Source organism: Pseudomonas sp. NPDC087342 (genome assembly GCF_044744265.1).
In the GTDB taxonomy this organism is placed as follows: domain Bacteria; phylum Pseudomonadota; class Gammaproteobacteria; order Pseudomonadales; family Pseudomonadaceae; genus Aquipseudomonas; species Aquipseudomonas nunensis.
This window is the reverse complement of the sequence record NZ_JBIUXZ010000019.1, coordinates 1-56533: the sequence shown is the minus strand read 5'-3', so window position 1 is coordinate 56533 and position 56533 is coordinate 1. Positions and strand designations below refer to the sequence as shown.

General features: G+C 61.0%; 50 protein-coding genes. 28 read left to right on the top strand and 22 right to left on the bottom strand.

Annotated features, from left to right (window positions below; all coding sequences use genetic code 11):
• Positions 1–26: 26 nt before the first annotated feature.
• From ACIOYV_RS25695 to ACIOYV_RS25685, 3 genes are all read left to right on the top strand, one after another.
• A complete protein-coding gene (locus ACIOYV_RS25695; RefSeq protein ID WP_163913718.1) occupies positions 27–926 on the top strand; it encodes a hydroxymethylglutaryl-CoA lyase in 900 nt (299 codons plus the stop codon).
• A 634-nt stretch (positions 927–1560) separates the two neighbouring features.
• Entirely contained in the window at positions 1561–2463 is a 903-nt protein-coding gene (locus ACIOYV_RS25690) for a LysR substrate-binding domain-containing protein (RefSeq protein ID WP_401328182.1), read from the top strand.
• A gap of 121 nt (positions 2464–2584) precedes the next feature.
• Positions 2585–3337 (top strand): SDR family NAD(P)-dependent oxidoreductase, encoded by a 753-nt coding sequence (locus tag ACIOYV_RS25685; protein WP_401328180.1) that lies wholly within the window; start codon positions 2585–2587, stop codon positions 3335–3337.
• A 137-nt stretch (positions 3338–3474) separates the two neighbouring features.
• Here the strand turns inward: ACIOYV_RS25685 and ACIOYV_RS25680 are convergent, their stop codons facing one another.
• Positions 3475–5172, bottom strand: coding sequence for an AMP-binding protein (locus ACIOYV_RS25680; protein ID WP_163913713.1), 1698 nt, complete (start codon positions 5170–5172; stop codon positions 3475–3477).
• Between the two features lie 339 nt (positions 5173–5511).
• On the opposite strand from ACIOYV_RS25680, the gene ACIOYV_RS25675 reads away from it, so the two are divergent.
• The 4 genes from ACIOYV_RS25675 to ACIOYV_RS25660 all read left to right on the top strand — a co-directional run bounded on the left by ACIOYV_RS25675 (position 5512) and on the right by ACIOYV_RS25660 (position 11248).
• On the top strand, positions 5512–6675 hold the full coding sequence (locus tag ACIOYV_RS25675; protein WP_123508887.1) for an isovaleryl-CoA dehydrogenase: 1164 nt from the start codon (positions 5512–5514) through the stop codon (positions 6673–6675).
• 97 nt (positions 6676–6772) lie between these two features.
• On the top strand, positions 6773–8377 hold the full coding sequence (locus ACIOYV_RS25670) for a carboxyl transferase domain-containing protein (protein ID WP_401328178.1): 1605 nt from the start codon (positions 6773–6775) through the stop codon (positions 8375–8377).
• A gap of 109 nt (positions 8378–8486) precedes the next feature.
• Positions 8487–9299 (top strand): gamma-carboxygeranoyl-CoA hydratase, encoded by an 813-nt coding sequence (locus ACIOYV_RS25665; RefSeq protein ID WP_054053760.1) that lies wholly within the window; start codon positions 8487–8489, stop codon positions 9297–9299.
• Complete coding sequence (locus ACIOYV_RS25660) at positions 9299–11248, top strand: acetyl/propionyl/methylcrotonyl-CoA carboxylase subunit alpha (protein ID WP_401328175.1); 1950 nt, start codon at positions 9299–9301, stop codon at positions 11246–11248. Before ACIOYV_RS25665 ends, ACIOYV_RS25660 begins: the two co-directional genes overlap by 1 nt.
• Before the next feature lie 39 nt (positions 11249–11287).
• Here the strand turns inward: ACIOYV_RS25660 and ACIOYV_RS25655 are convergent, their stop codons facing one another.
• Positions 11288–11938 carry a LexA family transcriptional regulator gene (locus tag ACIOYV_RS25655; protein WP_054614094.1) on the bottom strand — a complete coding sequence of 217 codons (651 nt, stop codon included), beginning with the start codon at positions 11936–11938 and terminating at the stop codon, positions 11288–11290.
• Between the two features lie 130 nt (positions 11939–12068).
• Here ACIOYV_RS25655 and ACIOYV_RS25650 point away from each other — a divergent pair, with 130 nt between their 5' ends.
• Both ACIOYV_RS25650 and ACIOYV_RS25645 read left to right on the top strand, forming a co-directional pair.
• The gene (locus tag ACIOYV_RS25650) at positions 12069–12410 is read left to right on the top strand and encodes a DUF6124 family protein (RefSeq protein WP_054053765.1); all 342 of its coding nucleotides are present in this window, start codon (positions 12069–12071) and stop codon (positions 12408–12410) included.
• Positions 12411–12892: 482 nt separating this feature from the next.
• Entirely contained in the window at positions 12893–14044 is a 1152-nt protein-coding gene (locus ACIOYV_RS25645) for a M14-type cytosolic carboxypeptidase (protein WP_401328170.1), read from the top strand.
• 36 nt (positions 14045–14080) lie between these two features.
• Here the strand turns inward: ACIOYV_RS25645 and ACIOYV_RS25640 are convergent, their stop codons facing one another.
• Positions 14081–14527, bottom strand: coding sequence for a winged helix-turn-helix transcriptional regulator (locus ACIOYV_RS25640; protein WP_401328167.1), 447 nt, complete (start codon positions 14525–14527; stop codon positions 14081–14083).
• Positions 14528–14622: 95 nt separating this feature from the next.
• Here ACIOYV_RS25640 and ACIOYV_RS25635 point away from each other — a divergent pair, with 95 nt between their 5' ends.
• A complete protein-coding gene (locus ACIOYV_RS25635) occupies positions 14623–15822 on the top strand; it encodes an MFS transporter (RefSeq protein ID WP_401328164.1) in 1200 nt (399 codons plus the stop codon).
• Positions 15823–15979: 157 nt separating this feature from the next.
• Here ACIOYV_RS25635 and ACIOYV_RS25630 read toward each other — a convergent pair whose 3' ends face one another.
• Positions 15980–16525 carry a cytochrome b gene (locus ACIOYV_RS25630; RefSeq protein ID WP_054053772.1) on the bottom strand — a complete coding sequence of 182 codons (546 nt, stop codon included), beginning with the start codon at positions 16523–16525 and terminating at the stop codon, positions 15980–15982.
• On the bottom strand, positions 16522–17607 hold the full coding sequence (locus tag ACIOYV_RS25625) for a catalase family peroxidase (RefSeq protein WP_290026398.1): 1086 nt from the start codon (positions 17605–17607) through the stop codon (positions 16522–16524). The genes ACIOYV_RS25630 and ACIOYV_RS25625 overlap by 4 nt, the downstream gene beginning before the upstream one ends.
• Before the next feature lie 158 nt (positions 17608–17765).
• Here ACIOYV_RS25625 and ACIOYV_RS25620 point away from each other — a divergent pair, with 158 nt between their 5' ends.
• The gene (locus ACIOYV_RS25620) at positions 17766–18272 is read left to right on the top strand and encodes a sigma-70 family RNA polymerase sigma factor (RefSeq protein ID WP_054614089.1); all 507 of its coding nucleotides are present in this window, start codon (positions 17766–17768) and stop codon (positions 18270–18272) included.
• Positions 18269–19021: an anti-sigma factor family protein gene (locus tag ACIOYV_RS25615; RefSeq protein ID WP_401328161.1), complete on the top strand. Its 753-nt coding sequence runs from the start codon at positions 18269–18271 to the stop codon at positions 19019–19021. The genes ACIOYV_RS25620 and ACIOYV_RS25615 overlap by 4 nt, the downstream gene beginning before the upstream one ends.
• 136 nt (positions 19022–19157) lie before the next feature.
• Here the strand turns inward: ACIOYV_RS25615 and ACIOYV_RS25610 are convergent, their stop codons facing one another.
• Complete coding sequence (locus ACIOYV_RS25610; RefSeq protein WP_213940332.1) at positions 19158–19994, bottom strand: IclR family transcriptional regulator; 837 nt, start codon at positions 19992–19994, stop codon at positions 19158–19160.
• Between the two features lie 244 nt (positions 19995–20238).
• Here ACIOYV_RS25610 and ACIOYV_RS25605 point away from each other — a divergent pair, with 244 nt between their 5' ends.
• The 7 genes from ACIOYV_RS25605 (at position 20239) to ACIOYV_RS25575 (ending at position 27006) form a co-directional block, all read left to right on the top strand.
• The gene (locus ACIOYV_RS25605) at positions 20239–21258 is read left to right on the top strand and encodes an ABC transporter ATP-binding protein (protein WP_401328156.1); all 1020 of its coding nucleotides are present in this window, start codon (positions 20239–20241) and stop codon (positions 21256–21258) included.
• On the top strand, positions 21255–22124 hold the full coding sequence (locus tag ACIOYV_RS25600) for an ABC transporter permease (protein WP_401328153.1): 870 nt from the start codon (positions 21255–21257) through the stop codon (positions 22122–22124). The genes ACIOYV_RS25605 and ACIOYV_RS25600 overlap by 4 nt, the downstream gene beginning before the upstream one ends.
• Positions 22125–22130: 6 nt before the next feature.
• Complete coding sequence (locus ACIOYV_RS25595) at positions 22131–22925, top strand: ABC transporter permease (protein WP_054053788.1); 795 nt, start codon at positions 22131–22133, stop codon at positions 22923–22925.
• Positions 22926–22932: 7 nt separating this feature from the next.
• Positions 22933–23223 carry a (2Fe-2S)-binding protein gene (locus ACIOYV_RS25590; protein ID WP_401328150.1) on the top strand — a complete coding sequence of 97 codons (291 nt, stop codon included), beginning with the start codon at positions 22933–22935 and terminating at the stop codon, positions 23221–23223.
• A gap of 250 nt (positions 23224–23473) precedes the next feature.
• Complete coding sequence (locus ACIOYV_RS25585; RefSeq protein WP_401328148.1) at positions 23474–24829, top strand: FAD-dependent oxidoreductase; 1356 nt, start codon at positions 23474–23476, stop codon at positions 24827–24829.
• A complete protein-coding gene (locus ACIOYV_RS25580) occupies positions 24826–25941 on the top strand; it encodes an NAD(P)/FAD-dependent oxidoreductase (protein WP_401328145.1) in 1116 nt (371 codons plus the stop codon). Before ACIOYV_RS25585 ends, ACIOYV_RS25580 begins: the two co-directional genes overlap by 4 nt.
• An 18-nt stretch (positions 25942–25959) precedes the next feature.
• On the top strand, positions 25960–27006 hold the full coding sequence (locus tag ACIOYV_RS25575) for an ABC transporter substrate-binding protein (protein ID WP_290026386.1): 1047 nt from the start codon (positions 25960–25962) through the stop codon (positions 27004–27006).
• Positions 27007–27271: 265 nt separating this feature from the next.
• On the opposite strand, the gene ACIOYV_RS25570 is transcribed toward ACIOYV_RS25575, so the two are convergent.
• From ACIOYV_RS25570 to ACIOYV_RS25540, 7 genes are all read right to left on the bottom strand, one after another.
• Entirely contained in the window at positions 27272–28234 is a 963-nt protein-coding gene (locus tag ACIOYV_RS25570) for a spore coat protein U domain-containing protein (RefSeq protein ID WP_401328142.1), read from the bottom strand.
• Positions 28231–30588 carry a fimbria/pilus outer membrane usher protein gene (locus tag ACIOYV_RS25565; protein WP_401328139.1) on the bottom strand — a complete coding sequence of 786 codons (2358 nt, stop codon included), beginning with the start codon at positions 30586–30588 and terminating at the stop codon, positions 28231–28233. The genes ACIOYV_RS25570 and ACIOYV_RS25565 overlap by 4 nt, the downstream gene beginning before the upstream one ends.
• Positions 30589–30794: 206 nt before the next feature.
• On the bottom strand, positions 30795–31568 hold the full coding sequence (locus ACIOYV_RS25560) for a molecular chaperone (protein ID WP_401328136.1): 774 nt from the start codon (positions 31566–31568) through the stop codon (positions 30795–30797).
• 27 nt (positions 31569–31595) lie between these two features.
• The gene (locus ACIOYV_RS25555) at positions 31596–32096 is read right to left on the bottom strand and encodes a spore coat U domain-containing protein (RefSeq protein WP_401328133.1); all 501 of its coding nucleotides are present in this window, start codon (positions 32094–32096) and stop codon (positions 31596–31598) included.
• A 4-nt stretch (positions 32097–32100) separates the two neighbouring features.
• Positions 32101–32637: a spore coat U domain-containing protein gene (locus tag ACIOYV_RS25550; protein ID WP_054617243.1), complete on the bottom strand. Its 537-nt coding sequence runs from the start codon at positions 32635–32637 to the stop codon at positions 32101–32103.
• Positions 32638–32657: 20 nt separating this feature from the next.
• Complete coding sequence (locus ACIOYV_RS25545; protein WP_054053806.1) at positions 32658–33182, bottom strand: spore coat U domain-containing protein; 525 nt, start codon at positions 33180–33182, stop codon at positions 32658–32660.
• Between the two features lie 106 nt (positions 33183–33288).
• Complete coding sequence (locus tag ACIOYV_RS25540) at positions 33289–33783, bottom strand: spore coat U domain-containing protein (RefSeq protein WP_265045820.1); 495 nt, start codon at positions 33781–33783, stop codon at positions 33289–33291.
• Between the two features lie 318 nt (positions 33784–34101).
• On the opposite strand from ACIOYV_RS25540, the gene zapE reads away from it, so the two are divergent.
• Together zapE and ACIOYV_RS25530 are read left to right on the top strand one after the other, a co-directional pair.
• Complete coding sequence (zapE, locus tag ACIOYV_RS25535; RefSeq protein WP_401328129.1) at positions 34102–35217, top strand: cell division protein ZapE; 1116 nt, start codon at positions 34102–34104, stop codon at positions 35215–35217.
• A 163-nt stretch (positions 35218–35380) separates the two neighbouring features.
• On the top strand, positions 35381–36694 hold the full coding sequence (locus tag ACIOYV_RS25530) for a leucine-rich repeat-containing protein kinase family protein (RefSeq protein ID WP_401328126.1): 1314 nt from the start codon (positions 35381–35383) through the stop codon (positions 36692–36694).
• A 147-nt stretch (positions 36695–36841) separates the two neighbouring features.
• Here the strand turns inward: ACIOYV_RS25530 and ACIOYV_RS25525 are convergent, their stop codons facing one another.
• Positions 36842–37549 carry a YebC/PmpR family DNA-binding transcriptional regulator gene (locus tag ACIOYV_RS25525; protein ID WP_054053813.1) on the bottom strand — a complete coding sequence of 236 codons (708 nt, stop codon included), beginning with the start codon at positions 37547–37549 and terminating at the stop codon, positions 36842–36844.
• Between the two features lie 232 nt (positions 37550–37781).
• Between ACIOYV_RS25525 and ACIOYV_RS25520 the strand changes: the two genes are divergently transcribed.
• Entirely contained in the window at positions 37782–39176 is a 1395-nt protein-coding gene (locus tag ACIOYV_RS25520) for a type VI secretion system Vgr family protein (protein WP_401328123.1), read from the top strand.
• Between the two features lie 180 nt (positions 39177–39356).
• On the opposite strand, the gene ACIOYV_RS25515 is transcribed toward ACIOYV_RS25520, so the two are convergent.
• Both ACIOYV_RS25515 and ACIOYV_RS25510 read right to left on the bottom strand, forming a co-directional pair.
• Entirely contained in the window at positions 39357–40748 is a 1392-nt protein-coding gene (locus tag ACIOYV_RS25515) for an FAD-dependent oxidoreductase (protein WP_401328120.1), read from the bottom strand.
• 10 nt (positions 40749–40758) lie between these two features.
• Positions 40759–42084, bottom strand: coding sequence for an MFS transporter (locus ACIOYV_RS25510; protein WP_401328118.1), 1326 nt, complete (start codon positions 42082–42084; stop codon positions 40759–40761).
• A gap of 268 nt (positions 42085–42352) precedes the next feature.
• On the opposite strand from ACIOYV_RS25510, the gene ACIOYV_RS25505 reads away from it, so the two are divergent.
• Positions 42353–43225, top strand: coding sequence for a LysR family transcriptional regulator (locus ACIOYV_RS25505; RefSeq protein ID WP_401328115.1), 873 nt, complete (start codon positions 42353–42355; stop codon positions 43223–43225).
• A gap of 120 nt (positions 43226–43345) precedes the next feature.
• Here ACIOYV_RS25505 and ACIOYV_RS25500 read toward each other — a convergent pair whose 3' ends face one another.
• Complete coding sequence (locus ACIOYV_RS25500) at positions 43346–44209, bottom strand: LysR substrate-binding domain-containing protein (RefSeq protein WP_401328112.1); 864 nt, start codon at positions 44207–44209, stop codon at positions 43346–43348.
• A 109-nt stretch (positions 44210–44318) separates the two neighbouring features.
• Between ACIOYV_RS25500 and ACIOYV_RS25495 the strand changes: the two genes are divergently transcribed.
• The 3 genes from ACIOYV_RS25495 (at position 44319) to ACIOYV_RS25485 (ending at position 47164) form a co-directional block, all read left to right on the top strand.
• Positions 44319–45428, top strand: a complete 1110-nt coding sequence (locus tag ACIOYV_RS25495; RefSeq protein WP_401328109.1) for a 2-aminoethylphosphonate--pyruvate transaminase — start codon at positions 44319–44321, stop codon at positions 45426–45428.
• A 123-nt stretch (positions 45429–45551) separates the two neighbouring features.
• Complete coding sequence (gene phnX, locus ACIOYV_RS25490; RefSeq protein ID WP_401328106.1) at positions 45552–46379, top strand: phosphonoacetaldehyde hydrolase; 828 nt, start codon at positions 45552–45554, stop codon at positions 46377–46379.
• A gap of 224 nt (positions 46380–46603) precedes the next feature.
• Positions 46604–47164: a cytochrome b gene (locus ACIOYV_RS25485; RefSeq protein WP_163913658.1), complete on the top strand. Its 561-nt coding sequence runs from the start codon at positions 46604–46606 to the stop codon at positions 47162–47164.
• A 119-nt stretch (positions 47165–47283) separates the two neighbouring features.
• Here the strand turns inward: ACIOYV_RS25485 and ACIOYV_RS25480 are convergent, their stop codons facing one another.
• A complete protein-coding gene (locus ACIOYV_RS25480) occupies positions 47284–48201 on the bottom strand; it encodes a 1-aminocyclopropane-1-carboxylate deaminase/D-cysteine desulfhydrase (protein ID WP_401328103.1) in 918 nt (305 codons plus the stop codon).
• A 145-nt stretch (positions 48202–48346) separates the two neighbouring features.
• Positions 48347–50386: an FAD-dependent oxidoreductase gene (locus tag ACIOYV_RS25475; protein ID WP_163913655.1), complete on the bottom strand. Its 2040-nt coding sequence runs from the start codon at positions 50384–50386 to the stop codon at positions 48347–48349.
• Between the two features lie 210 nt (positions 50387–50596).
• On the opposite strand from ACIOYV_RS25475, the gene ACIOYV_RS25470 reads away from it, so the two are divergent.
• Positions 50597–51727 carry a carbon-nitrogen hydrolase family protein gene (locus ACIOYV_RS25470; RefSeq protein ID WP_265039568.1) on the top strand — a complete coding sequence of 377 codons (1131 nt, stop codon included), beginning with the start codon at positions 50597–50599 and terminating at the stop codon, positions 51725–51727.
• A gap of 3 nt (positions 51728–51730) precedes the next feature.
• Positions 51731–52768 carry an AraC family transcriptional regulator gene (locus tag ACIOYV_RS25465; protein ID WP_401328100.1) on the top strand — a complete coding sequence of 346 codons (1038 nt, stop codon included), beginning with the start codon at positions 51731–51733 and terminating at the stop codon, positions 52766–52768.
• 352 nt (positions 52769–53120) lie between these two features.
• On the opposite strand, the gene ACIOYV_RS25460 is transcribed toward ACIOYV_RS25465, so the two are convergent.
• The 3 genes from ACIOYV_RS25460 to ACIOYV_RS25450 form a co-directional block, all read right to left on the bottom strand.
• Positions 53121–53975 carry a DUF2242 domain-containing protein gene (locus ACIOYV_RS25460; RefSeq protein ID WP_401328097.1) on the bottom strand — a complete coding sequence of 285 codons (855 nt, stop codon included), beginning with the start codon at positions 53973–53975 and terminating at the stop codon, positions 53121–53123.
• Between the two features lie 228 nt (positions 53976–54203).
• Positions 54204–56075, bottom strand: coding sequence for a SurA N-terminal domain-containing protein (locus ACIOYV_RS25455; RefSeq protein WP_401328096.1), 1872 nt, complete (start codon positions 56073–56075; stop codon positions 54204–54206).
• A 233-nt stretch (positions 56076–56308) separates the two neighbouring features.
• The coding region (locus tag ACIOYV_RS25450; protein WP_401328093.1) for an HU family DNA-binding protein at positions 56309–56533 on the bottom strand (225 nt) is incomplete at its 5' end.

The following is a 56533-nucleotide window of genomic DNA, read 5'->3' as shown; positions in this document are numbered from 1 at the left end:
CAGACAATCAGCACAGGTCTTTTGCCATGTCCCTCCCCACCCACGTACGCCTGATCGAAGTCGGCCCCCGCGACGGTCTGCAAAACGAAGCCCAGCCCATCAGCGTCGCGGACAAGGTGCGGCTGGTCGATGCCTTGAGCGCCGCCGGCCTGGGCTATATAGAAGTCGGCAGTTTCGTCTCGCCCAAGTGGGTGCCGCAAATGGCCGGTTCCGCCGAGGTCTTCGCGCAGATCCAGCGCAAACCCGGCGTAACCTACGGTGCACTCGCGCCAAACCTGCGCGGGTTTGAAGACGCCATCGCGGCCGGGGTCAAGGAAGTCGCGGTGTTCGCCGCTGCGTCCGAAGCGTTCTCCCAGCGCAATATCAATTGCTCGATCAGCGAAAGCCTGGCGCGGTTCGTGCCGATCATGGACGCGGCCAAACAACACGGCGTGAGCGTGCGCGGTTACGTGTCGTGTGTGCTGGGCTGCCCTTACGAAGGTCACGTCGCGCCGGAGCAAGTCGCCCTGGTCGCTCGCGAGTTGTATGCCATGGGCTGCTACGAAGTCTCGCTGGGTGACACCATCGGCACCGGCACTGCGGGCGCGACCCGGAAAATGTTCGAAGTGGTTTCGGCAGACGTGCCGCGCGAAAAACTCGCCGGGCATTTCCACGACACCTACGGCCAGGCCATGGCCAACATCTACGCCAGCCTGCTCGAAGGCATCGCGGTGTTCGACAGCTCTATCGCCGGCCTCGGCGGTTGCCCGTATGCCAAAGGCGCCAGCGGTAACGTCGCCACCGAAGACGTGGTGTACCTGCTCAACGGCCTCGGAATCGAGACCGGTATCGACCTCGACGCCTTGATTCTCGCGGGCCAACAGATTTGCAGCGTGCTGGGTCGCCCGACCGGTTCGCGCGTGGCCAAGGCTCGCAGCGCGCAGTAACGGCGTGGATGTGTCCGGGTGTTACCGTTGCGTAAGAAACGTGGGGGACAAGCGAGTAACACGGAAACAAATTGTCGGGTTTTACCCGAGCGAAAAACCTTACAAAAATTCAAGCTTTTGATTTATAAGGATTTTTAAAACTTGGCACGGCTTCTGCTATCTCTATTGCATAACAAGAACAAAAAAAGCGGCAAACCTAATAAAAATAAGACGTAACGACTCTGACATAACAAAAACAACACGGCAGAGACGCAGCTAACAGATTTTTTTGGAGAAGGTGTGCTTTTCAGGGTGCTTTTCGGAGTAACCCGCAACCGGGCAGAGAACAATAAAACTACCCTCAGGTAGCTCCCGAACTGGTTGGATCGCTAGGCGAAAAAGTAGATCAGCGCTCAAAAAAATACGTTTGCTCTTGATCCCGGATGGGGATCGACAAAAACAGCGGTAAAGGGCCACGGTTGCCAAAAACAACAACAGACCGCCCCTCAATAATAAAAAAAGAGCACGCGCAACGACAAATTAAAGGGGAGCTTCGGCTCCCCTTTGTGCTTTCTGGCGTTTACCCCTCTCCTACATTCCTGCTGCCCTCGGTTTGCCGTTATTCTCTGGGCTTTTACCGGGAATCCCCACGCTTATGGACATGTTCCAGGCCATGCAGATTTACACCCAGGTGGTCGATACCGGCAGTTTCAAGAATGCTGCCGACGCCTTGCAACTGCATCGCCCGGCCATTACCAAAGCCATCCAGCAACTGGAAAAGACCCTCGAAGTCCGCCTGCTCAACCGCACCACGCGCAAAATCAGCATGACCGCCGAAGGCGAGCGCTTCTATGAACAGTGCTCGAAAATCCTCGGTGACGTCGCCTCGACCCTGGCCACGTTTTCCCATGACGCCGAAAGCCCGAAAGGCAAACTGCGTCTGGATTTGCCGGTCACCTTGGCCAAAGAAGTGATCATCCCGGCGCTGCCGGACTTTCGTGCGCGCTACCCGGACATCGAACTGGTGATCGGTTGCGGTGATCAGGCCGTGGACATGATCAATGAAGGCATTGACTGCGTGGTGCGCCTGGGCGAACTGTCGAATTCCAGCAACATTGCGCGGCGGATCGGCGCCGTACCGATGCTGACCTGTGCATCGCCGGCCTATCTGGCCCGCGAAGGCACACCCACTGGGCTTTCGGACCTGAACCGGCATCTGGCGGTGAATTACTTTTCCGGGCCCACGCGAAAAATCATGGACTGGCAGTTTTTCATCGACGGAGAAACGGTGCCCATCCGTTTGAAAAGCGGGATTCAGGTCAACGACTCCGAAGCCTTTCTCGCCTGCGGCCTGGCGGGACTGGGCCTGCTGCACGGGTTGCAGTTGTCGTTGCAGCCGTTTCTCGACAGCGGCGAGTTGGTGGCGGTGCTGCCGCAATTGCAGGCGTTGCCGAAACCGATTTCGGTGCTGTACCCCAACAAGCGTTATCTGGCGCCCAAGGTCCGGGTATTCATCGATTGGCTGAGTGAACTGCTGCAGCAAAAGGGCCTGGCCTGAAGCATTGTTATTTTTCTGATAACAATGAAAACCCAGGATCGCTATTTTTCTTTCCAATCCCGCCGCCTATCGTTCGCTCCACCGGTGCACTTTGCACCACTACCTTTCGAACGGAGGCAACATGGACCTGAAACTCAACGGCAAGACCGCCCTGGTCACCGGCGCCAGCATGGGGCTGGGTCGCGCCATCTGCAAAACCCTCGCCGCTGAAGGCGTCCAGGTCATGGGCGTGGCCCGCAGTGCTGACTTGCTGCAAAGCCTGGTCGAAGAAATCCGCAAAGCGGGCGATCTCGTGCCACTCACGCTGATCCAGGACTTTGTCGCCCCGGACGCGCCTCAGCGCATTGCCGCCGCTGCGCTGGAGCGCCTGCAACATGTCGACATTCTGATCAACTGTGCCGGCGGCAGTCGCCCGATGGCCATTGATGCGCCGGAAAGTGAATGGATTGAAGGCATGACCCTGAATTTCGACCGTCATCGGCAACTGACCCAGCAATTGCTCGCGCAGTTCATCGAGCGCAAAAGTGGCACGATCATCAACATCAGCGGCAACCTGGAGCCGGAAGTGGTGAACGCCGCGATCGTCGCCAAGGCCGGATTGGTGGCGTGGTCCAAAGGGCTTTCCGAGCAATTGGGCCAGTACGGCGTCACCGTCAATTGCGTACAGCCAGGCCTGATCGACACCGCGCAAATCCGCCGCCTCTATCCCGGCGACGCCCGACGCGACTTCGCCGAACGCAACATCGCCCTCGGCGATTTCGGTGAGCCGATTGACGTGGCCAACGCCGTGACCTTCCTCGCCTCACCGCTGGCGCACTACATCACCGGGACCATCGTGACCGTGGATGGCGGTATGCGCGGTTATTCGTTCTGATTGGACTCAAGGAGATTTCCACCCATATTCCCCTGTAGGAGCGAGGCTTGCCCGCGAAGGCGTCTTGTCATTCAACATTGATGTTGGCTGGCATGACGCCTTCGCGGGCAAGCCTCGCTCCTACAAGGGGATTGGGGTTAGCTTTGGTTTTCGCGGAGCTCCTCGATGCTGATTTCACGCATGCGGAATTTCTGGATCTTGCCGGTCACGGTCATCGGAAACTCTTCCACGAATTTGAAATAACGCGGCGTCTTGAAGTGCGCGATGCGCGACTTGCACCAGGTTTTCAGCTCTTCTTCGGTTGCGCTGTGGCCGGGGTGGAACTTGATCCAGGCGACGATCTCTTCGCCGTAGCGCGAGCAGGGAATGCCGATCACTTGCACATCCGCCACCGCTGGGTGTGTGAAAAAGAACTCTTCCAGCTCCCGTGGGTAAACATTCTCACCGCCACGGATGATCATGTCCTTGTTACGTCCGGCGATGCACACGTAGCCCTCGTCGTTCATGCTCGCCAGGTCACCGGTGTGCATCCATCCCGCCTGATCGATGGCTTCGGCGGTGCCTTGCGGGTTGTTCCAGTAGCCGAGCATCACGCTGTAGCCTCGGGTGCAGAGCTCGCCAATCGTGCCGCGTGGCACCAGGTTGCCGGCCTCGTCGATGATTTTGCTTTCCAATTGCGGCTGGGTGCGGCCAACGGTGGTGACGCGCAATTCCAGTTCGTCTGACGGACCGGTCTGTAAAGACACCGGACTTGTTTCCGTCATGCCGTAGGCAATCTGCACTTCGTTCATGTGCATTTCGTTGATGACCCGACGCATCACCTCAATCGGGCACGTCGCGCCGGCCATGATCCCGGTGCGCAGGCTCGACAGATCGAAGTCCGCGCGTTGCGGTTGATCGAGCATGGCGATGAACATGGTCGGTACGCCGTAGAGCGCGGTGGCTTTTTCTTCGGCGACGGTGGTCAGGGTCAGCAGCGGATCGAAGGCATCGTTGGGGTAGATCATGGTGCTGCCGTGGGTGATGCAGCCGAGGTTGCCCATGACCATGCCGAAGCAGTGATACAGCGGCACCGGGATCACCAGCCGATCATCGGCGCTCAGGCCCAGGCTTTCGCCGACCATGTAACCGTTGTTGAGAATGTTGTAGTGACTGAGGGTCGCGCCCTTGGGGAAACCGGTGGTGCCGGAGGTGTACTGGATGTTTACCGGTTGGTCGAAATGCAGGCTGTTTTGGCGTTCATTCAATTGCTCGACCGTAACACTGGCGGCGAGATCGGCCAGTTGCGACCACGGCAGGAAACCCGAGGGCGGCTGCGCGTCGAGGCTGATCACACCGCGCAAATCCGGCAGGCGTTCGCTGTGCAATTGACCGATGGATTGCTCTGCCAATTCCGGCACCAGCCCTTGCAACATCGCGTGATAGTCGGAGGTCTTGAAGGCCCCGGCGCAGACCAGCCATTGGCAGCCGGATTGCTTCAATACGTATTCGAGTTCGGAGCTGCGGTAGGCCGGGTTGATGTTGACCAGGATCACGCCGATTTTCGCGCTGGCGAACTGGCTGATGCACCACTGCGCGCAGTTCGGCGCCCAGATCCCGAGGCGATCGCCGGTCTGTAAACCCAGCGCCAGCAGTGCACGGGCGTGCAGGTCCACGGTGTCGGCAAGTTGCTGCCAGGTGTAGCGCAGCTGTTGATGACGCACGACCAGCGCTTCGCCGTCCGGGTACAGCGCGACCGTGTGATCGAACTGCTCGCCGATGGTCATCGCCAGCAAGGCTTTGTCCTGGGAACCGCGGGTGTAGCTGCGCTGCGGGTTTGCACTGGGTTGATCCATGACGACCCCTATTGTCTTTTTTTATGGGCTGCCGACTTTCACCTGTGGGAGCGCCTGTGGCGAGGGGGCTTGCCCCCGTTTGAGTGCGTAGCACTCACAAGATCTTGGTGTATCGGAAATCTTGGGGCTGCTTCGCAACCCAACGGGGGCAAGCCCCCTCACCACAGCTCGCCCCCACAGGGTTGGTCCGCTTTCAATCTTGAACTGGCTCTACTCTCGCTCAAGTTGACGTTAACGTAAAGGGTGATTGACAGCCATTCGTCACAGGCTTACGTTAACGTAAAGGTGAGAACCCGATCACGGCCCTCCCTACCCTACAAAAAAGCCAAAAGGTGACCCATGAGCTATCCATCCCTGAACTTTGCCCTCGGTGAAACCATCGACATGCTGCGCGATCAGGTTCAGTCCTTCGTCGCCAAAGAGATCGCCCCGCGCGCGGCCCAGATCGACATCGACAACCTGTTCCCCGCCGACCTGTGGCGCAAATTCGGTGACATGGGCCTGCTCGGCGTCACCGTGCCGGAAGAGTACGGCGGCGCTGGCCTGGGTTACCTGGCGCACGTGGTGATCATGGAAGAAATCAGCCGTGGCTCGGCCTCGGTGGCGTTGTCCTACGGCGCGCATTCCAACCTGTGCGTGAACCAGATCAACCGCAACGGCAATCACGAACAGAAAACCAAATACCTGCCCAAACTGATCAGCGGCGAGCACATCGGCGCCCTGGCGATGAGCGAGCCGAACGCTGGTTCCGACGTGGTCTCGATGAAATTGCGCGCCGACAAACGCGGCGACAAATACGTGCTCAACGGCAGCAAGACCTGGATCACCAACGGTCCCGACGCCAACACCTACGTGATCTACGCCAAGACCGACCTGGAAAAAGGCCCGCATGGCATCACCGCATTTATCGTCGAGCGCGATTCCAAAGGCTTCAGCCGCAGCAACAAATTCGACAAGCTCGGCATGCGCGGTTCCAACACCTGCGAGCTGTTCTTCGATGACGTCGAAGTGCCGGAAGAAAACATCCTCGGCGTGCTCAATGGCGGCGTGAAAGTGCTGATGAGCGGCCTCGATTACGAGCGCGTCGTGCTGTCGGGCGGCCCGACCGGGATCATGCAGTCGTGCATGGACCTGATCGTTCCGTACATCCACGACCGCAAGCAATTCGGCCAGAGCATCGGTGAATTCCAGCTGATCCAGGGCAAAGTCGCCGACATGTACACCCAACTCAACGCCAGCCGCGCCTATCTCTACGCGGTGGCCCAGGCTTGCGAGCGCGGCGAAACCACGCGCAAGGACGCGGCAGGCGTGATCCTCTACAGCGCCGAACGCGCCACGCAAATGGCCCTCGACGCGATCCAGATTCTCGGTGGTAACGGCTACATCAATGAATTCCCGGCCGGTCGCTTGCTGCGTGACGCCAAGCTGTACGAAATCGGCGCCGGCACCAGTGAGATTCGTCGCATGCTGATCGGTCGCGAACTGTTCAACGAGACGAAATAAATTTCGTCAGCTGCAAGCGGCAAGCTTCAAGCGGTAAGCAGAAGCTGTTTTCTTGCAGCTTGTAGCTTGCGGCTTAAAGCTGCTTACGGAGTAAGCCATGATATTGCATACCCAGCTCAACCCCCGTTCGGCGGAGTTCGCTGCCAACAGCGCGGCGATGCTCGAACAGGTCGACGCCCTGCACACCCTGCTTGCCCAAGCGCAGCAAGGTGGCGGCCCGAAGGCGCAAGAACGCCACACATCGCGGGGCAAACTGTTGCCCCGTGAGCGGATCAATCGCTTGCTCGATCCGGGCTCGCCGTTCCTCGAAATCAGTCAACTCGCGGCTTACGCGGTGTATGGCGAAGACGTTCCAGCGGCCGGCGTGATTGCCGGGATCGGCCGGGTCGAAGGCGTTGAATGCATGATCGTCGCCAACGACGCCACGGTGAAAGGTGGCTCGTACTACCCGCTGACCGTGAAAAAACACCTGCGCGCCCAGACCATCGCCCAGCAAAACCGTTTGCCGTGCATCTATCTGGTGGACTCTGGCGGCGCCAACCTGCCGCGTCAGGATGAAGTGTTTCCGGACCGTGAGCACTTCGGGCGGATCTTCTTCAACCAGGCCAACATGAGTGCCATGGGCATTCCGCAGATTGCCGTGGTGATGGGCTCATGCACCGCTGGCGGTGCTTATGTGCCGGCGATGGCTGACGAAGCAATCATGGTGCGCAACCAGGCGACAATTTTCCTCGCCGGCCCGCCGCTGGTGAAAGCCGCGACCGGTGAGGTGGTCAGCGCCGAAGATCTGGGCGGGGCCGATGTGCACTGCAAGATTTCCGGGGTCGCCGACCATTACGCCGAGAGCGATGAACACGCCCTCGCCCTCGCCCGACGCAGCGTCGCCAACCTCAACTGGCGCAAGCTCGGCGAGCTGCAACAACGCACGCCGATTGCACCGCTGTACAGCAGCGACGAGTTGTACGGCGTGGTTTCGGCCGACGCCAAGCAGCCATTCGATGTGCGCGAAGTGATCTCGCGGCTGGTCGACGGGTCGGTGTTCGACGAATTCAAAGCGCTGTTCGGGACCACCCTGGTGTGCGGCTTTGCCCACTTGCACGGTTACCCGATCGCAATCCTTGCCAACAACGGCATCCTGTTCGCCGAAGCCGCGCAGAAAGGCGCGCATTTTATCGAACTGGCCTGTCAGCGCGGCATTCCGTTGCTGTTCCTGCAGAACATCACCGGTTTCATGGTCGGCCAGAAATACGAGGCCGGCGGCATCGCCAAGCACGGCGCCAAACTGGTGACCGCCGTGGCGTGCGCCAAAGTGCCGAAATTCACCGTGATCATCGGCGGCAGCTTCGGCGCCGGGAACTACGGCATGTGTGGTCGGGCGTACGATCCGCGTTTCCTGTGGATGTGGCCGAATGCGCGCATCGGCGTGATGGGCGCCGAGCAGGCCGCTGGTGTATTGGTGCAGGTCAAACGCGAGCAGGCCGAGCGCAGTGGCCAGGCGTTCAGTGCCGAGCAGGAAGCCGAGATCAAGCAGCCGATTCTCGATCAGTACGAAGAGCAGGGTCACCCCTACTACTCCAGCGCACGACTGTGGGACGACGGCGTCATCGACCCGGCGCAGACCCGCGATGTACTGGCGCTGGCCTTGTCCGCGTCGCTGAACGCGCCAATCGAACCGAGCCGCTTCGGCGTGTTCCGGATGTGATGTTCCGTGGGCGCGGGCTTGTGTGGCGAGGGAGCTTGCTCCCGTTCGATTGCAAAGCAATCGCCATCCCCGGCAATCCCCCCCACAAGAGTTGTGGAGACGAACCAATATGAGCGACTTCAACACCCTCGAACTGCTGACCGACCCGCGAGGTTTCGCGACCCTGTGGCTCAGCCGTGAAGAAAAGAACAACGCGTTCAACGCCGAGATGATCCGCGAACTGATCCTCGCCCTGGACAAAGTCTCGGGCGACGCCAGCCTGCGGTTCCTGCTGGTACGCGGACGCGGCAAGCATTTCAGCGCAGGCGCCGACCTGGCCTGGATGCAGCAATCGGCCGAACTCGATTACCACACCAACCTCGACGACGCCCGGGAACTGGCGGAGTTGATGTACAACCTCGCCAAGCTGAAAATCCCGACCCTGGCCGTGGTGCAAGGCGCGGCGTTTGGCGGCGCACTGGGCCTGATCAGCTGCTGCGACATGGCGATTGGCGCCGATGACGCACAATTCTGTTTGTCGGAAGTGCGTATCGGCCTGGCACCGGCGGTAATCAGCCCGTTCGTGGTGCAAGCCATCGGCGAACGCGCAGCACGACGTTATGCGTTGACCGCTGAACGTTTCGGCGGGCAACGGGCGCGGGAAATCGGTTTGCTGTCGGAGAGTTATCCGGTCGCGGAGCTGGAGCAGAAAGTCGAGCAGTGGATCGACAACCTGCTGCTCAACAGCCCGGCGGCCATGCGCGTCAGCAAGGACTTGCTGCGCGAAGTCGGCCACGGCGGACTGACCCCGGCCCTGCGCCGCTACACCGAAAACGCCATCGCGCGCATTCGTGTCAGCCCTGAAGGCCAGGAAGGCCTACGCGCTTTTCTGCAAAAACGTCCGCCGAACTGGCAAGCCGAAACCACCAAGGAGCCGCGTTGATGAGCGCACCTGTTCTCACCACCCTGCTGGTGGCCAACCGTGGCGAGATTGCGTGCCGCGTGATGCGCACCGCCAAAGCCCTGGGCCTGACCACCGTCGCCGTGCACAGCGCCATCGACCGTGATGCCCGACACAGCCGCGAAGCGGATATTCGCGTGGACCTGGGCGGCAGCAAGGCTGCCGACAGCTACCTGCAAATCGACAAACTGATCGCTGCGGCCAAAGCCAGCGGCGCTCAGGCGATTCATCCGGGTTATGGCTTTTTGTCCGAGAACGCCGGGTTCGCCCGCGCGATCGAAGCCGCCGGTTTGATCTTCCTCGGCCCGCCCGCCTCGGCCATTGACGCCATGGGCAGCAAATCCGCCGCCAAAGCCTTGATGGAAACCGCCGGCGTACCGTTAGTGCCGGGCTATCACGGCGAAGCTCAGGACCTCGACACCTTCCGCGACGCCTGTGAACGCATCGGTTATCCGGTGCTGCTCAAGGCCACGGCCGGCGGTGGCGGCAAAGGCATGAAAGTGGTCGAGGACGTCAGCCAACTGGCCGAAGCCCTGGCCTCGGCCCAGCGTGAAGCAAAATCGTCGTTCGGCGATTCGCGGATGCTGGTGGAGAAGTACCTGCTCAAGCCACGTCACGTGGAAATCCAGGTGTTTGCCGATCAACACGGCAACTGCCTGTACCTGAATGAACGGGATTGCTCGATCCAGCGCCGGCACCAGAAAGTCGTCGAGGAAGCGCCGGCCCCGGGCCTGAGCGCGGAACTGCGTCGGGCCATGGGCGAAGCGGCCGTGCGTTCGGCCCAGGCCATCGGTTACGTCGGCGCGGGTACGGTGGAGTTTCTGCTGGATTCGCGTGGCGAGTTCTTCTTTATGGAGATGAACACCCGCCTGCAAGTCGAGCATCCGGTCACCGAAGCCATCACTGGTCTCGATCTGGTGGCCTGGCAGATTCGCGTGGCGCGCGGTGAAGCGTTGCCGATGACCCAGGCTGAAGTGCCGCTGATTGGGCACGCGATTGAAGTGCGTTTGTACGCCGAAGATCCGGGCAATGATTTCTTGCCGGCCACCGGGCGCCTGGAGTTGTATCGCGAATCCGCACCGGGTCCGGGACGTCGCGTGGACAGCGGTGTCGAGGAAGGTGATGAGATCTCGCCATTCTATGACCCGATGCTCGGCAAGCTGATTGCCTGGGGCGAGGACCGTGAACAGGCGCGCCTGCGGTTGTTGAGCATGCTGGATGAGTTCGCCATCGGCGGGCTCAAGACCAACATCAACTTCCTGCGCCGGATCGTCGGCCATTCCGCCTTCGCGGCGGCGGAACTGGATACCGGGTTTATTCCCCGCTATCAGGAGCAACTGCTGCCAGCGCCTGCCGACCTCTGCGATGAGTTCTGGCAAGCGGCGGCCCAGGGGTTTGCACAGAGTCAGCCGTCAGTGCCGCGTGCCGATGACACCAGTTCGCCGTGGGCGATCAACAGTGGTTTCCGCGCTGGGCTGCCTAAAGAGATCACCCTGCATTTGAGTTGCGAGGGCCAGGATCGCGCATTGACTCTGGGCGATGTAACTACCGCGCAGCTCAAGGGTGAGCAACTGCTGACCGAGCACGACGGCGTGCGTCGTCAGCATCGGGCCATTCGCCGTGGTGACTGTCTTTACTTGCAATGGGAAGGTGAACTGCACCGGGTCGAAACCTACGATCCGATCGCTGCCGTCGAGTCCAGCCACAGCCATCAGGGCGGCCTGACCGCGCCTATGAACGGCAGCATTGTTCGCGTGTTGGTAGAGGCCGGGCAAACGGTCGAAGCCGGGGCACAATTGGTGGTGTTGGAAGCGATGAAGATGGAGCACAGCATTCGTGCGCCCCATGCCGGTGTGATCAAGGCGTTGTATTGCCAGGAAGGCGAGATGGTCAGTGAAGGCAGTGCGTTGGTCGAGTTGGAAGAGGCGTGAAATGAAGATCGGTCCTACGCATTGCGAGGACCGATCTGATTAGAATTTGGCTGTTGCCTGAACCACCACACCGATAATTCGGCATTCCTCGGTGAAAAGAGCTTTCGGATACGTCGGATTGAGCGGGACCAGGTAACGCTGCCCGCCCTCTTCGATCAGCCTGCGAAACGTCGCCTCGGAACTGTCCGGCCACTGGGCGATCACCAGTTTCCCCGGCTCCGGCACAATCGCCGGGTCCACCAGGATCATCATGCCCTCGGGGATGCTGATGCCGGTTGGCGCGGTCATCGCGTCGCCCACCACACTCAGCCAGAAGGCCGGGCCCTGAGAGTGGTAGTCGGTCAGCTCGAAGCGTTCCTCCTTGCGATACACCGTCAGCTCGCCATCGCGCAGTTGCGCCGGCTCCTTCCAGTCACTGACCGGGTAGCGGAAGTACGGGTTGTACTTGAGCGCCAGGGGTATCTCTTCCTCTTCCAGGGCGAGCCGTTCGCGGATCACCAGCGCCACTTCGAGGAAGTCCATGCCCAACGCCTTCAACACACGGTTCATGTTGACGACGCCAGGATCGCGGCGTTTGTTCAGCCAGTGGCCGACGCCGCCCTGGGACATCCCGAGGCGCTCTCCGAGTTCTATTTGAGTGATTTTGAGTTCACTCATTTTGGCCTTGACCAATTCAATCCATTTATCCATGTGCGGCACGATACGTGGGCGCCTCCGGCCAACAAAACACAAATTGTAGTATTAAAACTCTGGTCACAAATACAGTACGTACTAGGATGGGAATCACGGATCTGAATCTATCACGGAGTTTGCAATCATCATGACCATCCCCAGCCACGACACGGCCGACACCCAGTTCGACACCACCTTCACCTCGCCAAAAGGCACCGCCGCCGCGCAACGGGCGCTGGATTATTACTTGAAACCAGCTGTTTCAGAGGTGGAAGTCCAGGCACGCTTTTTCGACGTCAACCGTAACATCAGCAGTGAAGAAGCGTTGGTTCATGCATCCGATCTGTTGCGCTGTGCCGCAGCCACCGCACAGGAGTCGGCCGACAACCTGCAAGGCGCAAACCGGGCGCTGGCGTTTTCGGTGGTGCACATGATTGATATGGCGCAGGCGATGGTCGACCGATCCCTGGATGGCGATCAGCACGACTGAGGCGGATGAGTATTGGAGGAGGACGGGAAAGAATTTTCCAATCGCGCAGATAAAATCATTTGACTTGCAAACGAGAATGATTATTATTGCATGCAGCTGGTCGCGAGATCAGTCGATGGACCAGAGGACCTTAGGTCGGTCTCCTGGACTATCTCCTCATCAGGCTAATCACGGTTTTTGACCCGGCTTTTTGCCGGGTCTTTTTTTTGCCAGTTATTCTGGCTTTGGCTTCAGGCTAATGAAGACTGTAGGTGCTGCTAATTCGATGGCCGGCATGATATCAAAAGAATATCCGTTGGCAAGAGAAGCCCGGCAGCATTGGGCCAAACTAATCCAAAATAGCACTTGAGAATCAATCACACAGTCTCTAAGCTGCTTCGGCGTCAAGGAGGACGCCCCCCGCTACATCTGCAATTTTCCCCCGATTCATCCCCACCTTGCGTGTAAAGTAGCAGCCATAAAATCATAATCAGGAATCGACTATGACCGTGGCTAAATCCTCTTTCGACATCACTGCCAACTTCGACAGCGGCAACATTGAAGTACTGGACATCAGCAACCCTCTGCAAGCGCTTTTGGCAATCAAGCCAGATACGCGCAGCCAGCATTTCCAGTGGTTCCACTTCAAGGCCAGCGGTCTGCATGTGGGTCAAGAGCATTGGTTTCGCCTGAACAACGCCAGTAAATCCTCGTACAACAAAGCCTGGGATGGTTATCAGGCCGTGGCGTCCTACGACCACGTCAACTGGTTCCGCGTACCGACCATTTTCGAAGGCGACTGCCTGCGCTTCAGCCTCGAAGCCACGGCCACCCACGCCTGGTTTGCCTACTTCGAACCCTACAGCCGCGGTCGCCATGACTGGCTGATCGAACAGGCGCTGAGCAAGGCCGGCACTGAACTGCTGGCCACTGGCAAAAGCGCCGAAGGCCGGGATATCCAGTTGCTGCGCAAAGGCAGCGGCGCCGAAGGTCAGCGCAAGGTCTGGATCATCGCGCAACAGCATCCGGGCGAGCACATGGCCGAGTGGTTCATGGAAGGCGTGATCGAACGCCTGGAAAAGCATGACGATCCCGTACTGAAAAAACTCCTGGCCAGCGCCGACCTGTACCTGATCCCCAACATGAACCCGGACGGTGCCTTCCACGGCCATCTGCGTACCAACGCCATGGGCCAGGACCTGAACCGCGCCTGGCAGAGCGCCAGCCAGGAGATCAGCCCGGAAGTCCTGTTCGCTCAGCAACAGATGGAAAAGTACGGCGTCGACCTGTTCCTCGACGTCCACGGTGACGAAGAAATCCCTTACGTGTTCACCGCCGGTTGTGAAGGCAATCCGGGGTATACGCCGCGGATCGAGAAGCTCGAAACCCACTTCCGCGATCACCTCAAGCATCTGACCAAAGACTTCCAGACCAAGTACGGCTACACCCGTGACTTGCCGGGCAAAGCCAACATGACCCTGGCCTGCAACAGCGTCGGTCAGAAGTTCGACTGCCTGTCGCTGACTCTGGAGATGCCGTTCAAAGATAACAACGATGCGCCGAACGCGTTGACGGGTTGGTCGGGCAAACGCTCCAAGCAGTTGGGCAAGGATGTGCTGACGACTGTTGCGGAGATGATTGATACGTTGCGTTGATTGCCTTCGTGGCTGCATGCCGGCATGCAGCCACGTTCACTCCGCCGCCACCCGCACACAATCCTCCGGCCCCAACAACCGCCCATCCTCGGCGCGCAATTCCAACGTGCGCACCGGCCGCCCCTGTTCACGATCCACCACCCGTGAATGTGCCTCCCCGGCCTCAAAGAAAAACGTCTCGCCCCACTGCCGCAAGCCAATGATCAACGGGAACAGGCCTTTGCCCTTTTCCGTCAGCACGTACTCCTGATACGCGCTGCCATCCGAGGCCGGCACCAGATCAAAAATCCCGTGGGCCACCAACGTGCGCAGTCGCGCCGAGAGGATGTTCTTGGCCATGCCCAAATTGCGCTGAAATTCGCCAAAGCGGCGGATGCCATCGAACGCATCGCGCACGATCAGCAACGACCACCAATCGCCAATGGCATCCAGTGACCGAGCGACCGGGCATTCGGCGCCTTGCATGCTTGTTCGTTTGACCATGCTCGTGCTCGCAGACTGCAAATGTGGTTGCAATATAAAACCAGCCTGCTTACCGTACAACTGGTTTTATTTTGAAACCACATCAGGAGCCTGGCATGAAGCCCAATCATTCTTTGAACAGCGGCGTGGTGCTGCTGTTCGCTGTTGCCTGCGGACTGGCCGTCGGTAACGTGTATTACGCCCAACCGTTGCTCGATGCCATGGCCGACGCCTTCGCCATGAACCCGGCGACCATCGGCATCGTCGTCACCCTGACTCAGGTCGGTTACGGCGTGGGCCTGTTGTTGCTGGTGCCGCTCGGGGATCTGCTCAACCGGCGGCGCCTGATCGTCACGCAAACACTGCTGTCGGCAGTGGCGTTGCTGATGATCGCCTTCGCGCAAAACAGCGCCTGGCTGCTGATCGGCATGGCGTTGACAGGATTGTTGGCGGTGGTGACCCAGGTGTTGGTGGCGTACGCGGCGACCCTGGCGATTCCAGCCCAGCGCGGACGCGTGGTGGGCGTGGTTACCAGCGGTATCGTCGTCGGGATTTTGCTGGCGCGTACCGTGGCCGGCGGCATGGCGGATCTCGCGGGTTGGCGTTCGATTTATCTGTTGTCCGCAGGCTTGACCCTGTTGATGGCGTTGCTGTTGTTTCGCGTGCTGCCCAAACAGGAAGCCCCGCAAGCGACCCACACTTACGCCGCGCTGATCGGCTCGGTATTCAGCCTGTTCAAGGAAGAACCGGTGCTGCGCCAACGAGCGATCCTCGCCCTGCTGACCTTCGCCAGCGCCATGGTGTTGTGGACGCCGATGGTGTTGCCCCTGAGCGCCCCGCCGCTGTCGTTGTCCCACACGCAAATCGGATTATTCGGACTGGCCGGCGCGGCTGGAGCACTGGCCGCCGCCCGCGCCGGGCATCTGGCGGATCGTGGTCTCGGCCAATGGACCAGCGGCCTGTCGCTGTTGTTGATGCTGGCATCGTGGTTGCCGATCGCCTTCACCCAATCTTCGCTGTGGGCGTTGTTGCTTGGGGTGATCACTCTGGATTTGGGTTTGCAGGCCGTGCACGTCACCAGCCAGAGCATGATCTACAGCGTGCGGCCGGAAGCGCAAAGCAGACTGACTGCGGGGTACATGCTGTTTTATTCAATTGGTAGCGCACTGGGGTCGATTGGTTCGACGGCGATGTATGCGTGGGCTGGGTGGATGGGCGTGTGTCTGTTGGGGGCAGGGATCAACGCCGTAGCGCTGATCTATTGGTGGCGAACCCTGGCCGCCAAAATCCAACCGCTGGAAACCTGTAGCAGCTGACGAGCACCGCGAGGCAGCGTTCGGCGGCGCAGCCGTCGTAAAGTCAGCCACCGCGGTGTTTCAGGTGATACCGCGGCGGCAGGATTCACGACGGCTGCGCCGCCGAACGCTGCCTCGCGGTGCTCGTCAGCTGCTACGGGGAGTCATCGGGGGATGATTAATCGCGATCCTTGCCTCGCAACATACTGTCCAGCACATCATCGCGACGCACCCAGCCATGAAACAACGCCGCCGCCAGGTGCAGCAGCACGGTCAGGAACAACAGATACGCCAAATACCCATGCGCCTTGCGCAGTACCGCAAACACCTGCGCATTGGCCGGCACAATCGACGGCAACTGCAACGAACTGCTGAGCATTACCGGGTCGCCCGCCGCCGAAATCATCGCCCAACCGAGCAGCGGCAAAATCAGCATCAACGCGTACAGCAAGACATGCGACGCCTTGGCCGCCAGCACCTGCCAGCCCGGCAGGTCCGCCGGCAGCGGTGGTTGCTGCGTGGAAAACCGCACGGCCAGGCGTACGATCACCAACAGCAAAATCGCAATGCCCAACGGTTTGTGCAGATGAATCAGCCACTCATGCCGCTCGGACACCGAGGCCACCATGCCCGCGCCGATAAACAGCATCGCGATGACCATCAGTGCCATCAGCCAGTGCAGCAGGCGCGCCAGCGGGACGAAATGCTTGGGTTGGGCGCTCATTGTTGAGCCTCCTGTTTGGCGGCGGGCAACTGATTGACTTCGCTGGTGCGACGCAAGTACGAACTGGCGTAACCGGCGGAACGCGCGGCGAGCAGCGGGTCGTCGGAGCCTTCGATCCCGGCCGGCAACACCAGCGGATCGTAGTTGATGTCACGGCACTCGCCGTTCAGTTGTGGCTGGGTCGCTTCGAGCACCAAGGTCCCGGCATTCAAGACTTTGCGGTCCTCGGGCCAGGCCTTGCTGGCGTCGTTCACCGGATCACCCGGATTGGCCAGGATGATGTTCAACTGCCAACGCAACGGGCCTGTGGAAATCCGCTGCACCAAATCTTTTTCGAGGAAATCCGCGCCTTCAGGCGCCGTGGCACCCGCCGCGTCCTTCACCACCGGCACCATGCTCCAACGCACCGCCTGCTTCTGCCCGGATGCATTCACCAGGTAAAACGCGTTGACGCTGTTGTAGGTTTCCGTCACGTAACTGGCCGACGGCTTGGCGGTTTTGATCCAGGCCAGGAACGGCCCGGCCTCAGGATGCGAACCAAAAAACGCGGGGACCAGCGCCGGGTTCGGTTTACCCGTGGCCGGGTCCGGCGACTGCGCTTGTTGCAACTGATAGAACGCCTCGGGCGTGCCCACCGGGAACACCGGCATGCTGTTCATCCCGGTGCGCCACTGTTGGCCGTTGGACTGGGTGAAACGCAACGCCAGGCTGCGGATCGGTACGGCACTGTCCGGCGCGTAAGGATTACCGGCCGGCAGTGCGAAACGTCCGACTACCGGAGTCTTTGGCTCATTGAACACCTGGGCGGTGGAATAACTGCGTGCCTCGCCGCTGCTCTCGAAATGCCCGATCACGCACACGCCTTTGGAGTGGTTACGCCGAAAGCCCGGGTGTACGCCGTTGTTGGTTTCCAGCACGTTGATCAGTTTTTTCGGGGTCAGGCGTTGTGGGTCAAAGGTGCCGTTGACGTAGGCAAAAGCCCCGGCTACTGCCGCGACGATCACGGCGATGCCGGCCAGACGCAACGTCAGGCTCGCGGCACTCAAGGGTGGCCGGGTGGGCGGTGATGAGCGATCTACCATGAAAGACTCCAGGGCCATCGGCCACAAGTGAGAAGAACCAAGCAGACGCACCCCGCGCCGGTTTATTCCATCACGCCGTATTTATTTTTATCGACGTGGAATAACCTCGAATCCCGGGCGTCTTCCTAGTCCACAGCGTAGTGACTAGCCAGAACTTCATGAACGATATCGACGAACAACTGAGAGAAATCATTCCCAGATTGCGCAGGTTCGCGGTGTCGTTGACGCGCAACCCCAGCAGCGCCGATGACCTGGTCCAGGCCAGCCTGGAGCGGGCGCTGTCGAGTTGGAGCGACAAACGTCCCGACGGCGACCTGCGCGCGTGGTTGTTTTCGATTCTGTATCGGCAGTTCCTCGACGCTCACCGGCGCTCCCGGCGCTATGCGCGGATGCTCGAATTTTTCACCGGCCGCGACGATGCGCACCCCTCGGCCGAGCGCAGCGTGATTGCTCAAACCACCCTGCAGGCCTTCGATCAGCTCAACACCGAACAGCGCGCCCTGCTGCTCTGGGTGTCGGTGGAAGGCCTGACCTATAAAGAGGTCGCCGAGATTCTCGGCGTCCCGACTGGCACCGTGATGTCCCGCCTGTCCCGCGCCCGCCAGGCCTTGCGCGAACTCAGCGACGGCGAAATCAGCCGCCCTTCCCTGCGGAGACTCAAATGATCAGCATGCCCCCAAGCGAGCGTGACCTGCACGCCTACGTCGATCACCAGCTCAGCGATGCCGACCGACGTCTGGTGGAGACTTTTCTCGCGACTAACGCCGACATTTCCGAGCAAGTGCGCGCCTGGCAACTCGACGCCCAGCAACTGCGCGCGGCCCTCGGCGGTGCGTTGCGGCAACCGGCCAACCCGGAGCTTGATCCGGCGCTGATTCGCCAACGCCTCAAGCGTCAGTCCCGACGACACTTGGCCAGTGCGGCGGTGTTGTTGATCGCGGTTGGTATTGGCGGGATCAGTGGCTGGCAGGCGCGGGAGATGACCCTGGTCAGCACCCAGGCGCCGATGGCCGATGCGATGCAGGCCTACCGGCTGTTTGCCCAGCAAGGCATGTTGCCGGCGGACTACAAGGTCAGCGACGACGGCAACATTCAGGGCTGGCTCGACCGTTACTTCACCCAGGCCCATCGCTTGCCGGATCTGGCGAGTGCCGGGTTCAAACCGGTCAGCGGGCGCCTGCTCAGCACCGATCAAGGGCCGGCGGCGATGGTGGTTTACGAGGATCAGGGCGGGCACAAGATCAGTTTCTATGTGCGGCCGCCGGGGCCGAAGAACTACATGCTGCCACGGGGTAGCCGCAGTGATGGAGAGTTGCAGGCCGAGTATTGGTCGGGGGCCGGGTACAACTACGCGATGGTCAGCCCGAGCGATACGCCGGCGGCGCGGATGCTCAAGCAAACCGTGCAGTTTTAGCCGACCGATCGTTCCCCCTGTGGGAGCGAGCTTGCTCGCGATGGCGGTCTGTCAGTCACATCATTATTGACTGTCAGGCCCTCATCGCGAGCAAGCTCGCTCCCACAGGGGTGCAGTAGTGGTTTGGAGATTGCGCTCAGTTCTGACCGAAGACTTGCGAAGGCCTGCGCAGCAAAGGATCAAACGGATTAATCCGCGGCCCGATCAACGCCGCTTCACGCTTGAGCATTTCCACCACCGTCGGCAAGCGATCCGGCCCCAGCCGATCACTCACGGTAGCCACGCTCAACGCCGCCACCGCTCGCCCGTCACGGTCCAGAATCGGCACCGCCACCCCGGCCATGCCTTGCAACACGCCGGTATTGCGCCCGGCATATCCGAGCGCCCGCACGTTCTCGACTTCCGAACGCAGGAACACCTCGTCATACAAATGGAAATCCTTGAGCCGCGGCAGGTTGTAGTGAATCACCGTGTCCCGCTCTTCTTCCGGCAGAAACGCCAGGATCGCCAGACTGCCCTGCCCGACGCCCAACGCCACGCGCCCGCCAATGTCGCCGGTAAAGGTGCGGATCGGAAACGGTCCTTCACTGCGATCCAGACAGATCGCATCAAACCCGCTGCGCGCCAGCAGAAACAACGAATCCCCCAACGAAGCCGACAACCGCAACAACGCCGGGCGCGCCAGTTCGCGAAGGTTGCCGGTGTTGCCGGCACGTGCCGCGAGGGCGAAGAAATCCAGGCTCAGGCGATAGCGTTTGCTGCGTGCATCCTGTTCGACCATGCCTTCGTCCATCAGGCTGCGCAGCAATCGATGGGTCGTCGGTTGCGATAAACCGATGCGCTGCGCCAGTTGCGTCACGCGCTCGCCGCCCTCGACCGTGTCACCGAGACTGCGCAGCACCGCAAATAGCCGAGAGACGGCGCCGACACCGACTTCATTTTTGTTTTCATTCCGCTCAGTGGAATCAGACATGGGTTTTCTCGATAAAGAATTTACTCACTGAATGAAACTGAAAATAGTCATCGCTTCAGTGAAATAGGCCATTGAGCCCATCCTATTCTTCGTCCTACTCTGCGTCCATACAGGGGCGATTCGAACAACAGCGGCAGCCGACCCAAGTCGAGCGCCAACGCACCCCGCATCATCCTTTCGTATCTGCCCATACAAAAAAGCGCGCCTTCTGGCCGCGCATAACAATCTCAGGTGGAGCGCAGCTATGGCATTCGTGCAACTTGAAAACCTCGGTAAACGCTACGGCGCGATCGACGCAGTCGTCGCCACCAATCTCTCGGTGGAGAAAGGCGAGTTCGTCTCCCTGCTCGGCCCTTCCGGTTGCGGCAAAACCACCACGTTGCAAATGATCGCCGGCTTCGTCGAAGTCAGCAGCGGACGCATCGTGCTCGACGGTCGCGACATCACCCACGCCAAACCCGCCAGCCGTGGCCTGGGCGTGGTGTTCCAGAGTTATGCGCTGTTCCCGCACATGAGCGTGCAGGACAACGTCGCCTTCGGCCTGCGGATGCGCAAAGTGCCCAACGCCGAATTGCAGCAACGAGTGGCGCGGGTATTGAAACTGGTGCGCCTCGACCAGCACGCCGAACGCTATCCACGGGAGTTGTCCGGTGGCCAGCGCCAGCGCGTGGCATTGGCCCGGGCGCTGGTGATCGAGCCACCGGTGTTGCTACTCGACGAGCCGCTGTCCAACCTCGACGCCAACCTGCGCGAAGAGATGCAGTTCGAGATCCGCCGCATCCAGCGTGAAGTCGGAATCACCACCCTGATGGTCACCCACGACCAATCCGAAGCGCTGTCCATCAGCGACCGCGTGGTGGTGATGCAGGCCGGGCGCATCACCCAGATCGACGCGCCCTACACCCTTTATGAGCACCCGCGCACTGAGTTCATTTCCGGCTTCGTCGGCAAGGCCAATCTGCTGTCCGGCGAGCGTGACAGTGCCGGCGTGATTCAGGTGCGCAGCGGCGGCGAGCTGACCCTGAGCCTGCGCCCGGAAAAAATCGATCTGCGGGATGCCGGCCAGGGTCGCTTGCCAGGCAACATCGTCAGCCGCTTCTTCCTCGGCAGCCAATGGCTGTATGGCGTCTCGACGACCCTGGGCGAACTCAGCGTGGTGCGCCGCAACGACGGCTCGGCACCACTGGCCGAAGGCACGGCGGTGGGCCTGGACTGGGACGCGGCGTTGCTGCGGGTGCTGACCGTGGACGAGGTGTCGGCATGAGTCTGTTCGCTTCGATTCTTCAGGGGCGCCAAGGCTATTTACTGTCGGCACCGGCGCTGGCGTTGTATGTGTGCCTGCTGGTCATTCCGTTGCTGCTGACGCTGGTGCTGTCGTTCAACGTCTTCGACTACAGCTCGGGGATCAACGGTGACGCTTACACCCTCGATCACTACAGCAGCCTGCTGGGCGATCCGTACTTCTATGAAATCTTCCTGCGCACGTTCTGGATCAGCGGCCTAACCACCCTGTTGTGCGTGGTGATCGGTGTGCCCGAGGCCTACATCCTCAGTCGCATGGGCGCGCCGTGGCGTTCGATTTTCCTGATTTTGATCCTCACCCCGCTGCTGATTTCGGTGGTGGTGCGCGCCTTCGGCTGGAGCCTGTTGCTCGGCGCCGACGGCCTGGTCAACCAGACCCTGCAAGCCTTCGGCGGCTCGCCGATGAAGCTGCTCTACACGCCGTTCGCGGTGGTGATTGCGCTGGTCCACGTGATGCTGCCGTTCATGATTATTCCGGTCTGGACCTCATTGCAGAAACTCGACCCGGCCGCCGAGCAAGCCGCGCTGTCCCTCGGTGCCAGTCATCTCACGGTGATGCGCAAAGTGGTGCTGCCGCAAATCATGCCCGGCGTGTTGTCCGGCACTTTGATCGTGTTCGGCCTCGCCGCCAGTTCCTTTGCGATCCCCGGATTGCTTGGCGGACGTCGCCTGAAAATGGTCGCCACGCTGATCTACGACCAATACCTGTCGGAGCTGAACTGGCCGATGGGTGCGGCGATTGCCGTGGCCCTGCTGCTGCTCAACCTGCTGATCATGCTGTCGTGGAACCGGATGATCGAAGGCCGCTACAAGAAGTCATTGGGATAACTCGTCATGTCCAAGAACGGTCCTTTCGCCCTGCTGTTTCATGCCCTGGTGGTGCTGTTCATGCTCGCGCCGCTGGTGGTCGTATGCCTGGTGGCGTTCACTCCGGAAAACACTTTGAGCCTGCCGACTACGAACTTTTCGTTGCGTTGGTTCCGTGCGGTTTTTGAACGCGCCGATTTTGTCGATGCGTTTTACAACAGCCTGATTCTGGCGTTCTGCGCCGCGACTTTGGCGACATTGATTGCGGTGCCCGCCGCTTTGGCCATCACCCGATATGAGTTTCCTGGACGGGGCTTTTTCAATGGGTTGTTCCTGTCGCCGATCATCATTCCGCACTTGGTGTTGGGGGTGGCGTTGCTGCGGTTGTTTGCGCTGATGGGCGTGAATGGCAGCTTCGGCTGGCTGATCTTCGCTCACGTGCTGGTGATCACGCCGTATGTGTTGCGGCTGGTGCTGGCCTCGGCGATTGGCCTGGATCGCAGCGCCGAACACGCCGCGCAATCGTTGGGGGCCGGGCGCTTCACGCTGTTCAAGCAAATCACTTTGCCGATGATTTTGCCGGGGGTGGCCGGGGGTTGGTTGCTGGCATTTATCAACAGTTTTGATGAGGTGACGTTGTCGATCTTTGTTACCTCGCCGGCGACGCAGACGCTGCCAGTGCGGATGTACGTGTACGCCACCGAATCCATCGATCCAATGATGGCGGCGGTGTCGGCACTGGTGATCGGCCTGACGGCGTTGACGATGATTCTGCTCGACCGGGTCTATGGCCTGGATCGGGTTCTGGTAGGCAAACAATGAGGGCGCCATGGCTCTGTTGAAACGACTGGCCGAAGGCGACCGCCCGGCCCTGGACTTCGTCCTCGACGGCCAACCGGCCACCGCCCTGCTCGGCGACACCGTGCTGACCGCCGTGCTGACCTGCAGCGATCACCTGCGCGGCAGCGACTTCAGCGCACAGCCACGGGCCGGTTTCTGCCTGATGGGCGCGTGCCAGGATTGCTGGGTACGCCTGGGCGACGGCCGCCGGGTACGAGCCTGCTCGACCCTGCTCGAACCCGGCCAACATATCAACCGCGAACCGGGGCGCGTCCTATGAACACCCATACAACTTGTGGGAGCGAGCCTGCTCGCGAAAGCAATCTGTCAGCCACCATCCCTGTTGGATATGCCACCCCCTTCGCGAGCAGGCTCGCTCCCACAGGGGTTTTGCGTCGGTCACAAATATTGCAGACAACCAAAATCCACTGTGGGAGCGAGCCTGCTCGCGAAAGCAATCTGTCAGCCGCCATCCCTTTTGAATGTGCCGCCGCTTTCGCGAGCAGGCTCGCTCCCACAGGGGATCCGGTATGAGTCCGGTGATTGTTGTGGGGGCTGGCCCTGCGGGGATTCGTGCTGCGCAGACGCTGGTGGCGCATGGCGTGCGTCCGATTCTGCTGGATGAGGCCGCACGCGGTGGTGGGCAGATTTATCGGCGGCAGCCGGCGAATTTCAAGCGTTCGGCGGTCAAGCTGTATGGCTTTGAATCGCGAAAGGCCGGAGCGATTCATCAAGCCATCGACGAGCTGCGCGAGCAGATCGACTATCGCCCCGACACGCTGGTGTGGAACGCCGAAACCGGTGCCCTGGATACCTTGCGTGACGGTCGCGCCACGCGGCTCGAATTCTCCCGGGTGATCGTCGCCACTGGCGCCACCGACCGGGTTCTGCCAGTGCCGGGCTGGACCCTGCCAGGGGTTTACAGCCTCGGCGCCGCGCAGATTGCGTTGAAGTTCCAGGGCTGCGCGATCGGTGAACGGGTGGTGTTCGCCGGCAGCGGACCGTTGCTGTACCTCGTCGCCTATCAATACGCCAAGGCCGGCGCGAAAGTCGTGGCGGTGCTCGACAGCTCGCCCTTTAGCGCCCAGGCCCGCGCCCTGCCCGGCCTGCTCTCGCAGCCGGCAACCCTCGCCAAAGGCCTCTATTACCGCAGTTGGCTGACCGCCCATGGCATCCCGGTGCATCAGGGCGCCAGCCTGCTTCAAGTCAACGGCGAACAGCGCGTGCAATCGCTGAACTGGCGTAACACCAAAGGCCAACAGCAAATCGATTGCGACGCCGTCGCCTTCGCCCACGGTTTGCGCAGCGAAACCCAACTCGCCGACCTGCTCGGCTGTGAATTCGCCTGGAACCCGCTCAACCGCGCCTGGCTGCCGCAACGTGACAGCGCCGGTCGCAGCAGTGTCGCTGAGGTCTACCTGGCCGGCGATGGCGCAGGAATCATGGGCGCCGACGCCGCCGAAATGGCCGGCGAGCGCGCCGCACTGGCCCTGCTCGAAGACAGTGGCTACCTGATCCCGCCAGAGCGCCCCGCCGCCCTTGAACACTCACTCGCACGGATCGGCACCTTCCGCAAAGCCCTGGAGCAAGCTTTCGTCTTCCCCGAGAACTGGGCCGCCAACACCGCCGACAACCTGATCGTCTGCCGCTGCGAAGAAGTGCAGGCCGGCGAGATCCGCCAGGTCGTGCGCGAAGGTCATTGGGAGATCAACCGGGTCAAGGCCCATTGCCGGGTCGGCATGGGTCGCTGCCAAGGCCGGATGTGTGGCGCCGCTGCCGCAGAAATCATCGCCTGCGAAAGCCAGCGTTCCATATCGGAGATCGGTCGATTGCGCGCCCAGTCGCCAATCAAACCCCTGCCGTTTGGCCTGGAGGTCGAGCCATGATCGAAGTCGATGCCATCATCATTGGCGGCGGGATTGTCGGCGCCTCGGCGGCACTGTTTCTCAGTAAGGCCGGCCGCCGCGTGGCGTTGCTGGAACGGGACTTTTGCGGCTCCCACTCCAGCGGCGTGAACTACGGCGGCGTACGGCGCCAAGGCCGACCGTTGTCGCAACTGCCGCTGTCGCAACAGGCCCATGAACTGTGGGCCCAACTGCCGCAATTGATCGGTATCGACGGCGAGTACCAGCGCAGCGGACACCTGAAACTGGCTCGCAGCCTCAACGATCTGCGCGCCTTGCAGGACTACGCCGCCAGCAGCCGGGGTTTCGGCCTCGACTTGCAGATCCTTGAACGCGACGAGCTGCGCGCGCGGTTCCCGTGGGTTGGCGATGTGGCGGCCGGTGCATCGTTCTGCCCCGATGACGGCCACGCCAATCCGCGTCTGGTATCGCCGGCGTTTGCCCAGACAGCGCGGCGACACGGCGCGCAAATTCATGAGCAATGCGCCGTGACCCAAGTCGAACACGACGGCCAGCGCTTTCACGTCAGCACCGCGAACGGCCTCAAAATCCGCGCACCGTGGCTGCTGAATTGCGCCGGGGCCTGGGCCGGCAAATTGGCTGAACAATTTGGTGAAGCGGTGCCAATGCACGCCGGGCACCCGGCGATGCTGGTCACCGAACCATTGCCGCTGGTGATGAACGCCAGCACCGGGGTCGAGGGCGGCGGCATCTATGCCCGCCAGGTCGCTCGCGGTAACTGCGTGCTGGGCGGCGGCCAGGGTTTCGCCCTCGACGACGCTCGCGCCCGCCCCGGCCAGAACGCGGTGCTGGAAATCCTCCGCCAAGCGGTCGAACTCTACCCGTTTCTTGAAGGCGCCCAGGCAATTCGCACCTGGAGCGGCACCGAAGGTTATCTGCCCGACCGCCAACCGGTGATCGGGCACAGCGGCACCCAACCCGGTCTGTTGCACGGGTTTGGCTTTGCCGGCGCCGGTTTCCAGATCGGCCCGGCGGTGGGCCTGGCGCTCACCGAAATCATCTGCGGCGGCGCGTCAAAAACGTCGCTGGATGCGTTTTCCATCACCCGGTTTCACTCCATCTCCGTTGCTTGATAGAGGAAGGTCGCGCCAATGAATAACCTCAAACGTACTGCACTGCTCGGATTGTCCTGCATGGGCGCCCTGCTCACGGTCACCCAGGCCCAGGCCGAACCGACGCTTTACCTGGGCATGAACGGCGGAACCATGGAACGGCTCTACGCCGACAAGGTGCTGCCGGTGTTCGAGAAAGCCAACAACGTCAAAGTCGTGATCGTGCCGGGGACCTCCGCCGACATCCTGGCCAAGGTCCAGGCCAGCAAGGGCAACCCGCAACTGCACGTGATGTTCCTCGACGACGGCATCATGTACCGCGCCATCTCCATGGGCCTGTGCGACAAACTCGCCGACAGCCCGACCCTGGCGCAAATCCCGGCCAAGGGCCGGATCAAAGATGAGGCCGTAGCGGTCAGCCTCGGCGTCACCGGGCTGGCCTACAACACGCGTCTGTTCAAGGAAAAAGGTTGGGCCGCGCCGACCTCGTGGATGGACCTCGCCGACCCGCGCTTCAAGGAAAAAGTAGTGTTCCAGTCGATGGCTTCCTCGACCTTCGGTCTGCACGGATTCCTGATGTTCAACCGGATCCAGGGCGGCAGCGAAACCGACGTCGAACCGGGCTTCAAGGCCTGGCCGAACACCGTGGGGCGTAACGTGCTGGAGTACATCCCGAGCTCGGCGAAAATCTCCGAAATGCTGCAAACCGACGAAGCTGCGCTGTTCCCGCTGACCCCGACCCAAGTCACCGCGCTGAAACTCAAGGGCATGCCGGTGGAATATGCGCAGCCGAAAGAAGGCGCCGTGGTGCTCAACGTCGCCGAATGCGCGATCGCCAACAACACCCAACCGGAACTCGCGCAAAAACTCGCCGCGTTCCTGCTGACCCCGGACGCGCAAGCCGCTGCGCTTGAAGATGGCGACCAGATTCCGTCGAATCCCAACACGCCGACCACCGATAAAACCCGTGGCCAGGTTGAGGCGATGAAGAAGTACCTGGACACGGCGATTGCGATTGATTGGGATCAGGTTAACGAACAGCGCCCGGCGTGGAATGCGCGGTGGAATCGGAGTATTGAGCGCTAGTTTCATTAGGCTAAACACCGCAAAACCCCTGTGGGAGCGAGCCTGCTCGCGAAGGCGTCGTGTCAGTCTGCGTTGATGTGGCTGACACACCGCTATCGCGAGCAAGCTAGCTCCCACAAGGGGCCAGCGTCGTTCACAAATATTGCAACCCACCCAATCCACTGTGGGAGCGAGCTTGCTCGCGATAGCAATCTGTCAGCCGCCATCCCTTTTGAATGAACCGTCGCTTTCGCGAGCAGGCTCGCTCCCACAGGGTTCGCGGTAATCAGAAGCCAACGTCGAGCACCACACTGTCCAGATACGTCCCGGCGGGCGGTGTGGTCTGGTCGGTGTAGATTTTTGCGTTGTAGTTGAAGACCTGACTGCCGGTGCCCAATCCATTCCCCGGATTCACCTCCGCATCAGAACTCGCCCGCCGCGCACTGCCCACACTGCCCCACCGCGTCGTGCCCGCGCTTTTGAAAATGTCATACGCCAAATAATTCCCCCCGGAAATCATCCGCCGCCGCCCACCCACACTCAACGCCTGCTGACCATCGCTCAATCCCACCGTGTAGGCGCTGCCCTTGGTGCACGCCAGGTTGATCGTCTGCCCCGTAACCGGCGTAAACGCACTGATCACCGGAGCGCTGCCGAAGCTGATATTCGGCGCGGTAATCGTGCAGTCATTCGCCACCGTCAGGTTGACCGTCAACGTAGTGTTGCCGCTGTTGATGTCGCGCCCCAGGCACACGTTGCCAATGCCGATGCCGGAGCAATAATTCCAGCTCCAGGCGATGCTCAGGGTTTCCGTGTAGATCCCCGCCGCGACGTTGCTGCCAATCGTCGTCCCCAGATAAATCGGCGCGGTCTTCGGCACCACGCTGCCGAGCAGGCCCAGCGCGTCGATAATGCCGTTGCGCGCAAAGTCGAACGCTACGCCTCGGGTCAGCGGGTAACTGGTGGAGTTGTTGGCGTACAGCGTGTAGCCGATGACATCGCCGGTCGGGCCGAGCAACCCGGTCTGCGCGGAGGTGACCGTGGCGTAGAAGTGATCGTTGGTGGTCAGCAACGACAGCAAGGAACCTGTGCAACTCAACCCGGCATTGGTGGTGGAACTGGTCTGCGACGTCGTGCGCACCGCAATCGAACTCAACGAACCGAACGCCACCGGCGTGGTGCTGACCACCGAACACAAGGCCCACGCCGAACCCGGCAACCACAGCGCCAGCATCAGCATCCACTTCATTGGCACACCAACGGGCCGATCAGCGGGATCTGTTCCTGTTGCATGTCCACGGCGAACTGAACCTGACAGGTGCCCCCGTCGGCCAGAGTCACCCGCAAATTGTTTTGCTCCTGAAGGTTTTCCAGATACACCAATCCATCCCAACCGACCACGGTTTGCGTGCCGCTCTGCTCATGCACAACGCCACTGCCCAGGGGCAATTCCTGCTGCCGCGCATCCACCAGCACGATGCTCGCGGCGATCACCCGGCTCAACGGAAACTCCAGCAGATAACCGCTGCCACGACGCACTGCGATGCGTTGTTCGACATTGGGGCTGCGCACGTTGGCTGGCAGGTTCAGCGGATCGATTTCATATTTGCCGCGGTAATACGCGCTGCTCCACGGCACGAGTAAATGGCCGTTGCGATCGGTCTGTCCGACCTGCTGGTTTTCGTAGCGCACCGGAATGTCCGCATAACCATCGGTGCTGACCACTACGAAGGCATCGTCGATCCGGTTGGCCGCAAACACCTGGCGGTCCATCCACACCAGTGAACCACTGGCATCGGCCCAACGGGTTTCGGCCTCGCTGGTGCCGTAGACGCCGGCCTGCAATTGCACCGATTGCAGGCGCCAGGTCAGGTCAGCCTGACGATAAGCCGGGCCATCGCCCTGCGCGTAACCAAGGTTGAAACCGAGCCCGCCTTCGGTAGGCACGGCGCGACTGTAATTGACTCGCTGCTGGGTTTGCCCGGTTTTGCTGCGCTCGCTGCTGATGGCCAGGCTGCCCCGCAGGTCGAACGGAATCACCAATTGCGCCTGCACCGCCCAGTTGCTGTCGCCGATTTCGCGGTTGCCCGACAGGTAGAAACTGGTGTTGCGCCACAGCGGCTTGCTCCAGGTCAGGTTGAGCAAACGGGTGCGCGAATCGTCCGCCGCGCGCACATCGAAATAGCCGACACCGAGGCTGCCCCAGGTGTCGAGGTTGAGGCTCAGGGTCGCCTGTTCGCTGCGCTTGCTCAGGGTCGTGTAGGGGCTGTCGATCACCGTCAGGTCGGCGTATTGGTCACGCCGTTGCAACCGCTGATACGAAAAGCTGTAGCGCTGGCTGCTGTACTGATAGCCGAGGCTCAGTTGCTGGCCGCTTTCGCTGTCGAACTGACTTTGACTGAGGGCGGTGTTGAGCACACCGAAATTGCCCAGCCGCAGGTTGCCGCCCAAGCCTCCGAGGGTCAGGGCGTCCGAGGCTTCGGCGTGGCTTTCCAGGGTGAAGTTATCGCTTACGCCGTAACGCAGACTGCCGGAGGTGACGCCCGGCCCGTAGCTGAAATCCTTGAGGCCGTAGTCGCGACGTAGCGTACCGGCGGCCACCGAGAAATCGCTCAAGCCCTTTTGCAGCAAACTGCTGGTGACGTAGAACGGCACCGTGGTCGAAACCTGCCGACCCAGGGCATCCGTGGTGACGACGACCGCTTCGCCGGCGCCGTTGATGAACGGAATATTGGTCAGGGTGTAGGGCCCGGGTTGCAGATCGGCGCTGCTGGATTTGTAGCCGTTGATAAACAGGTCCACGGAGGACGGCACGGCTGCTTCCCCGGCGAATTGCGGCAGCGGATAGGTCACCAGATCCGGGCGTACACCGAAGTCCCGCGATAGCTGAACCCCGCCGAGTCGCACCGAACTGCTCCACGGCAACGCGCCACTGACCAGGTCCCCGGCCTCATAGGTCAGCAGTCGCTCGTCATCGGAATAACGCCAGGTGGTGTCGTAACGCAGGTAACCGTTGTTCAACGTGCTGACCGCATCCCCCGACAAGGTGCGCCGGTATTGCCCGGTGTTGGACAACGTGCCCCAACTGTCGAACAGCCGCACTTCGTTCCACGCCGCCAGGTAGGTGCCGGCATCGTCGGTGTCGTTGAGGTACAGGTCATAGTTGAGCAAGGCCCCGAAACTGCTGAGTGCCGGGGTGCGTGGGTAGACCTCGCGGTTGCCGACGAACTGTTCCGGCAGCCAGTCTGGCGGTACGTTGAGCAGCAGGCGTTGACCGGCACTGTCGTACTCGCTGTGCAGGCCCGGCAGGCTGTCGAGGTCGACTTCGGCGCTGATGTTATCCGGCAGTTTCATGCCGCTGTCGCGCAGCGCCGTGGCCGGCAGGAAGAACCGTCCGCCCCGTTGCTCCACCGCGACGACTCGTCCGGTATTCATCTGATTGACCACCAACTCCAGAAACAACTGTGCATCGGCCACGGCCTCCATGCCGCTAGGCGGCGGCGGTAAATCGCCGGCCTCGGTGCGCGGGACGATCATCAACCAGCATGCGCAGGTCACAGCCCACAACGGACACTGGAAACTGCGAGCCCAACCCTGGCTCATTCGCGCTTTTTGCCCGTCAATGGACCGTGCCCTCCTAAATCCATTTGCAGTGCCTGGTAGCAGCTGTCGAGCAACGCGAGGCAGCGTTCGGCGGCGAAGCCGTCGTGAAATCAGTCTGTGCGGTGTGCCAGGTAGACCGTGTTTACAGGGTTTACGACGGCTTCGCCGCCGAACGCTGCCTCGCGTTGCTCGACAGCTGCTACGGGTCAGCGGGCTGGAGAAACGCTTTGCAATTGCGCCGCGCCGTTGACTCGCACCTGCAACGCCGATTCCCCGGCAATCGCCCCCGGCGCTGGCCAGCGCATGACCGCCCCCGGCAATACATAACCGAGCAACCCTTCCACCAACGGTTTGCTCTGCCCGCCCTGCTTCAATGCAACATCGGTCAACCGCGCATGCACCGCGCCCTGGTTGCGCACTTCCACGTACGAGCGACCGTCCACCGCCACGCTGCGCCAACTCAGGTCCGGTACACCCACGCCCTTTGGATCGCGTTTGCGGGTCGCGTCTTCCTTGCTCCACAGCCCGACCCCGTAGGCAAATAGCGGCACTGAATAACGCATCTGGAAACGAATCGCCGCCGCAGTCTTACCGTCTTCAGCCGCGGGCGGTGTCGCCGAGGGGATTTCATCGATGATGATGCGGTAGGCCAGTTCCTGCCCCGGCGGGATCTCCCGGGTGCGGGTCAGGCGCACCAGTTGTTTCTGGCCCGGCTCGATCTTCGCCACCGGCGGGCTGCCGATCACGTCGCGCTGGTTCTGGTACTGGTCGCCGAAGCCACTCTGGCTCCAGGCGAACACCCGCACCTGCAAATTGGCCGTCTCGCTGCCCCGGTTTTCCAGCCACAAGGCACTGGCCTGTTGATCGGCCTCCAGCACCGGATCGATCGGCCAGATCAGCACCGAACTGGCGGCCTGTACTTTCGCCACCCCAAGTAACACCAGCGCCAACCCCGTGCTGCGCAAGACCTGCGACCCCATCTGCCTACTCCTTATCAAAACCGCGCATTACCACGACAGCTGCACCTGCAGCACATCGCTGTACGTCCCCTCAGGCTGATTGCCCGGCAACTGCACCTGACCGTAAATCGGCAGGCTGATGTTGTTCGCATCGGTGTAGGCCACCGCCACGCTCTGGCCGATACCGAGGCTCTGGCTGAAGGCCGCATCGCGAAACAGCGCATACGCCACCCGATTGCCGCCGGTGCTGCGCTGCATGTGCCGGCCGCTGCTGTTGTACTGGCCGCCATCGACGCTCATGTTCAGCGTCACCCCCGGCGTGCATTGCAACTGCACGCCACCGGTCAACGCCACCTGCACCGTGCTGGTAGCCAGGGCCGAGCGGCTGCCGAAATTCAGGCCGCCGTAGTTCGACACCCCGCCCACTACCAGGCAACCGGCCGTGACCGTGGCGCTGACCTGGAAGCTTTGGCTGGTCACCGCTGCCAGCGGCAACGGCACGCTGCTCGCACAGAGCAGGACCAGCGCCGCCCATCCATGGCGGGCCATGACCTTAGAACGTCAGTTCGACGGCGACGGTGTCGGTGTAGGTCCCGGCCGGCAATCCGGCCTTGCCCACGGCCTTGCCGTAGATATTCACGGTCTGCGCCACCCCGGTGCTGGCGGCAAGGTTGATCACCCCGTCGATGGCCAGGATCTGCGAATGACCGGCGTCGGTGTACAAGTCGTAAGGCACGAAGTTGCCGCTGCCATCGGCCAGGGCGCGAGCGCCTCCGGGAGACTGTCCGTCATGACTGCCGGCCCGGACTTTCACCGCTGGCGTGGTGCCGCTGGAGCACAGAATCGACAGCGCCCCGCCACCGCCACCCAACACTTGGGCGTCGGCCTCGGTGAACAGGCTGTTAGCCGTACCGAAGTTCAAGGCACCGAAGTTCAAACCGCTGGAGCCGCCGGCGCCGTTCACCTGACAGCTACTGATCAGGGTCAGGCTGGAGGTGATCTGGCCGGTGACCGTGGTGGCCGCGACGGCGCTGGATGCCAGCGTCAGGCCGAGCAATGACAAACCTATCCTTGATACGAGCATGTGCATGGTGTCCGTCCTCTACGGGTTTACCAATCGAGCGTCACCGTGAGGGTGTCGGTATAGACACCGGCCGGTACCGCGCGGGTATTCGCCACCACCGCGCCAAACACCGGGATCGGTATCTGGCCGGTGCTGGTGACAGCGAAATTGTGTTGTTGGCCGATGCTGTAGCTCTGGCTGCCGGAAGCATCGAGGAACAAGTGATAAGTGAGGGTCTGGCTGCCGTTGCTCAGGCGCCGAGTGGTGCCGTCGCCATGGGCGCCGCCGTCGATGGTGACGGTGAACCCGGTGACCGAGGGGTTGCAGGCGACGTTGAGTTTGCCCGCCGTGTTATCGCTGAGGCTGGCCTTGATCGGGTTGGTCCAGGTCGGGCCTTGCTGGCCGAAATCGAGGCTGCCGACATCACTGACCGGGCTGGCGCCATTGGTCACTTCACACCCGGCAATGAGGGTCAGCCGCGCATTGATTTGCCCGCTGACCGCCGCTTGGGCGTCTTCGGCGAGCAATAGCAGTGCGCCCACGGCGATAACCATCCAGTGTCTGCTTGTCATCGTGCCAATCCCAATTCCCTCAGGACTCCGAAACCCGGACGCTCAACGAGGAGCGTCCCCTTCCCTGCGCCACCCGAATCCATCGGGGGCAGTTACACAGTTGCTGCTACCAGGTGACCGTCACTTTCACCAGGTCTGAATAACGGCTGACACGGGGAATCTCCGCCAGTCGTTCGATACGGGCATACAAGGGTAAATCCACGGAACCGCTGTCCGGCACGCGGCCGCTGATCGGGACGTTCACCGCCAGAGGGATCAACCGCGCGGGGTCCTGATAGAGCCGGTAAGGAATGGGTTTGCTGTGTTCGGCGGCACCCGCCATGTAGCGCACATCGCCGACGCCACCGTGCTGGCCGCCATCGACGCGTAATTGATAAGGGGTGTCGGGATTGCATTCCAGGCGCGGCAGGCGTTCGCTCATCAGCGCTGCACTCAACGGGCCGCCGGGATCATCCAGCCGCGCGGTGCTGCCAAAATCCAGCACGCCCAGTTGCTCGACGCCGGCGCTGCGTTGTTGCCCGACCAACTGGCAGCCACGCTGCACATCGACGCGCACTTGCACCTGAAGTTCTGCGGCCCATGCCTGCATGCCGAGCATCATGCCCAGGATTGCCAAAAACCAACGTCCGTTCACGGCCCCGTTCCTTGTGAGGAGTGACTCCTGAAAATCAGGGTAGCAACGCAACGGGATTTCGCCAGTTTGCCGGGCGGATTGGATCCATCAAAAAACAGGGAATTTGTATCGATTTGTTGGAAAAACGCCGAAACACCACCGGCAAATAAGCTGTACACGCCGCAGAATCCTGTCTCACTGCGCCACCTGCATGCCAACACAAGTGGTAGGGCGATTCCCCATCTGGTTACACTACGCCGCCGCAGCTCGGTGAGCCGGCCTGAAGAACCCGGGGGTAACAATATCGTGGCCATTCGACCGCCAATCCGTTCGCGACTTACACCGCGTTGGCCCGCACTGCGCCGGTTGTTCGGCAAGGCTGTTGCGCTACCGACCAGCCATCGCGTCATCCACGACTACTTCCAGCACAAGGCGCTCGCTCAGGGCTACACCCTAAGCCACAGCCAGCAGCGGGTGATCGACTGCATGGCCCAGCATGCGACGACGCTGTTGGGAACATCGACGAAAACCCTGCCCGGTCTGTACCTGCACGGGGCAGTCGGGCGCGGCAAGAGTTGGCTGCTGGACGGCTTTTTCCAGGCCATCCCCCTCGCACAAAAACAGCGCCTGCACTTTCATGAGTTTTTCGCGCAATTGCATCAGGGCATGTTCAAGTATCGCGAACAGCCTGACGCGCTGGCGACGACGCTGGATGAGCTGCTGCAGGATTGCCGGGTGTTGTGTTTCGACGAGTTTCACGTCCACGACATCGGCGATGCGATGCTGATCACCCGTCTGTTCAAAGCCCTGTTCCGCCGGGGCATCCTGCTGCTGGTCACCTCCAATTACCCGCCGGAAGGCTTGCTGCCCAACCCGCTCTATCACGCGCGTTTCAAACCGGTGATCGACTTGATCAATACGCGCATGCAAGTCATGGAAGTCGGCGGCCCGCATGACTATAGAAGCCAGGCGCGAAGCCATACCCATCAGGTGTTTACCCAAGGCCAATACATCTGGCCGGCGACCAGCCTTCAACGTCAGGCGTTGAACCTGCCTGATCGCGCTGCCCCCATCGCATTACCCGTCGGCACCCGGCATCTGCCGGCGCGCTACTGCGAAGGACGCACCGTCGGTTTTACCTTCAGCGATTTGTGCGATCACCCCACAGCGGTGATGGATTACCTGGAACTGTGCCGGAGCTTCGATCACTGGATCATTGATGAACTGCCGAGCCTGGCCGGTTGTTCGATTGCGGCGCAGCAGCGGTTTATCAACCTGATCGACGTTTTGTACGATCAGGACAAGCATCTGGTGTTGCTGGGGCAATCTTCGTTGCGCGAAACCCTGGGCGGGGATGCCATTGACCTGGCGCGGACGCGGAGTCGGTTGGGGCAGTTGGTGGAAGTCCGGGAATCGGTTTGACTGACCTATTCGCGAGCAGGCTCGCTCCCACAGGGGGACCGCGATCCAATGTGGGAGCGAGCCTGCTCGCGAAGAGGCCCTGACCGACACCACAACTTCCCGCTATCATGCCGCCCATTCCAGGACCCCGCGTCCTTCTTCCCGATCAATAGCGAACCCGTTCATGAATACCCTTGCACAACTGCGGGCCGGCGAGCTGGCAGGCATTACTCGATTGGACCTGGCCTGCGGCCTCACGGAGTTTCCCCGTGAAATCTTCGACCTGGCGGATTCGCTGGAGATTCTCAACCTCAGCGGCAACGCCCTGAGCAGCCTGCCGGACGATCTGCACCGCCTGACCCGTTTGCGCATTGTGTTCTGCTCGGACAATCAGTTCACCGAGCTGCCGGCCTGCCTGGGCCAATGCGCGGCGCTGAGCATGATCGGCTTTCGCGCCAACCGCATCGAACGGGTGCCAGGCGCCGCCCTGCCGCCGCTGTTGCGCTGGCTGATCCTGACCGACAACTGCATCAGCGAACTGCCGACCGAGCTGGGTGAACGCCCGCTGATGCAAAAACTGATGCTGTCCGGCAATCAGTTGCAGCACCTGCCCGAGAGCCTGAAGCAGCTGCATCGGCTGGAACTGCTGCGTCTCTCGGCCAACCGTTTTACCGAACTGCCCGAGTGGCTGCTGACCCTGCCGGCGCTGACCTGGCTGGCCTACGCGGGTAACCCGCTGGAAACCGAAGCCGATGCTACCGCCCTCGATGCCACGCCGAGCATTCCGTGGTCAGCGCTGCATCTGGAACAAAAACTTGGCGAAGGCGCTTCCGGCGTGATCCATCGCGCCATTTGGGATCGTGCGCAGCAGCCGGCCACCCAAGTCGCGGTGAAGCTTTATAAAGGCGAGATGACCAGCGATGGTTCGCCACTGCATGAAATGAACGCGTGCATCACTGCCGGCTTGCACCCCAATCTGATCCGCGTCGAAGGGCGCATCGTCGATCATCCGCAAGCCCAGGCCGGGCTAGTGATGCAACTGATCGACCCGAGCTATCGCAACCTCGCCGGACTGCCGAGCCTGGATTCCTGCAGCCGTGACGTTTACGCCGAGGACACCCGTTTCACTGCCGCCGTGGCTCTGCGCATGGCCCGTGGCATCGCGTCAGCGGCCGAGCATCTGCACCAGCAAGGCATCACCCATGGCGACCTCTACGCCCACAATATTTTGTGGAACGAGCACGGGGATTGTTTGCTGGGCGACTTCGGTGGCGCGTCGTTTCATGCCACGACGGACACAGTTGAAACCCGTGCGTTGCAACGCATTGAAGTCAGGGCGTTCGGGGTGTTGTTGGGGGAGTTGCTGGAGCGGATTGATTCGGGGTTGAGCGATGCGGATCGAGTGGCGCTGGAGGATCTGGAGCAGCGTTGCTGTCAGGCTGATGTGCTGGCGCGGCCCGGTTTCAGCGAGATTGTGCGGGAACTGAATAATCGGTGACCGCTGCGCGGTCATTCGCGAGCAGGCTCGCTCCCACAGGGGTCGGTGTTGTACACATATTCTGTAATCAACACTGATCTACTGTGGGAGCGAGCCTGCTCGCGAAGACGGCCTGTCAGGCAACAGAGCCGTCAATGACAGAATGGCTTAACCCGCCAACCCGACAAACATGTCCTGCACGTCATCATGGTTATCGAGGCCTTCCAGGAACGCTTCGACTTCAGCCATTTGCTCATCGCTCAACCCGCTGACCGGGTTCTTTGGCTGGTAGCCCAATTTGGCCGACAACACGGTAAAACCTTGCTCTGGCAAAGCTTTCTGCACGGCGTCGAGGTCCGTAGGCTCGGTCAGGAACAGGGTCGTGCCCTCTTCTTCCCCTGGCTCGAAATCCTGGGCGCCGGCTTCGATGGCGGCCATTTCCGGGTCGGCGTCAGGGCTGTCCGCGGACGCCTCGATCATGCCGACGTGGTTGAAGTCCCAGGCCACCGAACCGGAAGCGCCCAATTGGCCCTTGCGGAAGGCCACGCGAATTTCCGCCACGGTGCGGTTGATGTTGTCGGTCACGCATTCAACGATCAACGGCACCTGGTGCGGGGCGAAGCCTTCGTAGGTCACGCGATGGTATTGCACGGTTTCGCCCAGCAGGCCCGCGCCTTTCTTGATCGCGCGATCCAGGGTTTCCTTGGGCATCGAGGCTTTCTTGGCTTGCTCGACCACCAGACGCAGGTGTGCGTTAGTGGCGGTATCGGCGCCGTTACGGGCAGCAATGGTGATTTCTTTCACCAGTTTGCCGAAGATCTTGCCCTTGGCGTTGGATGCCGCTTCTTTGTGTTTAACCTTCCACTGTGCGCCCATTACTCACTCTCTTGATCTGTGGCGCCGAGACATCTATTGGCCGACGCATGGCGCCAAGTTTATACGGCCTAAAGTTGGCAATCGACCAAAAAATCCATCCTGTTTACCGACGTGACGTCGACTTCTTCAACAGGGCTTGTAGGGCGATTCTGAAAAGTGAGTTTGCGCTGACTATTCAGGGCCGTGGTTTCGTACCCTCTGCGCCTCGCATTTAACGGCAGAAGCGCACTCGATGCACAACGACAAGGAAAGTCCCTTCACCCTGACCCTGGTCGAAGCTGATTTGAGTTTGCAGGTGCTGCAGTTCAGTGGCCGTGAGGGCCTCAACCAGCCCTATCGATTCGAGATCAAAGTCATCGGCCTGGCCCCGGCCATGAACCTCGAGCGGCTGCTGCAACAACCCGCCTTTCTGAGCCTGGGCGACGACCAGGGCTTTCACGGCATTCTCCACAGCGCCAGTCGCGAGCATCGCGGTCTGCACCGGATCGGCTATCGACTGGAACTGGTGCCGCACCTGCAAAACCTCGAACAACAATCTGCCCGCCGGGTGTTTCATCGCCTCAGCGTGCCGGCCATCCTGCGGCAATTATTCGAGGAACATGCCCTGCCCGAACACAGCTACCGTTTTGAATTGGACACCGGGCACTATCCGGTCCGGCCCTTTTGCATTCAGTACGAAGAAAGCGACTTGGCCCTGCTGAATCGGCTCTGCGAAGAAGAAGGCATCCACTATCACTTCGAACATCGTCGCGACGGGCATGTGCTGGTGCTGGCCGATGACAGTTTGAGCTTCCCGCAGGAGCCGGTGCTGACGCCCTTCCATGACAACCCCCTCGATGAACCGGCGTTTGCGGCGATCCACGAACTGTTCCAGCGCCATGATTCGCCGCTGATCCTCCCGCAAACTCAGGCCCAGGACAGAAGCTCAGCCGCTGCCAGTTTTGGCGCAGCGAATCATCCGCTGACCGACAAACCGGCAAGCAACACCCGACTCGCGACCGGGCCATTGCACCGCGATCAACGCAGTCATCGATCCCTGGAGCGGCTGCGTTGCCAGCATCGGCAGGTCCATGGCCAAAGCGACCAGCCCGGTTTGCTCAGCGGACGGATCGTGCAGGTGGAGCAACACCCGGTGTCGAGTTTCAACGATCAATGGTTGCTTACCGAAATACAGCATCAGGGACAGCAACCCTCGATCCTCGCGGACGAACCGTTTGAATCGTCCAGCTATGGCAACCGGTTCAGCGCGATTCCCTGGTCAACCGTATTCCGACCCGCGCTCAAGCAACCCAGGCCGAGCATCCCCGGCTATCAACTCGCACGGGTGCTGGGCGAGCCGGGGCAGGCGGCGATGCTCGATAAACTGGGCCGGATCCAGGTCAGCCTGTGGCCGGGCCCAGATGCGCACGACGCTGACGGTATCTGGCTGCCCGTGGCCGTAGCCGCGTCCGGGTTGCCCACGGCCGGAAGTGAGGTGTTCATCAGTTTTCTCGACAGTGACCCGGATCGTCCGGTTATTTGTGCTGTTTCAAATGCCCAGAATCCACAACCTCCACAGACCCCGCCACCGCGCGGCGATACGCGGCTGTTGTTCGATTGGCTGGTCAATCGCCCTGATACGCCCTGACCCGATGGGGTAAACGACAGACAACTGTGGCGAGGGGGCTTGCCCCCGTTGGGTCGCGAAGCGGCCCCCGGCATTTTGTCAGGCACACCGCGTCGGCAGGTTTTACGACGGCTTCGCCGCCGAACGGGGGCAAGCCCCCTCGCCACAAGCAAGCTCCCTCGCCACAGATTTTGTGTCGACTCAACCTTTATCAGCCTTCCCTGCCGCCGCCGCGAATTTCGCCAGCCGCACGTCCAGATGCCGTGGCCGACGCCCGTGATCCTCGGCGCGTTCCTTGCGGCGAATCGCGTTGCGCACCATCAACGAGCCCAAATACCGAATCGGCTCCGGCGGGAAGTAACCCAACGGCCCGTTGACCAGCGGCGAACGGGTCCAGGGGTTGTCGAGGCCTTGCACCATCGAGGCGAGAATCTGCCCGCCCATATGACACGGCCCGACCCCGCTGCCGGAGTAACCGAAACCATAAAACACATTACCGCTGGTGCTCATCTGGCCGAAGAACGGCAACCCGGTGACCGAGCGATCCGAAGGACCGTTCCAGGTGGCCTCGACCTTGACCTCGGCAAACGCCGGAAAGAAGTCCGCCAGACTGCTGCGCAACAACCCGGCATACGGTGACGGCTGATCGAACACCGGCAGCATCCGCCCACCGTAGGCGAAGGTGTTGCCGCCCTTGCCGAGCATGATCCGGCCGTCCGGGGTGTTGTGGTAGTAGTGCACGAAAATCCGCGAATCGAGCACCGTGACGCCGCTGGTCAAACCGATTTCATTCAGCAATTCCGGGCGCGGCTCGGTGATCAGCATGTCGCTGGAAACAATCGCCACGCTGCGTTCGAATTGCGGGAACGCCCGGGCCATCCAGGCGTTCATCGCCAATACCACCCGATCCGCGCGGACCGTGCCGTTCGGGGTTTGAATCCCCGCTGGCTTGCCTTCCTCCAATCCAGTCATCGCGGTGTTCTCATGAATCCGCACGCCGAGTTGCAACGCCACCCGGCGCAAGCCACGCACCAGTTTGCCCGGTTGCACACTGGCCGCCGCCGGGGAGAACCAGCCTTCCAGGTGTTTGCTGGAACCGGCCATGCGCTGCACATCCGCCACTGGTCGTTGCGTGAACGAGTTGATGCCGTTGCGCTCCAGCGCCGCGATCACCGCGTCGGTCGAGCCGCATTGCGCGCGGTTGGTGGCGGTGTAGAGCGTGCCGTCGAGGCGGTTATCGGCATCCACCCCGTACTGTTCGCAGAAGGTGCCGATTGCATAAATGCTGCGCTCCGATTCCTTGACCAGCCGCACCGCTTCTTCGACGCCGAACAAGCGCTCCAGCGTGAAGTACTTGGCCGACCACGACAGCGCGCAGCCACCATTGCGGCCACTGGCGCCGGCACCGCAGATGTCGGCTTCGATCAGCAACACATCGAGCTCGGGGTTTTGCTCCTTGAGCATGATCGCGGTCCACAGTCCGGTGTAGCCGCCGCCGACGATGCAAACATCGGCGCGGGTGTCGCCCGCCAGTGGCTCGCACGGCGCGCAGGACTCGGCCGCCAGCGCTTGGTCCAGCCAGAAAGGTCTCATGGGGGTTTCCTCAGGTACGCAGGGGTTTGATGGTCATCGGTTGGTTGGGCACGAAGGCGCAATCGAGACTCAGGCCAGCCGGGCGGCTGTTCCAGTGCGGGATCAGCACGAAGGCCGAGAACATCGCGCAGCCGGCGAAGATGATGAACACGGTGACCGAGTCGAAGTAACCCGGCAGCAAGCCGCCGAGAATTGCCCCGACCGAACCGCAACCGTTCACAAAACCCGCCGCCGTGGCGCCGGCCTTGGCGGTGCCGAAATCAATCGCCGCCGCACCGCTGATCATTGAGTCCGGACCGTACAGGGTCAGGCCCATCACGAACAACAACGCCACCACCAGCATCACGCTGCCGCTGTGCAAGGCGCCCATGAACAGCGCCAGCGAAACCGTCAGCGCCAACAGGCTGATCACGCAGGCCGGCATGCGCCGAGCGCCGAACAGTTTGTCCGAGGCCAGGCCAAGCAGGATCGGCCCGAGCAACCCGGCCAGTTCAAACGAGGTCGGAATAATCGCCGCGCCAACCTTGCCCACGGAGGGCATTTGTTCAAAGACGATCACCGGGCCCCACAACAGAATCGCGTAGCGCGCCGGTTTTAACAGGAAGTACGAGAGCCCGAGAACCAGCACGGTGCGGTTGCGCAGGATTTCCCTTAACGGTTCCAACACGCTGATCTTGCTTTGCGCGTAGGTCTCTTCGGCGCTCAACTCCGGCTCAGGTTCCACCGCGGGCAAGCCGACGTCTTCCGGTTTGTTGCGCTGGAAAATAAAAAACAGCACGGCGACCAGCCCAACCACCGCCGCACTGGAAATGAATGCTGCATGCCAGGTGCCGATCAGCGTGTACGCCCACCAACCGGCGAACGGCGACGCGACCAGCCCGCCAAACGCATAGCAGGAACTCCACAATCCCAGCACCCGCCCGCGCTGTACGGCGGGAAAGAAACTGCCGAGGTTCTTGCACAGCCCCGACCACCCGGTGGACTGCGCCAAACCTTGAATAAGCATGCAAGTGGCAAAGATCGGCAACGTGGCGAAACTGCCCATCACCAGCGCCGCCGCCGCAGAAATCAGCAATCCACCAAGCACTACGACCCTTGGGCCAAAGCGGTCGGCGAGGATGCCCCAGGTGAATTGGCCGATGGCGTAGGCCGCCAGGTAGATCGCGTCGAGGTTGGCCATGGCCATTTTGTCGAGCATGAAGGTGGGGTCTTCAGCGATCCCCAGTTTGGCCACGGAAAACGCTTTGCGGGTGAAGTAGAAAGCGGCGTAAGCGAGCCAGGTGATGGCGAAGATCTGCACGCGCCAACGCTTGATGGTGCCGATGTGCTTGTTCATGGTGGTTCTGACCTCAGGGTGTGAGTGTGCCGGCAGAAATTGAGAAATAACGCCTGTTTTTTTATTGTTGAGCACTGCGATACCGCTGCTTCCCTGAGGCGATACCGGTCAGATGAGTCCTGCTGTTGCACGCGCAGGCTCATGGCACCCGATGCCGTTCGACTGACCAGTCACCGGGGCTGAGGCCGATAAAAACAATTACTGATTAATAAGTGAAATCGATTTATCGTATTTCCAATATAAGTTCAGCTTGTTACTGGAGGTTTCGATGTCGGTGTCCCACGCCCAGCTCAAAGCCTTCCACGCCGTGGCCGTTCACGGAAGCTTTACCAAAGCCGCCGAGCGGTTATTCCTCACGCAACCGGCGATTTCCGACCAGGTGCGCAAACTCGAAGAACGCTTCGGTGTGTTGCTGTTTCACCGCAATAAACGCTCGGTGCGCCTGACTGATTTGGGCGAGCGCTTGTTGAGCATCACCCAGCGTTTGTTCGTCATCGAAGCCGAAGCCCAGGAGCTGTTGCAGGACTCCCGGGCACTGCAAACCGGCAGCCTGATCCTCGCCGTGGATGCGCCGGTGCACGTGCTCCCGCAGATCGCGCGGTTTTGTGAGCGCTACCCCGGGATCAGCGTGAAGATCGAAACCGGCAACACCGATGAATCGCTGTTTCGGCTGTTCAACTATCAGGCTGATCTGGCGCTGCTGGGGCGGGAGGTCAGCGACGAGCGCCTGATCTCATTGCCGTTGCGCAATGACCCGATGGTGGCGTTCGTTTCGCGGAATCATCCGTGGGCGGATCGCGAATCCATCTGCCTGGCGGACCTGGACGACACGCCGTTGGTGTTGCGGGAGATTGGTTCGGTGACGCGTCAGACCCTGGAAGAAGAAATGGCCGGCGCCGGGTTTCGGATTCGCCCGGCGATTCAGGTGGAAGGTCGGGAAGCGGCGCGTGAAGCCGTGGTGGTGGGGATTGGTGTCGGGGTGGTTTCGGCGGCGGAGTTTGGTGCGGATTCGCGTGTGTGTGCGCTGCCGATTACCGACTGCAAGCGGCGCCTGACGGAGACGCTGGTGTGCTTGCGCGAGCAGAGTTCGCGGCGAGTGGTCGCGACGTTTCTGGAGATGGTGCGCGAGAGTCTGGTGTAGGCAGGTCTGGCCTCTTCGCGGGCAAGCCACGCTCCTACAGGTTTTGTGTCGTACGCCAAATGCGTGTCTGGCATAAATCCCTGTGGGAGCGTGGCTTGCCCGCGAAGGCCGCGCCTCGGTCTACCTGCCTGGCGCCAAATCAAAAAACGCCTGTATCAAGCGCAATTCCCGCCGCCGTTCCATGCACCCAATCATGTGCCGATTCACCAACCCATCGCCAATAATCGGCACCGCCATGACCCTCGGGTCATGGCTGACTTCCACCGACGACACCACGCCAACTCCCAGTTCAGCGGCAACGGCCTCAGTCACCGCCTCACGACTGTCCAGTTCCAGCAACACCCGTGGACTGACTTTCGCCTGGTTGCACGCCTCATCAAACGTGCGCCGGGTAATCGAACTCGGCTCACGCAACACCATGATCACCTGATCCAGTTCCTTGATCCGCACATCCTTCGACCGCTGCGCCCACGGGTGCCCGGCCGGCACCAGTGCGCAAATCCTTGATTCGCTCAGCGCTTGCAGATGCAGGCCTTTGCGTGGCTCGACCTCGGTCAATACCGCGACGTCGGCGTGCTCGGACAGCAACGCTGCCAATGTTTCCTGGGCGTTGCCCAAACGCAGGTTCACGGTGATCCCCGGATAACGCGCGCGCAAACTGGCGAGCATCGGCATGACCATGTGCGGCCCGTCCGCCGCCACTTCCAGGCGCCCGGTCAGCAATTGCCGATTGGCCTCCAGCATCACCTGCGCCTCTTCTGCCAGACCGAACATCGCCCGAGTGATCGCGGCCAGTTTGGTGCCCTCTTCCGTCAGTTCCACCCGGCGCGCGGTGCGGCGCAACAGGGTGATCTGGTAGTGCTCCTCCAGCGCCTTTATGTGCCCGGTGACCGCCGGTTGGCTGATGAACAACCGCGCGGCGGCCCGAGTGAAGCCGCCCTCGCGGGCCACCGCGTCGAACGCACGGAGCTGGAACAGGTTCATGAATAACCCTCACTGATGGCTGGCATAACAACAAACAATTTGATTGATGCGACGGCAAATTGCAATTTAAGCCCCGTAGCTTCATCCCATCGATTGCGAGGACACGTGAATGAGTACTGCCGAACCCATCCTGCTCACCCCCGGCCCGTTGACGACTTCGGCCCGCACCCGCCAGGCGATGATGGTCGACTGGGGTTCATGGGATGACCGCTTCAACCAACTGACCGCCAGCCTCTGCGAACAACTGCTTGCGATCATCAACGGCGCCGACAGCCACCACTGCGTGCCCCTGCAAGGCAGCGGCACTTTCGCCGTCGAAGCCGCCATCGGCACGCTGGTGCCTCGCGACGGCAAAGTTCTGGTGCTGATCAATGGCGCTTACGGCAAACGTCTGGCGAAGATCTGCGAAGTGCTCGGCCGCCCATTCAGCACCTTCGAAACCGCCGAAGACGAACCGACCACCGCTGCCGATGTGGATCGCCTTCTGCGGGCTGACCCGGGCATCACCCACATCGCGCTGATTCACTGCGAAACCAGCACCGGCATCCTCAACCCGCTGCCGGAAATTGCCCAGGTCATTGCGCAACACGGCAAACGCCTGATCATCGATGCCATGAGCTCCTTCGGCGCCCTGCCGATCGACGCGCAACAGGTGCCGTTCGATGCGCTGATCGCCGCTTCGGGCAAATGCCTGGAAGGCGTGCCGGGGATGGGTTTTGTCTTCGCTCGCAAAGAGTCGCTGGCAAATGCCGCCGGCAACTCGCACTCCCTGGCGATGGACTTATTCGACCAGCACACCTACATGGCCAAGACCGGCCAATGGCGCTTCACTCCGCCGACCCATGTGGTCGCGGCGCTGCACGAAGCCCTGCTGCAATACAACGAAGAAGGTGGCTTGCCGGCGCGGCATCAGCGCTACGCCGACAACTGCCGGGTGCTGCTGGAGGACATGGCCGAACTGGGTTTGCGCAGCTTCCTGCCCGCCGCGATCCAGGCGCCGATCATCGTCACCTTCCACGCACCGAACGACCCGCGCTACCAGTTCAAGGAATTCTACGAACGGGTCAAGGCCAAGGGTTTCATCCTCTACCCCGGCAAATTGACCCAGGTCGAAACCTTCCGCGTCGGCTGCATCGGCCACGTCAACCAGGCCGAGATGCACGCGGCGGTGGCGGCGATTGCTGAAGTGCTGCGCGAAATGGAAGTACTCGACATCTGAATTAAAGAATGACTCCGTCCCTGTAGGAGCGAGGCTTGCCCGCGAACACAGGCGACGCGGTCCATCAGTAACACCTGGTTATCGTTCTTCGCGGGCAAGCCTCGCTCCTACAGGATCAAAGACATGAACTACGCAAACCCAACCAAACTCCAGGCCGCCATCCTCGACTGGGCCGGCACAGTGGTCGATTTCGGCTCGTTCGCCCCCACTCAGATTTTTGTCGAGGCCTTTGCCGAATTCGACGTCCAGGTCTCCATCGAAGAAGCCCGCGGGCCGATGGGCATGGGCAAGTGGGACCACATCCGCACCCTGTGCGATCAGCCGCAGGTTGCCGAGCGATATCGCAAGGCTTTCGGCCGCACACCGACCGACGATGACGTCACCGCCATCTACAAACGCTTCATGCCGCTGCAAATCGAAAAAATCGCCAAGCACTCTGCGCTGATCCCCGGCGCGCTGGAAACCATCGCCAACCTGCGCCAGCAAGGGATCAAGATCGGTTCCTGCTCCGGTTACCCGAAACAGGTGATGGACAAGGTCGTGGAACTGGCCGCCACCAACGGCTACATCGCCGACCACGTGGTCGCCACCGACGAAGTGCCGAATGGCCGTCCATGGCCGGCTCAGGCCCTGGCCAACGTGATTGCCCTGGGCATCGACGATGTCGCGGCGTGCGTGAAGATCGACGACACCGTGCCGGGCATTCTTGAAGGCCGCCGCGCGGGCATGTGGACCGTGGCGCTGATCTGCTCCGGCAATGCGCTGGGCCTGGATTACGCGGGTTATCAGGCCCTCGGCAGCGAGGAACTGGCCAGCGAACGCAAGCGCATTCACGGGATGTTCGAGGGTTCGCGGCCGCACTACATGATCGACACGATCACCGATTTGCCCGAGGTCATCGCTGATATCAACAAGCGCCTGGCCAACGGCGAGATGCCGCAGTCCCACTGATTCACCAAGCCCCTGTAGGAGCGAGGCTTGCCCGCGAAGGCGTCCGGACAGTCAACATGGATGTCGGCTGGAAGGACGCCTTCGCGGGCAAGCCACGCTCCTACAGGGTTTCTTTCACCTGATCCAGAGCGCCAGGAAGGCAAATCCGGCAAAACAGGCTTACAGTTAAAGCACAGCGCCGCACAAGAACGGCACTTCGAGCATTGACCTGTGGAGAGCCCCGTATGCCCTGGAAGAATTCCGACTCACGTTACAGCACGGTGTCGATCGCCTTGCACTGGCTGATGCTGGTGCTGCTGATCCTGGTTTACGCCTGCATCGAATTTCGCGGGATCTTTCCCAAAGGCAGTGGTGGTCGCACGCTGATCACCGAATCGCACTTCATGCTGGGCCTGACGGTATTTGTGCTGGTCTGGCTGCGCCTGTTCGCCCGCAGCCTGGGCCCGGCGCCGCAGATCTTTCCCGCTTCGCCGCATTGGCAGACCACATTGGCCAAGTTGATGCACTGGGCGTTGTACCTGTTCATGATCGCCATGCCGATGCTTGGCTGGCTGGTGACCAGCGCCAAGGGGCATCAAGTGATGTTCTACGGGTTTGACCTGCCGTTGCTGGTCTCTGAAGACAAGGTGCTGGCCAAGCGGATACAGGGCTGGCATGAACTCGGCGGCACCATCGGCTATTGGCTGATTGGTCTGCACGCGGTGGCCGGGCTTTATCACCATTATGTGGTGGGGGATAACACGCTGTTGCGGATGATGCCGAAGCGGGTGTCGCGCAATACCTGAGACCAATGAAAACCCTGTGGGAGCGAGCTTGCTCGCGATAGCAATGTGTCAGTCGATACTTATGTTGACTGGTACACCGCTATCGCGAGCAAGCTCGCTCCCACAGGGAATCTCTGGTGTCAGTTGAAGCCGCGGCGGCCCTGCAAGCCGCCGGTATGGATGAAGATCAGCCGTGTACCCTTGGGGAATCTCCCCGCTTCGACTTGCTGCTTGAGCGCCAGCAACGCCTTGCCGGTGTACAACGGTTCAAGCGGAATACCGCTGGCCTGTTCGGTCTGTTCGATGAACTCAAGCAACAGCGGATCAACCTTGGCAAACCCGCCACGACTGGCGTCGAACAGTTCATACGCCGGATCCACCAAACTGCCCTCGCGCACAATCGCTTCAACCTGCTGCGCCACGCCATGATCGTCCGGCACGGCCAACGCGCCGTATACCGGATGCGCGCCCGCCTCGGCCAACACCAGTCCAGCGAGAGTGGTGCCGGTTCCGCAGGCCAGCCACCAACCGTCATAGTCATTCCAGCCCAACCCCTGCAATTGCGCACGGACCAGATCCTTCAGTTGCATGCAGCCCTGAGCGCCACGCAAACCACCGCCGCCTTCCGGCACCGCTTGCAGCGTCGGGTATAGCGCCTGCCAGGGTTGCCAGAAATCCGGTTCATGTCGCGCGCGATAACCGGCGTAACCCAGCCAATGCAACTGCATGCCGAAGTCCTGCAGATCCTTCACCGTCGGCGTGTCTTGTGGATGGCCGCGTAGCAGGCCGACAGTCTTGAAGCCCAGCCGCTTACCCGCCGCAGCCAAGGCGTGCAGATGATTGGAATGAGCACCGCCGAGACTGATGATGCCGTCGGCACCAGCCTGATCGGCAGCGTTGAGGTGTTCGATGAGTTTGAACCACTTGTTACCGCTGATCAGTGGGTCGATCAGGTCCAGGCGCAGGATCGCGAGCTGGAGGCCGGCGGAGGTGAGCCAGTCCAGGTGCAGGGATTGCAGCGGGGCTTGGGGGAGCCAGTCGTTCGGAGGGAGAAGCATTGAGGCCGGCTCTGGGGATGGAGCCGGCATCTTAGCAGCAGACAGGACGCCTTCGCGGGCAAGCCTTGCTCCTACAGGAGGATGACCTCAACCGTGTAGGAGCAAAGCTTGCTCGCGAAAGCCATTGGCAGAATTGACCTGCCTATTACAACTCAGCCGCCAACCGCGAACCTTGGTTAATCGCGCGCTTCGCATCCAGCTCTGCCGCCACGTCCGCGCCGCCGATCAAATGCACGTTCTGCCCGGCCGCCACCAGACCGTCCTGCAGCTCACGCAGCGGGTCCTGCCCGGCGCAGATCACGATGTTGTCCACTGCCAGTACTTGCGGCTCGCCGGTTTCGCCGATGCGGATGTGCAGGCCTTCGTCGTCGATCTTCAGGTATTCAACGCTGTTGAGCATCTGCACTTTTTTATTCTTCAGACCGGTGCGGTGAATCCACCCGGTGGTCTTGCCCAAGCCGTCGCCAACCTTGGAGGTCTTGCGTTGCAGCAGGAACACTTCGCGAGCCGGTGCATGGACCTGCGCCTTGATCCCGGCCACGCCGCCGCGTGCCTCCAGGTGCGTATCGATGCCCCACTCTTTCCAGAACGCCGCGCGATCAAGACTGGTGGCCACGCCTTCGTGAACCAGGAACTCCGAGACGTCGAACCCGATACCGCCAGCGCCGATCACCGCTACACGTTTACCGACGGGTTTGCGCTCCAGGATCACGTCCAGGTAGCTCAACACCTTGGCGTTCTCGACACCCGGAATCGCCGGGGTGCGCGGCGCGATGCCGGTGGCGAGGATGATCTCGTCGTAACCTCCGGCCACCAATTGCGCCACATCGACGCGGGTGTTCAGGCAGACCTCGACGTTGGTGGTCTGCAGCTTGCGGTTGAAGTAGCGCAGGGTTTCGAAGAATTCTTCCTTGCCCGGCACGCGCTTGGCGATGTTGAACTGGCCGCCGATTTCGCTGGCCGAATCGAACAACGTCACCGAATGCCCACGCTCGGCAGCCACGGTCGCAGCCGACAGGCCCGCAGGCCCGGCGCCGACCACGGCAATTTTCTTGATCTGCTGCACCGGCAGATAGTTGAGCTCGGTTTCATGGCAGGCACGCGGGTTGACCAGGCAACTGGTCAGCTTGCCGCCGAAAGTGTGGTCGAGGCAGGCCTGGTTGCAGCCGATGCAGGTGTTGATTTCATCGGCACGGCCCGCAGCGGCCTTGTTGACGAAATCCGAATCGGCGAGGAACGGCCGCGCCATCGACACCATGTCGGCATCGCCTTCAGCCAGGATCTGCTCGGCGATTTCCGGGGTGTTGATACGGTTGGTGGTGATCAGTGGAATGCTCACCGAACCGCGCAGTTTGGCCGTCACTTTACTGAACGCCGCACGCGGCACTTTGGTGGCGATGGTCGGAATCCGCGCTTCGTGCCAGCCGATGCCGGTGTTGATGATGGTCGCGCCGGCCTGCTCGATGGCTTTGGCCAGGGTGACGATTTCTTCCCAACTGCTGCCGCCTTCGACCAGATCGAGCATCGACAGACGGAAAATAATGATGAAGTTTGGACCGACTGCTTCGCGGACGCGACGGACGATTTCCACCGGCAGGCGCATGCGGTTTTCGTAGCTGCCACCCCAACGGTCGGTGCGGTGGTTGGTGTGGGCCGCGAGGAACTGGTTAATGAAATAACCTTCGGAACCCATGATCTCGACGCCATCATACTCGGCGGTTTGCGCGAGTACCGAGCAGGTGACGAAATCGCTGATCTGCTTCTCGATGCCTTCCTCGTCCAGTTCTTTAGGCTTGAACGGGTTGATCGGCGCCTGGATCGCGCTCGGTGCCACCTGTTTCGGGCTGTAGGCATAACGACCGGCGTGGAGAATCTGCATGCAGATCTTGCCGCCCGCCTCGTGCACCGCGCGGGTGACGATCTGGTGCTTGAGCGCTTCTTCCTCGGTGGTCAGCTTGGCCGCGCCGGAATACACCCCGCCCTCATCGTTCGGGCCAATGCCGCCGGTGACCATCAGGCCAACGCCGCCCCGGGCACGTTCGGCAAAGTACGCCGCCATGCGCTCGAAACCACCGGGCTTCTCTTCCAGACCGGTGTGCATCGAGCCCATCAGGGTACGGTTGCGCAGCGTGGTAAAACCCAGGTCCAGCGGGGCCAACAGGTGCGGGTAATGAGCGGCGGCCATCGGTAACTCCACATCGAGCGATCACGGAAAAAGTGCAGGAGCTCTTTGGCCCCCGTCAGTCATGTGCCACAGACTAAGAGTCGCACCGCTGTCACTCAATGACCCAAACTGACAACTTATTGATCCAAATGCGCAGCGCCCCTTGGCAAGCGCCAACGGGCGCCCTACCCTAGTCGACGAATCCTGCACACGGCTGTTGACTGCTTTCCCATGCGCAAACTTCTGTACCTGACCTTTTCCATGGCGCTCGTCGCCGCTCTTACGACCTACGCGATGTGGGCCGCGGACCGTCCGGTGGGTCATTACCTGTCGGACCTGCGGATCAATCTGGCGGTCGATCAAGGCACCCCGGCCGATCGCGGCAACCTGCTGGGCATCCAGCCCGAGCTGTTCCCCACCGACTACCAAAGCCCCGAGCGCCTGCACCGCAAGCTCGCGGCCTATCTGCAAAAGGCGCAAGACCAGGGCCTGCTGAACGAAAAAACCATCGTCGTGCTGCCTGAACATGTCGGCACCTGGCTGATGGTCAGCGGCGAGAAAGATGAGCTGTACCAGGCCAGCACGCTCAAGGAAGCGATGAACTGGCTGGCGGCGAGCAATCCGTTGCAGTTCGTTCGCGCCCTGGTCAGCGCCAAGGGCACCAATCGTCTCGATGACGCCCACCTGCGCATGAAGGCCAAGAGCATGGCCAAGGATTACCAGGCGCTGTTCGGTGGGTTGGCGAAAGAGTTCCACGTCACTCTGGTGGCCGGTTCCATTGTGTTGCCTGAGCCCAGCGTCATCGATGGCAACCTGAAAATCGGTCGCGGTGCGTTGTATAACAGCAGCGTGGTGTTCGGTCGCGACGGTTTGCCGATCGGCCAGCCGCAACGGCAGATGCACCCGATCTTCGATGAACAGGACACTCTCGCCGCCAACACCGAGCACACGGTCAACGTGATCGACACCCCGGCCGGGCGCCTGGGGATTCTGATCGGCAGCGACAGCTGGTACCCGGACAACTACCGCAAACTCGACGAACAGGGCGCGCAACTGGTGGCAGTCCCTGCATTCGTGGTCGGGCATGGCACGTGGGACAAACCGTGGCGCGGTTATAAAGGCGCGTCGACACCCGGTTCCGTCAGCCTCAAGGCCGGTGAACTCAGCGAAGGCCAGGCCTGGCATCGCCTGACGCTGATCGCCCAGCCACCCAGCAGCCAGGCAATTGCCGGCATGAGCGTGTTCCTGCGTGGGCAGTTCTGGGACAAGGGCAGCGCCGGGCAGAGTTTTCTCAGCAGCAACGGCCAGCACTCCGCCGACGGCGATACCCGTGGCGCACGCTTGCTGAACCTCTGGTTGTAAACCATGAAGCCGCAGCCGATGCGCCTCGGGGATTTGTCGGTGGGCTTCGTTCACAGCCTGGCCGATGCCGTGCGCAGCCATGGCGCCGATCCTCAACCCTTGCTCGACCAGTACGGCCTCGACGCCGCCCGTCTCGGTGAAGCCTGCGCACGACTGTCGATCCCGCGCTACATGCGCCTGGGCCACGGCGCAATCCAGCTGACCGGCGACCCGGCGCTGGGCTTGCGCATGGGCCAGCTCAGTCGCTTGAGTCAGGCCGGTCTGGCCGGCGTCACCGCCGCCCAGGCGCCGACGGTACGGGAAGCGGCGCGCTGTCTGATCCGCTTCGAAGCCTTGTACGGTTCCAACTATCGCGGCCAGTCGAGTTTTCACGAAGACGCCAAGGGCGCGTGGCTGCGGTTCTATTCCATCAGCCCTTACAACGCATACAACCGCTTTGTGGTGGACTCGATCATTGCTGGCTGGTTGCAGCAATTATCCAGTCTGAGCCCCGCCCCGCTGCGCGCCGAACGCATCGAGATCGAATTCGACGAACCGCAATACCGAGACGCCTACAACGGGTTTGATTGCCCAATCCAGTTTGGCGCCGAACACAACCAACTGCGCCTGAGCCTGGCCAGCCTCGCCCAGCGCAATCCGCAGCACTGCCCGAGCACCTGGAAGCACCTGCTGCAATTGTGTGAACGGGAACTGGAACAGCTGACACGCACCCGCAGCCTGCGTGAACGGGTCACTCAGTTGCTGGGGCCGTTGCTCAATGGCGGCCGGGAACCCGACCTGGAAGAAGTGGCGGCACGCCTGAAGCTGCCCACCTGGACCCTGCGTCGCAAACTCGCCGAGGAAGGCACGCAATTTCGTGCAATTCTCAACGACACTCGCCGCGACCTGGCCATGACCTACATTCGCGATACCGAACTGGCGTTCGGGGAAATCGCCTATCTGCTGGGCTTTGCCTCAGCCGAAGCCTTTCAACGCGCCTTCAAGCGCTGGAACGGCCAGACACCCGGCGAATACCGCCGCAGTCATCGCCAATCCGCGTGAAGCCTTAAAGCTCGGTAGCATCTTCGGCCGGTTCCAGCGGATCCAGTTCAAACGCCGAATACTCGAGCAACTCTTCTTGATAATCGTCCATTGTGATGTTCCCCCTTTCACTCATTAAAAATGGCCTGATCAAATGACCAGCGCCTTGAGCATAAAGTGCCCGCGTGAAAGAAAAATGACGTTCACACGACACTCTGCCGCTACTCAATAAAACGTAGCAGGTGGTCAGGAATTTATCACAGGATTTTTTCGATACAGGCCGTAGGAAAACGACCTGGTTTGACGTGGATCAGGCTTGATGCTCGTTACGGGCGGCGTGCCGTCTGACACGCGCCCGTAACGCCAGGATCGTTTACTGGGCCGGGATCGGTTCGCTTGGCGGTGGCATGTTATCCGGATGCGACGGCGGCGTGATGGTCTCGGTGGCTGGAGCCGGTTCGGACGTTTGAGCAGGAGCGATCGGTGCAGCTTCCGGTGGCGGAGCGACTGGCTCCGAACTGACTGGAGCCGCTTCAGCCGGTGCCGGAGCTGTTTCAGCAGGTGCCGGAGCTGGAGCCGGAGCCGCTACAGGTTCTGCAGCAGGTGCCGGGGTTGGCGCGAGTGCCGCCGGGGCTGCTTTGGCTTCAGGCACGCCAAGGTCGGTTTTCGGCTTCTCGACAATGTGCGCCGCTTTCTTCGCTTCCGCCGGCAGGAACAATTCCACCAGGGTAAAGAAACGCTCGTAGAACTTGGCCGAGGACACGGTTTCGCTGGCAACCTTGACCATCGAGTCATCGGACGAGCCGATCGGCATCGAGACCGAACCCAACACGCCGACCCCCAGGCTTGCGGAGTTGTTGGTCTTCTTCAGCGCGTAGCGATCCTGCAAGGCGTTGGCAAACATGGTCGCGTGGTGCCCTTCGGAACCATCATCGGCACAGACCACACTGAAGCTGATCTCCATGTGGGTCTCGCCGGTTTGCTGGAAGCTCTTGTGCCCGCTGACCAGTTTCGGATCGCTGCTGGTGATGATGTAGCCTTGGCTGAGCAACGCACGACGAGCGGCTTCGCAGGTCTGGGCATCGGTTACCGGGTAGCTGCGCGAAAACGTCCCGGAATCGTCGAAGTTCTCATGCTCATAGATGGCGGCTTTTTTCGACGAACAACCGGCAGCGACAGCCAGCACCAGTGCCAGCCCTACAACACGCATGGGAATTGATCTAAACATTGAACATCCTGAGAGAAAACGGTCCGGGGCGTATTGTGCAACAGATCGATGCTTAGGTGCGCATCGATTAGTGTCTTAAAACGGTTACAGGTGTGTTGACCGTTATATGTGGGAAAAGTCGCACATCTTCGTGAATTCCGGATGAATCGGGGCAGTATTTTGCTCCACCCACAAAAAACCCCGGCCTTTCGACCGGGGTTCTTGTGTAGCGCGAAACTCAATCAGCGATTAATAACGCTTGATCTCAGCCTCGCCTTCCAGCTGCTTGCGGTAGGCCGCAAAGTCTTGCTGGCCAATGCGCGACGCGAGGAAGCGACGGTATTGAGCCTTCTCTTCATCGGTCGGTGCCGCAGCTTCGTTCACGCCGTTCAGGCGCACGATCACCAGGCTACCATCGGCCAGGGTCACGCTGCTGAATGTCGGCTTGTCCTTGGCGGCAGGCTTAGGCATGCGGAACAACGCTTGCAGCACGGTTGGGTCAACCCCTTCCTGCGAGCGAGTGGCGGCGGCAGCAACTTTCCAGTTCTGGCCGTCAATCGCCTTGTCCAGCGGTGTCTTGCCATCGCGCAGGCTAGCGATCAACTCATCAGCCTTGGTCTTGGCGGCAGCACTGGCGTGCTCCTTGGACAATTGCGTACGGATGCTGGCGGCAACGCTTTCGAGCGGCAGCTGCGAAGGCTTCAAGTGCTCCTTGGCGCGCAACACGATCACGGTTTCCGGATCGAGCTCGATCGCGGTGCTGTTGGCACCTTCATCCAGCACTTCAGGACTGAACGCGGCAGTGACTACGGCACGGTTGGCCGCAACACCTTCGCCACCCTCACGGCCGAACGGCGCGGAAGTGTGGACGGTCAGCTTCAAGTCTTGTGCTGGCTGAGCCAGATCGGACGCTTCGAACGACGAGTCTTCCAGTTGCTTGGTCGCCTCGACGAAACGCTGCTCGACCTGCTGGGTTTTCGCCTCACGGGTCAGCTTGGCCTTGAGGCTGGCAAACGTCGGAACTTCCGGCGCTTCAACACCCAACAGCTTGATCAGGTGGAAACCGAAGTCAGTGCGGATTGGCTCCGACACTTGATCCTTGGTCAACGAATACAGGGCTTTTTCAAACGCTGGATCGTAGACACCAGGACCGGCGTAACCGAGGTCACCGCCATTGTTCGCCGAACCCGGATCCTGGGAGAATTCCTTGGCCAACGCCTCGAACTTCTCGCCTTTGGCCAGGCGCGCCTGCACTTCTTCGATCTTGGCCTTGGCTTGCGCCTCGGTCACCTTGTCGTTCACTTCAATCAGAATATGCGCAGCCCGGCGTTGTTCAGCCAGGTTGGCGGTTTCTTTCTGATAAGCCTCTTGCAGGTCTTCGTCCTTGACGGTGACCTGATCAAAGAAGGAAGACTTCTTCAATTCCAGGTAATCAATGACCACCTGATCCGGCGTCATGAATTCCTTGGCGTGCTCGTCGTAGTAAGCCTTGACCTCATCGTCGGTCAGTTTCACTGCCGCCGGGTCAGCCTTGATGTTCAGGGTGGCGAAATCGCGGGTCTGTTTTTCCAGACGGGCGAAGGCCAGAACCTGTGCATCGGTGACAAAACCGCTGCCGGCCAGGCCAGCACGTAGCTGACCGATCAGCATTTCCTGAGCCAGCATCTGGCGGAATTGCATACGGCTGTAGCCCAGCTGACGGATCACCTGGTCGAAACGCTCAGGGCTGAACTTGCCGTCAACCTGGAATTCAGGCGTCTGCAGGATCACCTGGTCCAAAGCGGCTTCGGAGAAAGCGAATTTCGATTTTTCTGCGCCTTGCAGCAGCAGTTTGCGATCGATCAGGCCTTTGAGGGCCGATTCGCGCAGCATTTTTTCGTCAAGCAAAGAGGCATCGAAATCCTTGCCCAGCTGTTGCATCAGCTGACGGCGTTGCATATCGACGGCCTGGCTCAGCTCGTTCTGGCTGATTTCTTCGCCGTTGACCTTGGCCGCATCATTGCTGTGCGTCGTGGCCTTGAAAATGGCGTCGAAACCGGTCAAAGCCATCAGTGCAACGATGACTCCGATAATGGTCTTGGCAATCCAGCCTTGTGAATTGTCCCTGATATTCTGCAGCATGCGTCCCCCAGAAACGGTTGAACTTCAAAATTAGGCAACCGTGGAGCGTGGGTAGAATCCGGATAGAAGAAAGGCGCATCCGGGGATGCGCCTTCTCGTAACTGGCGGAGCGGACCGAGGGTTCGAACTTGCGACCCTCGGTGTCTCAGATCAACGACTTGTTGGCTGGACTACCGCTCCGCTGCCAGGTCAGGCATGACCCCGACCCGGATAGGCAAAAACCTGAATCAAACTTAGTTGACAGCTTCTTTCAGTGCTTTACCGGCTTTGAAACCTGGTTTTTTAGCAGCTGCGATTTCCAGTGTCTTACCAGTCTGTGGGTTACGACCGATGCGAGCTGGACGATCAGTCACGGAGAACGTACCGAAACCAACCAGAACAACAGAGTCGCCAGCCTTGAGAGCGCCAGTGACGGATTCGATTACAGCGTCCAGCGCACGGCCAGCAGCAGCTTTCGT

Bases quoted from the DNA above. Each gene is read 5' to 3' on its own strand.
- ACIOYV_RS25695 (WP_163913718.1), top strand. From the start codon at position 27: ATGTCCCTCCCCACCCACGTACGCCTGATCGAAGTCGGCCCCCGCGAC.
- ACIOYV_RS25690 (WP_401328182.1), top strand. From the start codon at position 1,561: ATGGACATGTTCCAGGCCATGCAGATTTACACCCAGGTGGTCGATACC.
- ACIOYV_RS25685 (WP_401328180.1), top strand. From the start codon at position 2,585: ATGGACCTGAAACTCAACGGCAAGACCGCCCTGGTCACCGGCGCCAGC.
- ACIOYV_RS25680 (WP_163913713.1), bottom strand. From the start codon at position 5,172: ATGGATCAACCCAGTGCAAACCCGCAGCGCAGCTACACCCGCGGTTCC.
- ACIOYV_RS25675 (WP_123508887.1), top strand. From the start codon at position 5,512: ATGAGCTATCCATCCCTGAACTTTGCCCTCGGTGAAACCATCGACATG.
- ACIOYV_RS25670 (WP_401328178.1), top strand. From the start codon at position 6,773: ATGATATTGCATACCCAGCTCAACCCCCGTTCGGCGGAGTTCGCTGCC.
- ACIOYV_RS25665 (WP_054053760.1), top strand. From the start codon at position 8,487: ATGAGCGACTTCAACACCCTCGAACTGCTGACCGACCCGCGAGGTTTC.
- ACIOYV_RS25660 (WP_401328175.1), top strand. From the start codon at position 9,299: ATGAGCGCACCTGTTCTCACCACCCTGCTGGTGGCCAACCGTGGCGAG.
- ACIOYV_RS25655 (WP_054614094.1), bottom strand. From the start codon at position 11,938: ATGGATAAATGGATTGAATTGGTCAAGGCCAAAATGAGTGAACTCAAA.
- ACIOYV_RS25650 (WP_054053765.1), top strand. From the start codon at position 12,069: ATGACCATCCCCAGCCACGACACGGCCGACACCCAGTTCGACACCACC.
- ACIOYV_RS25645 (WP_401328170.1), top strand. From the start codon at position 12,893: ATGACCGTGGCTAAATCCTCTTTCGACATCACTGCCAACTTCGACAGC.
- ACIOYV_RS25640 (WP_401328167.1), bottom strand. From the start codon at position 14,527: ATGGTCAAACGAACAAGCATGCAAGGCGCCGAATGCCCGGTCGCTCGG.
- ACIOYV_RS25635 (WP_401328164.1), top strand. From the start codon at position 14,623: ATGAAGCCCAATCATTCTTTGAACAGCGGCGTGGTGCTGCTGTTCGCT.
- ACIOYV_RS25630 (WP_054053772.1), bottom strand. From the start codon at position 16,525: ATGAGCGCCCAACCCAAGCATTTCGTCCCGCTGGCGCGCCTGCTGCAC.
- ACIOYV_RS25625 (WP_290026398.1), bottom strand. From the start codon at position 17,607: ATGGTAGATCGCTCATCACCGCCCACCCGGCCACCCTTGAGTGCCGCG.
- ACIOYV_RS25620 (WP_054614089.1), top strand. From the start codon at position 17,766: ATGAACGATATCGACGAACAACTGAGAGAAATCATTCCCAGATTGCGC.
- ACIOYV_RS25615 (WP_401328161.1), top strand. From the start codon at position 18,269: ATGATCAGCATGCCCCCAAGCGAGCGTGACCTGCACGCCTACGTCGAT.
- ACIOYV_RS25610 (WP_213940332.1), bottom strand. From the start codon at position 19,994: ATGTCTGATTCCACTGAGCGGAATGAAAACAAAAATGAAGTCGGTGTC.
- ACIOYV_RS25605 (WP_401328156.1), top strand. From the start codon at position 20,239: ATGGCATTCGTGCAACTTGAAAACCTCGGTAAACGCTACGGCGCGATC.
- ACIOYV_RS25600 (WP_401328153.1), top strand. From the start codon at position 21,255: ATGAGTCTGTTCGCTTCGATTCTTCAGGGGCGCCAAGGCTATTTACTG.
- ACIOYV_RS25595 (WP_054053788.1), top strand. From the start codon at position 22,131: ATGTCCAAGAACGGTCCTTTCGCCCTGCTGTTTCATGCCCTGGTGGTG.
- ACIOYV_RS25590 (WP_401328150.1), top strand. From the start codon at position 22,933: ATGGCTCTGTTGAAACGACTGGCCGAAGGCGACCGCCCGGCCCTGGAC.
- ACIOYV_RS25585 (WP_401328148.1), top strand. From the start codon at position 23,474: ATGAGTCCGGTGATTGTTGTGGGGGCTGGCCCTGCGGGGATTCGTGCT.
- ACIOYV_RS25580 (WP_401328145.1), top strand. From the start codon at position 24,826: ATGATCGAAGTCGATGCCATCATCATTGGCGGCGGGATTGTCGGCGCC.
- ACIOYV_RS25575 (WP_290026386.1), top strand. From the start codon at position 25,960: ATGAATAACCTCAAACGTACTGCACTGCTCGGATTGTCCTGCATGGGC.
- ACIOYV_RS25570 (WP_401328142.1), bottom strand. From the start codon at position 28,234: ATGAAGTGGATGCTGATGCTGGCGCTGTGGTTGCCGGGTTCGGCGTGG.
- ACIOYV_RS25565 (WP_401328139.1), bottom strand. From the start codon at position 30,588: ATGAGCCAGGGTTGGGCTCGCAGTTTCCAGTGTCCGTTGTGGGCTGTG.
- ACIOYV_RS25560 (WP_401328136.1), bottom strand. From the start codon at position 31,568: ATGGGGTCGCAGGTCTTGCGCAGCACGGGGTTGGCGCTGGTGTTACTT.
- ACIOYV_RS25555 (WP_401328133.1), bottom strand. From the start codon at position 32,096: ATGGCCCGCCATGGATGGGCGGCGCTGGTCCTGCTCTGTGCGAGCAGC.
- ACIOYV_RS25550 (WP_054617243.1), bottom strand. From the start codon at position 32,637: ATGCACATGCTCGTATCAAGGATAGGTTTGTCATTGCTCGGCCTGACG.
- ACIOYV_RS25545 (WP_054053806.1), bottom strand. From the start codon at position 33,182: ATGACAAGCAGACACTGGATGGTTATCGCCGTGGGCGCACTGCTATTG.
- ACIOYV_RS25540 (WP_265045820.1), bottom strand. From the start codon at position 33,783: ATGATGCTCGGCATGCAGGCATGGGCCGCAGAACTTCAGGTGCAAGTG.
- ACIOYV_RS25530 (WP_401328126.1), top strand. From the start codon at position 35,381: ATGAATACCCTTGCACAACTGCGGGCCGGCGAGCTGGCAGGCATTACT.
- ACIOYV_RS25525 (WP_054053813.1), bottom strand. From the start codon at position 37,549: ATGGGCGCACAGTGGAAGGTTAAACACAAAGAAGCGGCATCCAACGCC.
- ACIOYV_RS25520 (WP_401328123.1), top strand. From the start codon at position 37,782: ATGCACAACGACAAGGAAAGTCCCTTCACCCTGACCCTGGTCGAAGCT.
- ACIOYV_RS25515 (WP_401328120.1), bottom strand. From the start codon at position 40,748: ATGAGACCTTTCTGGCTGGACCAAGCGCTGGCGGCCGAGTCCTGCGCG.
- ACIOYV_RS25510 (WP_401328118.1), bottom strand. From the start codon at position 42,084: ATGAACAAGCACATCGGCACCATCAAGCGTTGGCGCGTGCAGATCTTC.
- ACIOYV_RS25505 (WP_401328115.1), top strand. From the start codon at position 42,353: ATGTCGGTGTCCCACGCCCAGCTCAAAGCCTTCCACGCCGTGGCCGTT.
- ACIOYV_RS25500 (WP_401328112.1), bottom strand. From the start codon at position 44,209: ATGAACCTGTTCCAGCTCCGTGCGTTCGACGCGGTGGCCCGCGAGGGC.
- ACIOYV_RS25495 (WP_401328109.1), top strand. From the start codon at position 44,319: ATGAGTACTGCCGAACCCATCCTGCTCACCCCCGGCCCGTTGACGACT.
- phnX (WP_401328106.1), top strand. From the start codon at position 45,552: ATGAACTACGCAAACCCAACCAAACTCCAGGCCGCCATCCTCGACTGG.
- ACIOYV_RS25485 (WP_163913658.1), top strand. From the start codon at position 46,604: ATGCCCTGGAAGAATTCCGACTCACGTTACAGCACGGTGTCGATCGCC.
- ACIOYV_RS25480 (WP_401328103.1), bottom strand. From the start codon at position 48,201: ATGCTTCTCCCTCCGAACGACTGGCTCCCCCAAGCCCCGCTGCAATCC.
- ACIOYV_RS25475 (WP_163913655.1), bottom strand. From the start codon at position 50,386: ATGGCCGCCGCTCATTACCCGCACCTGTTGGCCCCGCTGGACCTGGGT.
- ACIOYV_RS25470 (WP_265039568.1), top strand. From the start codon at position 50,597: ATGCGCAAACTTCTGTACCTGACCTTTTCCATGGCGCTCGTCGCCGCT.
- ACIOYV_RS25465 (WP_401328100.1), top strand. From the start codon at position 51,731: ATGAAGCCGCAGCCGATGCGCCTCGGGGATTTGTCGGTGGGCTTCGTT.
- ACIOYV_RS25460 (WP_401328097.1), bottom strand. From the start codon at position 53,975: ATGTTTAGATCAATTCCCATGCGTGTTGTAGGGCTGGCACTGGTGCTG.
- ACIOYV_RS25455 (WP_401328096.1), bottom strand. From the start codon at position 56,075: ATGCTGCAGAATATCAGGGACAATTCACAAGGCTGGATTGCCAAGACC.